This is a genomic window from Kitasatospora sp. NPDC059088 (genome assembly GCF_042738155.1).
Taxonomy (GTDB): Bacteria; Actinomycetota; Actinomycetes; order Streptomycetales; family Streptomycetaceae; genus Kitasatospora.
The window spans coordinates 29,963-75,698 of the sequence record NZ_JBHYGR010000034.1; the positions used below are offsets into that span (position 1 = coordinate 29,963).

A 45,736-nucleotide genomic window follows, 5' to 3' on the forward strand; every position below is an offset into this window, starting at 1 on the left:
TTCATCTTTGTTTACTAATCGGCGCTAGTTTACACCCACTAACACAAAAGCCAAAACAACCATCAGCGGGCGCGCCCCCGGCCCCCAGCCCCGGGGGCGCTCGCCAGGTACGAAGGGGCAGTACCAGCACCGTGAGGGACACACGAGAGAGCCGGCTGCTGCTCATCCTGCTGGTGGCCGTCGCCTTCGCGCTCATCACCGTGGACATCAAGGGCGGTGAGGACTCCCCGCTCGGCCCGGCCCGGCACGCCGCCGCGAAGGTCCTCGGCCCGGTCGAGCGCGGCGCCGCCACCGTCGTGGACCCGGTCGCGGACACCGTCCGCGCCTTCCGCGACGCCGCCACCGACAGCGGCCGCACCGACCAGCTCGCCCGCGAGAACACCGAACTGCGGCAGAAGCTCGCCTCCTCCGACATGGCCACCGGGCGCACCAAGCAGCTGGACGACCTGCTGCGCACCGCCGGCGCCGGCGGCTACACCGTCAAGGCCGCCCAGGTCATCGCGATCGGCCCGGCCCAGGGCTTCTCCTGGACCATCACCGTCGACGCCGGCAGCGACGACGGCCTCACCCGCGACATGACCGTCATCAACGGCCAGGGCCTGGTCGGCCGGATCACCACCGTCGGCCCGACCACCGCCACCGTGCTGCTCGCCTCCGACCCCGGCTTCTCGGCCGGCACCCGGCTGGAGGGCAGCGGCGAGATCGGCTTCGCCTCCGGCGGCGGCGACAGTCCGATGAAGGTCTCCCTGCTCAACGGGAAGGCCCAGGTCAAGACCGGCGACCGGCTGGTCACCTTCGGCTCGCAGAGCGGCCGCCCGTTCGTGCCCGGCGTCCCGGTCGGCAAGGTCACCGAGGTCCAGGCCAACGCCGGCCAGCTGACCAAGACCGTCCTGGTCGAGCCCTTCGTCCAGTTCACCCGACTGGACTTGGTCGGCGTGGTCGTCGTGCCCCCGCGCACCGACCCGCGCGACGCCGTGCTGCCGCCCGCCCCCACCCCGGGGCAGAGCCAGGCCCCGGCCGCGCCCGCCCAGCCGCAGGGCTCCGCGCCCGCCGCCCCGCCCGCCAAGCCCACTGGGGGGAACTGAGCCATGCGCCTCGCCCGCATCCCCGTCTCGGCCGTCCTGATCCTGCTCGGCCTGATCCTCCAGGTCAGCGTCTTCGGCCGGCTCCAGCTCCCGGGAGCCACCCCGGACATACTGCTCCTCGTCGTGGTCGGCCTGGCCATGGTCTACGGGCCGACCGGCGGCTGCCTGGTCGGCTTCTCGGCCGGCCTGCTGGCCGACCTCGCACCACCCTCCGACCACGCGATCGGCCGCTACGCCCTGGTGCTCTGCCTGATGGGCTACGCCGCCGGGCTGCTGCGCCCCGAGCACGGCCGCCAGCGCTCCGTCTCCGGCGCGCTGCTGGTGGTCGGCGCCGCGGCGATCGCCTCCACCCTGCTGTACGCGCTGGTCGGCGCCCTGGTCGGCGACACCGCGGCCCGGCACGTCGGCCTCGGCGGCCTGGTGGTCAGCGCCCTGCTGTACGACCTGCTGCTGGCCCCGTTCGTGGTGCCGCTGGTGATGATGCTCGGCCGCCGCTTCGGCCGCGACCCGGTGACCGCCGCCGACGACGACGAGAGCGGGCCGGGCCTGGGTCTGGGATCGCTGGCCCGCTACCGCACCACGCGCGAGGTCTCCAGCGGCCCGGCGTACAAGAAGCGGCGCGTGCCCGGCTTCGCCCGGCGCCCGTAACCGGCCGGTCCAGGCCCGCCCCCAGACCTCCTGACCCTCCCGCACCCCTGGAGCGCACGAGACGTGAGCAACATCCCCGAGACCGGCCGTACCCGGCGGGTGACGATCCGTCTGGTGGTTCTGCAGATCCTGGTGCTGTCGCTGCTCGCCACCCTGGGCGGACGGCTCTGGTACCTGCAGATCCGCAACGCCAAGGAGTACACCGCCAAGGCGACCGGCAACCACATCCGCGAGGTGGTCGAACCGGCCGTCCGCGGCGAGATCCTGGACGCCTCCGGGCGGATCCTGGCCGGCAACGAGACCCGGCTGGTGGTGTCCGTCAGCCGCACCTCGCTGCTCCAGCAGAAGGACGGCGGCAAGGGGGTGCTCGGCCGGCTCGCCGACGTGCTCGGGATGCCCGCCAAGGACGTCCAGGAGAAGGTCCGGCTCTGCGACGCCAAGACCCAGCAGCCCTGCTGGAACGGTTCTCCCTACCAGCCGATCCCGGTCACCAAGGAGGCGACCACCCAGCAGGCGATGCAGATAATGGAGCGCCGCGAGGACTTCCCCGGGGTCACCGCGCAGCCCACCGCCGTGCGCCGCTACACCGGCGCCGAGGGCGCCAACATGGCCCAGGTGCTCGGCTACCTCTCGCCGGTCACCGACGACGAGGTCAGCAAGACCGCCGCCAAGAGCGGCCTGGACCGCTACCTGCCGGCCGACCAGATCGGCCGGGCCGGCCTGGAGTCGGTGTACGACCGCGACCTGCGCGGCACCGCCGGCATCACCAAGCTGGAGGTCGACAACCTCGGCCGGGTGATCGGCACCGCCGGCACCGTCGCCCCGCAGACCGGCGACAACCTGGTCACCAGCATCGACGCCCGGGTGCAGAAGGTCGTCGAGGACAACCTGGCGCAGGCCATGAACGACGCCCGGAACACCTTCGACAAGGTCACCAACCGCAACTACGAGGCCGACTCCGGCGCCGCCGTCGTGATGGACGTGCACACCGGCCGGATCGTCGCGATGGCCAGCGCCCCCACCTACGACCCCAACCTCTGGGTCGGCGGCATCAGCGGCAAGGACTACCAGTCGCTGACCAGCAAGGACTCCAACTTCCCGCTGCTGAACCGCGCCATACAGGGTCAGTCCGCCCCCGGCTCGACCTTCAAGGTCGTCTCCACCACCGCCGCCGTGCAGGCCGGCTACTCGCTGGACGGCACCTACGCCTGCCCCAAGAGCCTCACCATCGGCGGCCGCGAGTTCAAGAACTTCGAGAGCGAGAACTTCGGCTCCATCTCCCTGGAGAAGGCGCTGGAGGTCTCCTGCGACACCGTCTTCTACGGCCTGGCCTACGACCAGTGGATGAAGGACGGCGGCATCAAGCCGAAGAACCCGGGCGACTGGTTCTTCAAGACCGCCCACGAGTTCGGCCTCGGCGCCAAGACCGGCATCGACCTGCCGGCCGAGGTCCCCGGCCGGGTGCCGGACCGGCAGTGGAAGCAGTCCTTCTACGACAACAACAAGGACGCCTGGTGCGCCCAGGCGCAGAAGGGCGGCAACAGCTTCTCGGACCAGATCGCCCGGGAGAACTGCGTCGACGGCTACCAGATGCGCGCCGGTGACGCCGTCAACTTCGCGATCGGCCAGGGCGACACCCTCGTCACCCCGGTCCAGATGGCCCGGATCTACTCGGCGCTGGCCAACGGCGGCACCTTCTACCGGCCGACCATCGCCAAGGCGGTGATAAGCCCGAGCGGGGACCTCGTCCGCGACATCGCCCCGCACGAGGACGCCAAGTTCCCGGGCGACCAGAAGCTGCTCAGCTACATCGACCAGGCCACCGCCGGCGTCATCACCAGCGGCACCGCCGCCTGGAAGTTCGCCGGGGCCGGCTGGCCGCAGAACAAGATCGAGCTGCACGCCAAGACCGGCACCGCCGAGGTCGAGGGCAAGCAGACCACCTCCTGGCTGACCACGTACAGCAAGGACTACGCGGTCGTCATGACGATAAGCCAGGGCGGCACCGGCTCCGGCGGCTCCGGCGACGCCGTGCGCCGGATCTACCAGGCGCTGTACGGCGTGGACGACAAGGGCAACATCGACAACGGCAAGGCGCTGCTGCCCGCGCCGCAGGGCCAGCTGCCGAAGTTCAACCCGGACGGCACCGCGATCATCAAGCCGGCCTCGTACGACGCCGGTGCGGACCGGGGGGCCGCCGCCACGCAGCTCACCCCGGTGTCCGCCGCGGCCCCGTCGATGGTGGCCCCGGCCCTGCCCGACGCCGCCCCGGCGGCGGCCTTCCTCGACCCGGCGCCCCCGGCCGGCAGCCCGGCCGCGTACACCGCGGCCGACGCCGCCGCGCTCGAACCGAACCGCCCGGGAAGGGGACGGGCATGACCTCCTACGGCTCGTACCGGCAGCTGCGGCTGAGCCCGCAGCGCAGCGGGGTCTCCAAGGCCCTGGCCAAGGACTCCCCGCTCTGGCGGCTGGACTGGATACTGCTGCTGGCCGGCCTGGCCCTCTCGCTCGTCGGCTCGCTGCTGGTCTGGTCGGCCACCCGCGGGCGCGACAACCTCACCCACGGGGACCCGCAGTACTTCCTCTACCGGCACCTGACGAACTTCGTGATCGGCCTGGTGCTGTGCGCCGTGGTGATAGCGATAGGAGCCCGGCGGGTCCGCACCCTGGTGCCCTTCGTCTACGTCGGCGTGATCCTGCTGCTGATGGCGACGCTCAGCCCGATCGGCTCGACCGTCAACGGCGCCCACTCGTGGATCCAGCTCGGCGGCGGCTTCTCCGTCCAGCCCGCCGAGTTCGCGAAGGTCGCCATCCTGCTGGCGATGGCCGTCGTGCTGTCGGACCAGGTCGACGCGGGGGAGCGGGAGTTCCCCTCGCACCGGGCGGTGTTCCGGGGCCTGGTCTGGGCCTGCCTGCCGATGGGCCTGGTGCTGCTGATGCCGGACGCCGGGTCGGTCATGGTGATGTCCGCGGTCGTGCTCGGCATCCTGCTCGGCTCCGGCGCCGCCAACCGCTGGGTGCTCGGCATCCTGGCGCTCGGGGTCAGCGGGAGCATCGCGATCTGGAAGCTCGGGCTGCTCAGCCAGTACCAGATCGACCGCTTCGCCGCCTTCGCCAACCCCCAGCTCGACCCCAACGGCGTCGGCTACAACACCGCCCAGGCCCGGATCGCGATCGGCTCGGGCGGACTGACCGGCAAGGGGCTGTTCCACGGCACCCAGACCATCGGGCAGTTCGTGCCGGAGCAGCAGACCGACTTCGTCTTCACCGTCGCCGGTGAGGAACTCGGCTTCGTCGGAGCGCTGGCGATCATCTCGCTGGTCGGCGTGATCCTCTGGCGGGCCTGCCGGATCGCCCGCCAGGCCACCGACCTGTACGGGACGATCGTGGCGGCCGGCATCATCGCCTGGTTCTCCTTCCAGGCCTTCGAGAACATCGGGATGTGCCTGGGCATCATGCCGGTCGCGGGCATCCCGCTGCCCTTCGTCTCCTACGGCGGCTCCTCGATGTTCGCGGTCTGGATCGGCATCGGGCTGCTCCAGGCGGTGCGCAGCCAGCGGCCGATAGCGGCGTGAGCCGTCGGCTCCCCTGAACGTTCGGCTCCCCTGAACGTTCGGCTCCCAGGGCCGGTCCGGATCCCTTCGGACCGGCCCTTCGCCTTGCCCTGCAAGAGAGTTGACGAATCGTCAGGCGGGATGCAAGAGGCAGTCGGCGGCGGTCAGGACCGCCCGGGTCTGGTGGGCCAGCTGCTCCTGGACCGGCACCCAGCGGGCACCGAAGCGGTGCCGCAGCCGCTCCAGGCTGTCCGCCACGACGGCGCGGGCGCGCTCCCGGGTGGCCTCGGCGGCCGGGCCGCGGGCGTCGGCGAGCAGCCGCAGCAGGATCGAGGCCACCCGCAGCGGCAGCCGGGCGGCGACCAGCCCGGCCGTGGTCGCCCGGGCGGCGCTCAGCGGGCCGGGGCACCACAGCTCCAGCCACTCGGCGGCCATCCGCGGGGCCACCGCCAGGTTGAACTCGGCGGTGCGCACCAGCGGGCCGTACGCCTCCCGGGCCTGGGCCGGGACGCGGTCGAGCAGCGCGTCGAGCTGCTCGGTGCGCAGGGTCAGCTCGCGGGCCGCCTCGCCGACGGCCCGCGGCCCGGCCGGATGGACCCGGGCGTCGCCGACCGCGTCCACGGCCCACATCGGGACCTCCAGGACGGCGGTCACCCCGCCGTACCGGGCCGCGTACGACCAGGTGGACAGCTCGGGCTCGTCCGGCAGCGCCCGGGGGGTGCCGGTGCTGCCGGGCGGCGGCATCAGATAGGTGCCGGGGGCGGGGCTGGACCAGCCGACCGCGTCGTAGGAGTCCACGTCCAGCGGGATGCCGGCCCGGTCCGCGGAGCGGGCGAAGCGCTCGGCCAGGCCGCGCACCGGGCCGGTCAGCTGGACGAAGGCGCCGCCGAAGTCCACCCCGTGCAGCGAGCACTGCAGGAAGGGGCGCAGCTCGTCGATCAGCCCGGTCAGCGCCAGGCTCTCCGGCATCGGCGGGCGGCCGGAGCCGGGGGCGGGCAGCAGTTCGGGCTGCTCCTCGAAGGCGGGGCGGAAGAAGTGCTCGTAGTGGCGGCGCATGGTGAGCGGGCCGTCCAGCCAGCCGGCGTTGAGGGCGGCGCCGTCCGGGTCCAGGCAGAGCAGCAGGTGCCAGGACAGCCCGGGCCGGGCGGGGCGCTCCAGCAGCACCTCGGCCAGCCGGACGGCGGCGGCGGTGCCGATCGGCTCGTTCGGGTGCGGGCCGCCGACCACCAGGGCGGCGCGCGGCCCGCGGTCCACCGAGAGCAGCAGCAGCGGGCGCCCGGCCCGGGAGCGGCCCACCTCGCGCAGCCGGCAGCGGTCGGGGTGGCGCAGGGCGAGGCGGCGGGCCGCGCTCTCCGCCTGGGCCGCGGTGGGGTAGCGGGCCGGCCGGGCGTCGGGGGCGCGCAGGGCCAGGGGCCGGACCCGCCGACCGGTGTCGGTCATGGTTCTCCTTGCGACCGGTCGTACGGCCGCCGGGGCGCGCGGGAGTGCCGCGCCGCCGGACGCGGCCTGCGGGCCGGGGGGACGGGCTCCGCGGGGCCGGGGTGAGGGGGCCGCGCGGGGACGGGGGAGGGCGTACTGGGGCGAGCGGGCCGCCGGGGAGTCGGCGTTGGCCGAGCGTACGACCCAACTCCCGTCTCCGGAAGGGGTGCAGGGCCTTGGGCAGGGCCCTGTCAGTACCGCACGGGCGTTCCGGGCGTGTCAACGGCGGACGGGGCCGGGCGGCGGGCGCGCACCGCGCGTGCCGGGGCGGTCACCGGCGGGTGCGGATCGCGCCGGGGCGCACCGGCGGGCAACCGTCCCGGACGGGCCGTTCCCCGGATTGGGCTACCCTTGAGGGTCACCCCTCCCGTGCCGAATCGCGGCACCGAATCACGTCGTAAGGGTTCCTAGTACATGACTGTCGAATCGGTCTTCCCACGCCTGGAGGCACTCCTCCCGCACGTCCAGAAGCCGATCCAGTACGTCGGCGGCGAGCTCAACTCGACCGTCAAGGACTGGGACGCCTGCGACGTCCGCTGGGCGCTGATGTACCCCGACGCCTACGAGGTCGGGCTGCCCAACCAGGGCGTCATGATCCTCTACGAGGTGCTGAACGAGCGCGAGGGGGTGCTGGCCGAGCGCACCTACAGCGTCTGGCCGGACCTCGAGGCACTGATGCGCGAGCACCGGGTGCCGCAGTTCACCGTGGACGCCCACCGCCCGGTCAAGGCCTTCGACGTGTTCGGGCTGTCGTTCTCCACCGAGCTCGGCTACACCAACATGCTGACCGCGCTCGACCTGGCCGGCATCCCGCTGGAGGCCGCGGACCGCACCGACGAGGACCCGATCGTCCTGGCCGGCGGCCACGCGGCGTTCAACCCCGAGCCGATCGCGGACTTCATCGACTGCGCGGTGATCGGCGACGGCGAGCAGGCCGTCCTCGACATCACCGAGATCATCCGCGCCTGGAAGGCCGAGGGCCGCCCGGGCGGGCGCGACGAACTGCTGCTGCGCCTGGCGCGCACCGGCGGGGTGTACGTGCCGAAGTTCTACGACGTGGAGTACCTGGCCGACGGCCGGATCGGCCGCGTCGTGCCGAACGCCCCGGGCGTGCCGTGGCGGGTGTCCAAGCACACCGTGATGGACCTGGACGAGTGGCCGTACCCCAAGCAGCCGCTGGTCCCGCTCGCGGAGACGGTGCACGAGCGGATGTCCGTGGAGATCTTCCGCGGCTGCACCCGCGGCTGCCGCTTCTGCCAGGCCGGCATGATCACGCGCCCCGTGCGGGAGCGAAGCATCACCGGCATCGGCGAGATGGTCGAGCGCGGGCTCAAGGCGACCGGCTTCGAGGAGGTCGGCCTGCTGTCGCTGTCCAGCGCCGACCACACCGAGATCGGTGACATCGCCAAGGGGCTGGCCGACCGCTACACCGAGGACAAGATCGGCCTGTCGCTGCCGTCCACCCGCGTCGACGCCTTCAACATCGACCTCGCCAACGAGCTGTCCCGCAACGGGCGCCGCTCGGGCCTCACCTTCGCCCCCGAGGGCGGCAGCGAGCGCATGCGCAAGGTGATCAACAAGATGGTGTCGGAGGAGGACCTGATCCGCACCGTCGCCACCGCCTACGGCAACGGCTGGCGCCAGGTGAAGCTGTACTTCATGTGCGGCCTGCCCACCGAGACCGACGAGGACGTGCTCCAGATCGGCGAGATGGCGAAGAACGTCATCCAGAAGGGCCGCGAGGTCACCGGCCAGAACGACATCCGCTGCACCGTCTCCATCGGCGGGTTCGTGCCCAAGCCGCACACCCCGTTCCAGTGGGCCCCGCAGCTGTCCGCCGAGGCCACCGACGCCCGCCTGGCCAAGCTGCGCGACTCCATCCGCGGCGACCGCAAGTACGGCAAGAACATCGGCTACCGCTACCACGACGGCAAGCCCGGCATCGTCGAGGGCCTGCTCTCCCGCGGCGACCGCCGGATCGGCGCGGTCATCCGCGCGGTCTACGAGGACGGCGGCCGCTTCGACGGCTGGCGCGAGTACTTCTCGTACGACCGCTGGATGCTCTCCGCCGAGAAGGGCCTGGCCGGCACCGCCGTCGACGTCGACTGGTACACCACCCGCGAGCGCTCCTACGAGGAGGTGCTGCCCTGGGACCACCTGGACAGCGGCCTCGACAAGGACTGGCTGTGGGAGGACTGGCAGGACGCCCTGGAGGAGGTCGAGGTCGACGACTGCCGCTGGACTCCGTGCTTCGACTGCGGCGTGTGCCCCCAGATGGACACGGCCATCCAAATCGGCCCGACCGGTAAGAAGATGCTGCCGCTGACGGTCGTCAACAAGTAGTCGGCGCAGGGCTCTCGACCCCCGTCCGGAGTGTTCCGGGCGGGGGTCGGTCGTGGGCGGCTGACCAGGGGCGGAGCGAGCGGGGCGGCGGGGCGCGTACCCTTTGGGGTGACAGAGTCCGGACAGTGGCGGGTTTGCGCCGCGCCGGACGGGGAGAACTGACTAAGGACTGAGCGACCCTGGCACGCCGTACGCCCGACGGTCCGCCGCCCGCGCCGACGGTGCAGCGGATTCGTCTCCGCTACACCAAGCGCGGCCGGCTCCGCTTCACCAGCCACCGTGACTTCCAGCGCGCCTTCGAGCGCGCCCTGCGCCGGTCCGCCGTTCCGATGGCCTACTCGGCGGGCTTCACCCCGCACCCGAAGGTGTCCTACGCCAACGCCGCCCCGACCGGGGTGGCGAGCGAGGCGGAGTACCTGGAGATCGGCCTGGCCGCCGCGCGCGACCCGGAGCAGCTGCGGGCGCAGCTGGACGAGTCGCTGCCGGACGGCCTGGACGTGATCGACGCGGTCGAGGTGCGCACGCCCAACTTCGTGGAGCGCCTGGAGGCCTCCGAGTGGCTGGTGCGCCTGGACGGCGTCGAGCCGGCCGAGGCCGCCGAGGCGGTCCGCGCGTTCCTCGCCGAGGAGAAGGTCGAGGTCGAGCGCCGGACCAAGAACGGCGTGCGGGTCTTCGACGCGCGCGGTGCGGTGGCGGCGCTCGTCGCCGTCGAGCCGCAGGTCGACGGCGGTGCGGACACGGCGGTCGGAAACGGCCGCGATGTTCGGACGGGCCGTCCCTGTGCGATACTGCGCCTGGTAGTACGACACGCCACACCCGCCGTACGACCCGACGACGTATTGTCCGGTCTCCGTGCGACGGCCGACCTGGCGCCGCCGGTCCCCGCAGAGGTGACCAGGCTGGCGCAGGGGCCGCTCGATGAGGAGTCCGGCACGGTGACCGACCCGCTGGCGCTCGACCGCGCCGCGGCCCCGGCCGGCTGAGAAACGGCCGGCAGGCCGCGCGCTACCGCGTCCGCCTAGGGGGCGGAGGCCGGGTCCAGTGCCTCACTGGACCCGACGGTCCTCCAGGGTTGCCGCGGCTCCCCAGGGGAGCGAGCGTCGTCGCAGCACAGGCCGGCCACTCGGGGCCCGCCGACCACGACGGTCGGTGGGCTCGGGACCCCGTCCGGGAGCCACCCGGGGTTGGGGGACGGCTCAGCTTGGGAAAAACTCAGAAGACTGGTCAGACCAGAAGACTTTCGACACCCCGCGCAACGCGGGGCGCCGAGCGAGACTACGAGCCCCTGTGCGGCCTCGCGTCCGCACGGCGGCACCGTCAAAGGGTCCGGCCCGAGCATCCTCGCGATGCCGGCCGCCCACTGGTGCCGTGCCGTGCCCGGATGTGGAGCCCGGGGGCCTGACGGGAGATCCACCCGCATGCTCGATAACACCGATCCGCAGCAGACTGCGGCCACGGAACAGAACGAAACCGCCGCGACCGGTGGTGAGGGCGCGTCCGCCGCGCCGCCGCGCCGTCGCCGCCGGGCGGTGTCCCGCCCGGCGGGCACCCCGCAGGGTGCGGCCGCCGAGACGGCCGAGACGGTGGTCCCGGTCGAGCCGACGGCCGTTGCGGCCGAGGCGCCCGCCGAGGCGGCGCCGGCGGCCGAGAAGCCGGTCCGGGCCCGCCGGACCCGCAAGCGTGCCGAGGCTCCGGCCGGCGCTCCGGAGGAGACCGCGATCGTGGTCACCGCACCGGAGGCCGAGGCGAAGGCCACGGAGACGAAGACCACGGAGGCGAAGGCCGAGGAGAAGGCGGAGAAGCCCGTTCGGGCCCGTCGGACCCGCAAGAAGGCCGAGGCCCCGGTCGAGGAGCCGGTGGCTGCCGCCCCCGCCCCGGTCGTCGAGCCGGTCGTGGAGCCGGTCGCCGAGCCGGTGGCCGAGGAGGCCCCGGCCGCTCCGGCCCGCCGCCCGCGCCGCCGTCGCGTGGTCGAGGCCGCGCCGGTGGTCGAGGCCCCGGCGGAGGAGCCGGTGGCCGAGGAGCCCGCCGTCGAGGAGGAGCCCGCCGAGGAGGAGGCCGTCGAGGCCGTCGCCGAGGCCCCGGTCGCCGCCGAGCCGGTCGCCGCCCCCGCCCCGGCCGCCGAGGCCGAGCCGCACCACCGGGTGCGCCGCCGCGCCGTGCGCCCGGCCACCGCGGTCTTCCAGGCCCCGGTGTTCCAGGAGCCCGCCCCCTACGTCGCGCCCGCCGCGCCGCAGCAGCCCGCCGCCGCCCCGGCGCCGGTCGAGGCCCCGGCCGTCGAGGCCGAGCGCCAGGACGAGGACGAGTACGAGTACAGCGGTGTCGGCCGCCGCCGCCGGGTCCGCACCCGGGTCGAGCCGAACCGTCGCAGGACGGCCGCCGAGGCGCCGGCCAAGGCCGCCCCGGCCAAGTCGGCCCCGGCCAAGGCCGCTGCGGTGAAGACCGCTCCGGTCAAGGCCGCTCCGGTGAAGGCCGCTCCGGTCGAGGTCCCGGTCGTCGAGGAGCCCGTCGTGGAGGCCCCCGTCGCCGGTCCGGAGGCCGAGGACGAGTGGGAGGACGGCCGTCCGTCCCGCCGCCGCCGTCGGGGCGGCCGTCGCCGCCGCCGTGGCGAGGCCGAGGACTTCGAGGCCGCCGAGGCCGTCGAGACCGAGCAGCCCGCCGCCGAGGAGTCGACCCGGGCCGTCGCCGACGAGGACGACGAGGACGACGACGACCTGGCCGCCGGCCTGTCCTCGTCGCGCCGCCGTCGCCGCCGTCGCCGCCGCAGCGGTGAGGCCGGCGCCGTCGAGGCCGCCGAGACCACCGAGGACGGCGTCCGCACGGTGGTGAAGGTGCGCGAGCCGCGCCGCCGCTCCACCGAGCCGTCCTTCGACCCGGACGAGGTGCAGTCCATCAAGGGCTCGACCCGTCTGGAGGCGAAGAAGCAGCGCCGCCGCGAGGGCCGCGAGCTGGGCCGCCGCCGGGTGCCGATCATCACCGAGGCCGAGTTCCTGGCCCGCCGGGAGTCGGTCGAGCGCGTCATGGTGGTGCGCCAGAACGGCCAGCGCACCCAGATCGGCGTGCTGGAGGACGGCGTGCTGGTCGAGCACTACGTCAACAAGGAGCAGGCCACCTCGTACGTCGGCAACGTCTACCTGGGCAAGGTCCAGAACGTGCTGCCGTCCATGGAGGCCGCGTTCGTCGACATCGGCAAGGGCCGCAACGCGGTGCTGTACGCCGGTGAGGTCAACTTCGGTGCGCTGGGCCACGGCGGCCCGCGTCGGATCGAGTCGGTGCTCAAGTCCGGCCAGTCCGTGCTGGTCCAGGTCTCCAAGGACCCGATCGGCCACAAGGGCGCCCGCCTGACCAGCCAGATCTCGCTGCCCGGCCGCTACCTGGTGTACGTGCCCGAGGGCTCGATGACCGGCATCTCGCGCAAGCTGCCCGAGAACGAGCGGGCCCGCCTCAAGCAGATCCTCAAGAAGATCGTCCCGGACGACGCGGGCGTGATCGTGCGCACCGCCGCCGAGGGCGCCTCCGAGGAGGAGCTGACCCGCGACGTCCAGCGCCTCCAGCAGCAGTGGGAGGACATCCAGAAGAAGGCCGCGACCGGCAACGCCCCGGCGCTGCTGTACGGCGAGCCGGACATGACCGTCCGGGTCGTCCGCGACATCTTCAACGAGGACTTCACCAAGGTCATCGTCTCCGGCGACGAGGCGTGGAAGACCATCCACGAGTACGTCTCCAACGTGGCGCCGGACCTCGCCGAGCGGCTCCAGCGGTGGACCTCCGAGGTGGATGTGTTCGCCACCTACCGGATCGACGAGCAGCTGATGAAGGCGCTGGACCGCAAGGTCTGGCTGCCCAGCGGCGGTTCGCTGGTGATCGACCGCACCGAGGCGATGATCGTCATCGACGTCAACACCGGGAAGTTCGTCGGCCAGGGCGGCAACCTGGAGGAGACGGTCACCCGGAACAACATCGAGGCGGCCGAGGAGATCGTGCGCCAGCTGCGGCTGCGCGACCTCGGCGGCATCATCGTGATCGACTTCATCGACATGGTCCTGGAGTCCAACCGCGACCTGGTGCTGCGCCGACTGCTGGAGTGCCTGGGCCGGGACCGGACCAAGCACCAGGTGGCCGAGGTCACCTCGCTGGGCCTGGTCCAGATGACCCGCAAGCGGGTCGGCCAGGGCCTGCTGGAGTCCTTCTCCGAGGCCTGCGTGCACTGCAACGGCCGCGGCGTGATCGTGCACATGGAGCAGCCGAGCGCCCACGTCCACGCCCCGGCGGCCACCGCCGTCGAGGCGGGCCCGGGCAGCGGCAAGCGCCGTCGCCGGGGCAAGGGCGGCGCGGGCCACGAGGAGCCGCAGGCCGTCGAGGCCGGGTCGGTGGCCGAGGCCGTCGCCGAGGCGTTCGAGGAGCCCGCCGAGCCGGTGCGCGAGGAGATCGAGGGCCAGCTGGCCCTGGAGGTCCCGGGTGTCGAGGCCCCGGCCGTCGGGACCGTGGTGGTCGAGACGCCGAAGGCCGTGGAGGTGGAGGCCCCGGTGGCCGAGGCCCCCGCCGCCGCTCCGGCCGGCCGTCCGCGCCGCCGCGCGGTGCGCAAGGCGACGGCTCCGGCCGGCGCCCCGCAGGCCGCCGAGATCGTGGTGCTGCAGGCGAAGGCCGACGCGGCCCTGGAGGCGGCCCTGGCCGCCGCCGCCCCGGCCGCCGAGCCGGCGGTCGAGGTCGTGGCCGAGCCCGTCGCGGAGGTGGCCCCGGAGGCCGCCGCCGGGACCGCCGTCGCGGAGACCGAGGTCGTCGAGACCCCGGCCGCGGAGGAGGCCCCCGCCGAGGAGGCGTCGGCCGAGGAGGCCCCGGCGCCGAAGAAGCGGGCCGCCCGCAAGACCGCCGCGAAGAAGACCGCCGCCAAGAAGACCACCACGGCGGCCAAGAAGACCACCGCCCGCAAGACCGCGACCAAGCGGACGAGCGCGGCGGCCAAGAAGGCCGCGGCCGCCGAGGGTGATACGGCGTCCGAGTAGTGCCCACGCCGGGGGCGGGAGTCCTTCCCGCCCCCGGTCGTACCGGCCGGTTTGCCCCCTGGGCGGCCGGTCCGTATTCTTGACCATCGGCGTGTCTACGCCGCGCTCCCGAGCACATCACCTCTCCGAGAGCACCGCGCCCCGTGCGCGCGCGTTCGGAGGGAGGCCCCTGTGTCCGTACCCAGGTGGCTGGCGTCGGGAGTTCCGACCGAGTTGGGAAAGTAGGTACCGCATGTACGCGATCGTTCGCGCAGGCGGCCGCCAGCACAAGGTCGCCATCGGCGACGTGCTGGAGATCGACCGTATCGAGGCCAAGCCGGGTGACTCGGTGGAGTTCTCGACCATCCTGGTCGTCGACGGTGACGCCGTCACCTCCGACCCGTGGGTCCTGGCCGGCGTGAAGGCTCACGCCGAGGTGGTCGACCAGACCAAGGGCGACAAGATCGTCATCCTGCGCTACAAGAACAAGACCGGCTACCGCCGTCGTCAGGGTCACCGTCAGAAGCACACCGCGGTGCGCATCACCAGCATCGACTCGGTCAGCAAGTAAGGGGATAGCGAAAAATGGCACACAAGAAGGGCGCAAGCTCTACTCGTAACGGCCGTGACTCGAACGCCCAGCGCCTCGGCGTGAAGCGCTTCGGTGGCCAGGTCGTCTCGGCCGGCGAGATCCTCGTCCGCCAGCGTGGCACCCACTTCCACCCGGGTGCCGGTGTCGGCCGTGGTGGCGACGACACCCTGTTCGCGCTGACCGCCGGTGCGGTGCAGTTCGGCAACCGTCGCGGCCGCAAGGTCGTCAACATCGTGGCCGTCGAGGCCTGAGTCCGAACGGACTCCCGAGTCTGACAGGACTCACACTGAAGGGTGGGCCGGAATTCTCCGGTCCACCCTTCGCGCTTTACGCAGAAGAACCCTTCCCCGTACTGGAGGCACAACCATGACCACCTTCGTGGACCGCGTCGAACTGCACGTCGCCGCGGGTAACGGAGGCCACGGCTGCGCCTCCGTTCACCGTGAGAAGTTCAAGCCGCTCGGCGGACCGGACGGGGGGAACGGCGGTGAGGGCGGCAGTGTCATCCTGACCGTGGACGCGCAGGTCACCACCCTGCTCGAGTACCACCACTCGCCCAAGCGCAAGGCCACCAACGGCAAGCCGGGCGCGGGCGGCAACCGCACCGGCGCCGAGGGCTCCGACCTCGTCCTGCTGGTGCCGGACGGCACCGTGGTGCTGGACCGCCAGGGCAACGTGCTCGCCGACCTGGTCGGCCACGGCACCAGCTTCGTCGCCGCCCAGGGCGGCCGCGGCGGCCTCGGCAACGCCGCGCTCTCCTCGGCCCGCCGCAAGGCGCCCGGCTTCGCGCTGCTCGGCGAGCCCGGCGAGGCCCGCGACATCGTGATGGAGCTCAAGTCCGTCGCCGACGTGGCGCTGGTCGGCTACCCGAGCGCCGGCAAGTCCTCGCTGATCTCGGTGCTCTCCGCCGCCAAGCCGAAGATCGCGGACTACCCGTTCACCACCCTGATCCCCAACCTCGGCGTGGTCACCGCGGGCGAAACCGTCTACACCATCGCCGACGTGCCCGGCCTGATCCCGGGCGCCAGCCAGGGCCGGGGCCTGGGCCTGGAGTTCCTGCGGCACGTCGAGCGCTGCTCGGTGCTGGTGCACGTGCTGGACTGCGCCACCCTGGAGCCCGGCCGCGACCCGCTGACCGACCTGGAGACCATCGAGGCCGAGCTCGCCGAGTACGGCGGTCTGGAGGACCGCCCGCGCCTGGTCGCGCTCAACAAGGTGGACGTCCCGGACGGCCAGGACATCGCCGACCTGACCCGTGCCTCGCTGGAGGAGCGCGGCTACCAGGTGTACGAGGTCTCCGCCGCCTCCCGCAAGGGCCTGCGCGAGCTGAGCTTCGCGGTGGCGAAGATCGTCGCCGAGGCGCGCGCCGCCAAGCCGGCCGAGGAGTCCACCCGGATCGTGATCCGGCCCACGGCCGTCGACGACGAGGGCTTCACCATCGAGGAGGAGGACGGCTCCTACCGCATCCGCGGCGTCAAGCCGGAGCGCTGGGTCCGCCAGACCGACTTCAGCAACGACGAGGCCGTCGGCTACCTGGCCGACCGGCTGGCCCGCCTCGGCATCGAGGACCGGCTGTGGAAGGTCGGCGCTCGCGAGGGCGACACCGTCATCATCGGCCCGGAGGAGAACGCCGTCGTCTTCGACTGGGAGCCGACCATGGCCGCCGGCGCCGAGATGCTCGGCCGCCGCGGTGAGGACCACCGGATGGAGACCCAGCGCCCGGCGGTCGACCGCCGCCGCGAGAAGCAGAAGGGCCGGGACGCGGCCGAGGCCGAGTACCTCGCCTTCGAGGCGCTCTCCAGCGGCCGGCAGGCCGCGATCGAGGACGACGAGGAGCACTGAGTCGACCCCGCCGCGCAGCGGACGGCCCCGCCACCTCGACAGGTGGCGGGGCCGTCCGCTGTGTTCCGGCATGACGCGCCGTCACCTCGCCCGAGGGGTCCGGAGCTTGAGCGGGGCGGGTCCAGCCGGTGAAACCCCCTGGGGGTGACCTGCGCGGATCGCGTAGATTTCGGCCATGGCGGCCGGGCCGGGCCCCGCCGCACCCGCACCACACCGGAAGGGCGTACAGCGAGATGAGCGAGGACTCACTGCGGGAGGAGGTGCTGACCGCACGGCGGATCGTGGTCAAGGTCGGCTCCTCCTCACTCACCACGGCGGCCGGCGGCCTGGACGCCGACCGGGTGGACGCCCTGGTGGACGCGCTCGCCAAGGCGCGCAGCCGCCCGGAGCCGCCGGAGGTGGTGCTCGTCTCCTCCGGTGCCATCGCCGCCGGGCTCGCCCCGCTCGGTCTGGACAAGCGGCCCAAGGACCTGGCCCGCCAGCAGGCCGCGGCCAGCGTCGGCCAGGGGCTGCTGGTCGCGCGGTACACCGCCTCCTTCGCCCGGTACGGCATCCGGGTCGGCCAGGTACTGCTCACCGCCGAGGACGCCAGCCGTCGCGCCCACTACCGCAACGCCTACCGGACACTGGACCAGCTGCTGGCGATGGGCGCGATGCCGGTCGTCAACGAGAACGACACCGTCGCCACCGCCGAAATCAAGTTCGGGGACAACGACCGGCTCGCCGCGCTGGTCGCCCACCTGGTCCGGGCCGACCTGCTGGTGCTGCTCTCCGACGTGGACGGCCTCTACGACGGCGACCCGTCCCGGCCCGGCACCAGCCGGATCGCCGAGGTGAGCGGCCCGCACGACCTCGACGGCATCCAGATCGGCAGCGCCGGCAAGGCGGGCGTGGGCACCGGCGGCATGGTCACCAAGGTGGAGGCGGCCCGGATCGCCACCGGCGCGGGCATCCCGGTGGTGCTCACCGCCGCCAGCCACGCCGCCGACGCGCTGGCCGGGCGGCCCACCGGCACGCTCTTCCGGCGCACCGGCAGCCGCACCTCCGACCGGATGCTCTGGCTGGCCCACGCCAGCAGCCCGCGCGGTGCCCTGCACCTGGACGCGGGCGCGGTCGAGGCGGTCGTCTCCGGCGGCGCCTCGCTGCTGCCCGCCGGGGTGACCAAGGTCGACGGGGACTTCGCCGCGGGTGATCCGGTGGACCTTCTTGCCGAAAACGGCCACATCGTGGCCCGCGGACTGGTCAACTTTGATGCGAGGGAGTTGCCCCGCCTGCTCGGCCGGTCCACCCGCGACCTGGCCCAGGAGTTCGGCGCCGGGTACGAGCGCGAGGTCGTCCACCGCGACGACCTGGTCGTTCTGCACGGCTGACCGGCCGTACGGCCGGCAGCGGCCGGACGGCGCGGCGCGGTCGGCGGGCCGCTCCGTACGGGAGCGGACCGGCCGCGGGCGAGGAGGGGCGCAGCCGTACCGGTCGGCCGGGGGCCGGCGGGCCGGTACGGGACGACACGAGATCGCCGAACAGGAGGCCGCCGGTGGAACGCAGGCGCGAGGCAGCGCTGACCGGAGGGACGGCGGGCCGGCGGCTGACCAGCATCGACGGCGGACGCGGGGACGGCCCCGCCGAGCCGGCCGGTCCGCCGTCGCAGGGGCCCGGCGGGGTGCGCCGGCTGCGGCCGCAGCGCGCGCAGGCGGCGGATCCGCCGAGCGTGCCGGAGCAGGCCCGGCTGTGGCACGTGGTGCTGAGCGTGGCCGGGCAGACCACCCCGCTGTCCGCGCTGCGGGCCTCGCTGGAGCGGCTGGCGCACGACCACTCGTTCTTCCTGACCGCCCGCTACGCGGCCGACCACGCCGAGATCCGCTACTGGGAGCAGGCCCGGGACCTGCACGACGCGGCGGCGATAGCGCTGCGGCTGTGGGGCGAGCACAAGGTGACCGCGAGCCTGCCGCCGTGGGAGATCGTCGGGCTGGAAGTGGTCGACCGGGCGACGTACCGCAAGCGGGTCGCCGAGGGCTTCGGCGATCCGCCGCCGCACCTGGGCGGGGTGCACCCGTACTGAGGGAGGGGCGCGGCCGTACCGGTGGTGGGGCGCGCTCGTGCTGAGGGCGGGGCGCGGGCCGTACCGAGGGCTCGCGGAGCCGTCCGGGCGGTGTCTCACCGGGCGAAATGACGGCTCGGCGGCGCGGGGGCAGTCGCTACCCTTGGCGGCATGACCAACGACCTCGCCACCGCCGACAGCCCCGTCCTCGCCGTAGCGCGCCGTGCCCGGGAGGCGGCCGCCGCGCTCGCCCCGCTGCCGCGCCGGGCCAAGGACGCCGCGCTGCTGGCGATCGCGGACGCGCTGGTCGCCCGCAGCGCCGAGATCGTCGCCGCCAACGCCGAGGACGTGGCCCGGGCCCGCGCGGCGGGGACGGCCGAGTCGGTGGTCGACCGGTTGAGCCTGACCGGCGAGCGGATCGCCGCGATCGCCTCGGACGTGCGGGACGTGGCCGGCCTGGCCGACCCGGTCGGCGAGGTGGTGCGCGGCTACACCCTGCCGAACGGCCTGGACGTGCGTCAGGTGCGGGTGCCGCTCGGCGTGGTCGGCATCATCTACGAGGCCCGGCCGAACGTCACCGTGGACGCCGCCGCGCTCTGCCTCAAGTCCGGCAACGCGGTGCTGCTGCGCGGCTCCGCCTCCGCCTACCGCTCCAACACCGCGCTGGTCGCCGTCCTGCGGGACGCCGTCGGCGCGGCCGGGCTGCCGGCCGACGTGATCCAGCTCGTCCCGGGGGAGAGCCGGGACTCGGTGCAGGAGCTGATGCGCGCCCGCGGCCTGGTCGACGTGCTGATCCCGCGCGGCGGCGCCTCGCTGATCCGCACCGTGGTCGAGGGTTCGACCGTCCCGGTGATCGAGACCGGCACCGGCAACTGTCACGTGTACGTGGACGCCCGGACCGACCTGGCGATGGCCGTCGGCATCCTGCTGAACTCCAAGGCGCAGCGGGTCAGCGTCTGCAACTCCGCCGAGACGCTGCTGGTGCACCAGGACGTCGCGGACGCCTTCCTGCCGCTCGCGCTGGCCGCCCTGGCCGGGGCCGGGGTGACGGTGCACGGCGACGAGGCGGTGCTCAAGGCCGCCGAGGGCACCGGCGTCACCGCGGTGCCCGCCACCGACGAGGACTGGGGCGCCGAGTACCTCTCGTACGACCTGGCGGCGGCCGTGGTGCCCTCGCTGGACGCGGCCGTGGAGCACATCCGCCGCTGGTCCTCGGGCCACACCGAGGCGATCGTCACCACCTCGCAGGCCGCCGCCCGCCGGTTCACCCAGTTGGTGGACTCGACCACGGTGGCCGTCAACGCCTCCACCCGGTTCACCGACGGCGGTGAGTTCGGCTTCGGCGCGGAGATCGGCATCTCCACCCAGAAGCTGCACGCCCGCGGCCCGATGGGCCTGCCGGAGCTGACCAGCACCAAGTACATCGTCACTGGTGACGGGCACGTCCGCGGCGAGGAGACGCAGACCGTGGGCGGGGGCGCGGACGCCGAGTGAGGGCGGGGCGCGGGCGCCGAACGGGGCGCCGCGCGGGGCGGTCGTCACACGGGTGACGGACCAACTGCCGGGAGCCACAGACAAATCGCCCGGCCGGTAATACGCTGAATCCGTGGCTGAGGATGTGGGGGGCTTGCCGTACCCCGACGGCGCCGACCACGGTGGTGCGGACGACGAGTTCGCCACCGTGGTCTTCGATGAGGCCTTCGTCCGGTCCGCCGCCGTGCACGAGCCGACCGCCAAGGAGCGGCAGCTCGCCGCCGCCGAGGCGCGGTTCGAGCCGGACTCCGCGGGACCGGGCTGGAGCTATGACGTGCCGGCTGCGGACGGGCTTCCGCTGGAGCTGCGCCCGTACCCGAGCGGACTCGACGAGGACCACCTCTACCCCGACCCCTGGTCGGGCCCGGGCCGGGCGACCGGCCGCCGGGGCCGGCGGTGGGGGCGGCGCTACGACCCGGTGCGGGCCCGCGGACGGTACGTGGCCCAGCAGCGCTGGCACCGGCCGGTGGCCTGGGTGCTCGCCGTGATCATGGGCGTGAGCCTGGTGGCGGTGGCGGTCGCGGCCGTCTACCAGGGCGTGGGCGGCTCCTCGGGGGCGCCCCGGCGCCCGGAGTCCGGCAGCAGCAGCCCGGGCGCGGACCCGCGGTCGGTGCCGGCCGAGCCGTCACTGGCGGCGTCGACGCCCTAAGGGAGTGTCCGGGGGCGCACGCCCCGGGGCGGTGGTCACGGAGCGTTCCCGGCAATCTGCGCCGGGGCCCTCGTGGCGGGCCCGGTGTGCGCCTACCCTGGTGCTATGGGTGACCCGCGCGAGCCTCCTGAGGGTACGCCCGAGGGCGGTTCCGGCAATGAGGACGAGTTCCGGTCCGTCGTCTTCGACGAGTCGTTCGTCCGGGCTGCCCGGATCCAGGAACTGTCCGCCCGGGAGCGGCTCGCGGGCTCCTTCGGCAAGGCCACCCGGGCCCGGGTGCGGCTCGGGCCGCTGGGCAGCGTGCCGCGTCAGGCGCTGGCCCTGCTGCTGCTCATCCTGCTGGCCTTCGGGGCCGCGGTGTACTTCGGGGTGAACTCGCCCAAGGGGATCCCGGCCCGGCCGGAGGGCAGTCAACTGACCGTCAGCCTGGTCGCGTTGAGCCCGGCTTCGGCCGTGCGCCCGGTCGCCGACCCGGCGCACCCGTTCGCGGCGCTGCCGACCGGGTACGGCGACGGGGCGGCCGGACTGAACACCCCGAGCGGCGCGGGCACCGAGCACTTCAGCAAGGTCGAGGTGACCAAGGCCCTCGACACCGTGCAGCGCTACCTGGTCGCCTCCTCGCTGGCGCCGGCGGAGCTGGTCCAGGGCGTCACCACGGACGTGCGGGTCTTCGTCACGCCCGGTGAGCAGGCCCAGTTCGACGCGAGCGTCGCCCAGCCGGTGGACGACCGGCACCACGCGGTGACCGGCTGGATCGTCCGTTTCGACCCGGCGCAGGTCGCGCTGGCCTCCGACACCGTGAAGGTGGTCGGCGCGATGCGGGTCGACGAGTCGGACGGCGGCACGCTGCAGATCACCACCGACCACACCTTCGTCTACGCGTTGAAGCCCGCCGGCGCCCCGGCCGGCGCCCCGGTCACCCTGGAGACGGTGCGGCGCGAGCTGACCTTCCAACTGGACCGGGTCGACCTGGGGCAGGCGCAGCTGCGGCTGGTGGACGCGGTGCTGCAGGCCGGCCCGGAGCCGTGCACCGCCTCGATGGCGGGCTTCCTGCAGCCGGTGCTGGCCACCGCGCAGGGCACCGCGGTGGCCGCGCCGACGCCGGTCGACCCGGGCAACCACGCGCGGCCGGCCTGGCAGGTGTGCGGGGTGCTGGCCGGGAGCTGAGCGGGGCGGGCGTCGGGGTGGTGGCGGCGTCGGGGGCGGCTTGGGCAGCGGGGCGGCGGGGCGGCGGCGGGGTGGCCGGTGACCCGGGCGGGGCACCGGCCGTCCCGTCGGAGGAGGCGGGGGAGAGGGCGGGGGCGGGGGTCAGCCGTCGGCGCGGTTCCCGGAGTCGCCGCGCTCCCCGGAGCCGTTGCGGGGGCCGGAGTCGTTGCGGCCGCCACCGGTGAAGGTGTCCCGCAGCTTGCCGCCGACCGTCGCGGCGCCGCCGGCCACGTCCCGCAGCAGGCCCATCAGCGGGTCCTTGCTCTCCTTCACCGAGGTCGTGTAGTGCTCGGCGGCGGCCTTCCACTGCTCGCCGACCGAGGTGTCCGGGTCGTCGGTGCGGCGCGGGTAGGCGCCGGCCAGGATCGAGCGGTACTCGTCGCTCTCCGCCCACTTCTTGAGCTGGGCGACCCGGACCACCGCGAACGGGTGGGTCTGCGGCAGCAGCTGGAGCAGCTTGAGCACGCCGTCGCGCAGGTCCCCGGCCTTCTCGTACTCCTCGGCCTGCTCCAGGAAGGCGTCGACGTTCATCTCGGCCAGGTTGTGCCCGCCGGCCAGCTTCATCAGGGCCCGCATGGACGCCTGGAGGTCCTGCCCGGCGAGCAGGCCGGCCCGGTCGCTGGACAGCTCGGCCTTGCGGAACCACTCCTTGAGCGCGGTGACGATGGCCATGATCGCCAGGTTGCCGAGCGGCACCCAGGCGATCCGGGTGGCGATGTTGGTGAGGATCATCAGCATCGTCCGGTAGACCGCGTGGCCGGACATCGCGTGGCCGACCTCGTGGCCGATGACGGAGCGCAGCTCCTCCTCGTCCAGCAGCTCGACCAGGCCGCTGGTGACCACGATGATCGGGGTGTCGATGCCGATGGTGAACGCGTTGACCGTCGGGTCCTGGCTGACGTACAGGTCCGGGACCTGCTCCAGGTCGAGCACGTAGGCGGCGTCGCGGACCATGCCGTACAGCTCGGGGAACTGGCGCTCGGAGGTCTTCACGGCGGTGGCCAGGAACATCAGCCGGATCGAGCGCTCGGAGACCAGCCCGGCGAGCTTGCGCAGGACGTCGTCGAAGCCGGAGAGCCGGCGCAGGGCGACCAGCGCCGAGCGGTCGGCGGGGTGCTCCCAGGCCCGGGTGGAGATCTCGGGGAAGCGCTGACGACGGCGGCTCGGTGCGTTCGCGGTCGTGTCGGTCATGGTCTGCGTACCTCCTGGTCGACGGCGGCCTCGGCGCAGCGCCCGGCCCCCCGCTGGTCTTCGCCGGCAGTGACTCGTCTGCAACGACTGCCTGTGCAACGTCCGCGGTTGCGTACTCGTCCCCGGGGGCGGGCCCGGGCACGGCCCCGGGCACGGCCGCGGTGGCGGTGCGGCGGCGGCTTGGCGGCGGGGCGGGGGCGGGTCGGGCGCGGCGCGGGGGCCGGTGGGCGCTGCCGGTGTGAGGCGGGTTTACCCTGAATGCCCTGGAGAACCGAGACCGGACCCGGCCGCGGTACCGAGCAGTTCGAGGAGTCCCTCAGATGTCCACCGAAGCGCTGGTCAGCCTGGCCGCACCCATCTCCGACGAGGCCGGCCCGGGCCTGTTCCTGCGGATCATCGTGATCGCCTCCTTCGTCGGGATCGGCCTGCTGGTCTGGATCATGGCCCGCGCCTTCCGGGGCCAGTAGACGCCGCGTCCCCCTCGGTTCGCTCACGCCCGGTCAGCGGCGGTGGGCCGCCGAGCGGTTGCCGCGTAACCCCCCGTACGATGACGGGTGGGCCCTCACCGGCCCGGAACCACCCCCAGGTCCGTCACCGAGCCGAGAAGGTCCCGCCGACCATGAGCACTGCTGCCGCACTCCCCGCCCTGAACCTCCTCGCCGAGGGGGGCAACCACGACAGCCTCAACCCGCTGCTGACGGGTGGCGCCGCGCTGTTCATCCTGGTTCTCCTGCTCTTCATCACCACCCGCTTCAACCGGGACCGCTGAGCTCCGTCCCGGGACCGCTCGGGGAGCGTCCGGCCGGTGCGCCGGCCGCTCCCTCACGCATCTGCGGACAACCCCCACACGGGCGTTCCCGCACCGCAACGGGCGTCGCGTAAGGTGTGGCGGCATGGGAGAGCAGGCCGGGAATCCCGGCGGACCGGAACCGGTGAAGAAGCGCCTCGGGGTGATGGGCGGCACCTTCGACCCGATCCACCACGGCCACCTGGTCGCCGCGAGCGAGGTGGCGAGCGCGTTCCACCTGGACGAGGTGATCTTCGTCCCGACCGGTGAGCCGTGGCAGAAGAGCGACCGCCAGGTCACCCCGGCCGAGGACCGCTACCTGATGACGGTCATCGCCACCGCCGAGAACCCGCAGTTCTCGGTGAGCCGGATCGACATCGACCGCGAGGGCCCGACCTACACCGTCGACACCCTGCGCGACCTGCACTCCCTGCACCCGGCCGCGGACCTCTTCTTCATCACCGGCGCCGACGCGCTGGCCCAGATCCTGTCCTGGCACGACTCGGACGAACTCTTCTCGCTGGCCCACTTCATCGGTTGCACCCGTCCGGGGCACACTCTGTCGGACGCCGGGCTTCCGGTGGGCGGGGTCTCCCTGGTGGAGGTCCCGGCGTTGGCCATCTCCTCCACGGACTGCCGCAACCGGGTCGCCAAGGGCGAGCCGGTCTGGTACCTCGTCCCGGACGGGGTGGTCCGCTACATCGACAAGCGGGCGCTCTACGCGCCGCACGGGACCTGAGCCAGGAGCGGGCGTGACCGATCGCAGCGGTAACGGCAGCGGCAACGGCGGGCAGCCGCAGGAGTGGTCCACCGGCCAGTACCAGCAGCCGTACCAGCAGTCGTACCAGGGCCAGGGCCAGGGCGAGGGGCACCCGCAGGGGCAGCAGCAGCCCCCGGCGTACGGGCAGCAGTACGAGGAGCAGCCGTACGGGTCGCAGACGTACGACCAGTACGGGCAGCCGGTGTACGGGCAGGGCTCGTACGGCGGGCAGCAGGCCCAGGCCCAGGCCCAGGGCTACCAGCAGGGCGGCCAGCAGGGCGGCCAGTTCCCGCAGCAGCAGTCGTACGGGCAGCAGGGGTACGAGCCGCAGCCGTACGAGCCGCCGACGTACGACCAGTACGGGCAGCCGGTGTACGGGCAGGACTCGTACGGGGGCTACCAGCAGCAGGGGTACCAGGCGTACCAGCAGCAGCCGTACCAGGCCGCACCGGCCGCGCCGGCCGGGCCGGTGGTCGCCGAGCCGCAGCCGACCGTGCCGCAGCCGTCCGCGCCGGAGCCGTCCGCGCCGGAGCCGTCCGCCCCGGCGGGGCCCGCCGCCGTGCCGCCGCCGCGCCGCCGGACCCCCCGGCCGGGTGCGGAGGCCGCCCCGGCCGCGCAGGCCGCGCCCTCCGAGCAGGTGGCCGGGGCCCGTCCCGGCAAGGCCGGCAGCCGGGCGCCCAAGGACTCCTACCAGACGGGCGAGTTCACCTTCGTCGACGAGGAGGCGGAGGAGTCCGAGGACGTCATCGACTGGTTGAAGTTCGCCGAGTCCCGCAGCGAGGTGCGCGCCGAGCGCCGCCGCAAGCTCAAGAACCGGCTGGTCGGCCTCGGCGTGGTGCTGGCGCTCGCGGCCGGCGGCGTCGGCGGCTACCTGTGGTTCACCGGGGACAAGCCGACCGCGGCCGCCGCGGCGGGCGGGCGGCAGGTCAACGTCGTCCACCTGCGCGACCTCCAGGGCAAGGTGTCCAGCGCGCTGCTGGTCGACGACGCCTCCGGGCACAAGGGCACGGTGCTGCTGCTGCCCGACGTGCTGCGGCTGCCCGGCCCGGGTGACCCGCCGGTGACCACGGTCGGCCAGGCCATGGACGCGATCGGCGCCTCGGCGACCCGCGACGGCCTGTCCACCGTGCTCGGCGCCCCGGTGGCCGGCACCTGGCGGCTGGACACCCCGTACCTGGAACTGCTGGTCTCCCAGCTCGGCGGCGTCCGGGTGGACACCAACGCCGAGACTCGCGAGGGCGGAAAGCCGGACGGCAAGCAGCTCTCCCCGGCGGGCAAGAACACCCTGCTCAGCGGGAAGGCCGCGGTCGCCTACGCCACCCTCCAGGCGCCCGGCGAGAACCGGGACGCCCAGCTGGCCCGGTTCGGCCAGGTCATGGACGCCGTGGTGCGCACCATGCCGACCACGTTCAAGGACGCCAAGGACGACGTGCACCGGATGAACGCGGTGCTCGACCCCTCGCTGCCCGAGGACGCCCTGGCCGGCGTGCTCACCCAGCTCGCCCAGCAGGCCAAGGACGGCCACTTCGGCACCGCCGCGCTGACCGTCAAGCCCGACGGCACCCTGGACGAGGCGACCGCCGGCAAGCAGGTCAAGGACGTGCTCGGCGGCACCGTGAAGTCCGCGGCGGCCGGCGACGCCCCCGCCCGGGTCTCGGTCCAGGACGCCTCCGGCAACGACGCGGCGGGCGCCGCGGCGCAGGTCCAGATCGTCAACTCGGGCCTGACGTTCATCCCGGGCGGCGCCAAGACCGCGCCGCAGGCCACCAGTGAGATCCGCTACACCGACGACGCCCGGCAGGGCGCGGCGAAGTCCCTGGCGACCAGCCTGGGGCTGCCGGACACGGCGGTGAAGAAGGTCGGCGACGCCCAGAACGCGGACCTGGTGGTCGTGCTCGGCAAGGACTACCAGCCGCCGAAGACCCAGTAGCGGACCGGCTCCGGCCCCTCGCCCGCCCCGCGGCCCCGGAAATGCGTTCCGAGGCCGCGGGGACGGCGTGAGATCCTGGAAGGCGACCCCTGCCGCCGTGCCGGGGCCGTCCCACGCCGCCGAGCCGGAAGAACACCGTGACCGTCACCGACCACAGCCAGCAGCTCATCAACGTCGCCGCCCAGGCGGCGGCCGACAAGCTCGCGCACAACATCATCGCCTTCGACGTCAGCGAGGTGCTGTCGATCACCGACGCCTTCCTGATCGCCTCCGCGAACAACGACCGCCAGGTCCGCTCGATCGCCGAGGAGATCGAGGACCAGCTGCGCGAGCAACTGGACATCAAGCCGGTGCGCCGCGAGGGCGAGCGCGAGGGCCGCTGGATCCTGCTCGACTACCTGGACATCGTCGTGCACGTCCAGCACTCCGAGGAGCGCTCCTTCTACTCGCTGGACCGCCTCTGGAAGGACTGCCCCGAGCTGCCGCTGCCCGAGGACGCCGTGGAGTCGCGCAACCGCCCCGACGCGATCACCGACGACGCCGGCAACGCCGTCGCCCCGGCCGACGACTTCGGCAAGCCCGAGGACCTGCACTGAGCAGGGATGCGCGCGGCCCGCGCGTCGTCTTCTGGCGGCACGGCCAGACCTCCTGGAACCTCGAATCGCGCTTCCAGGGCACCACGGACATCGACCTGACCGGCCAGGGCGTGCTGCAGGCCCAGCGGGCGGCCCGGCTGCTCTCCGGCCTGCACCCCGACCTGCTGATCTCCTCGGACCTCAAGCGCGCCCGGCGCACCGCCGACGAGCTGGCCCGGGTCACCGGACTGGACGTGCAGCACCACGAGGGGCTGCGGGAGACGTACGCGGGCTCCTGGCAGGGCCTGACCAACGCCGAGATCCGTGAGCGCCACCCGGAGGAGTACGCGGCCTGGGCGGCCGGGGAGCCGGTGCGCCGCGGTGGCGGCGAGCTGTCCACCGAGGTCGCCGACCGCTCGGTGCCGGTGGTGCTGGAGGCGGTCGCCAAGCTGCCGGAGAACGGCACCCTGGTCGTGGTCAGCCACGGCGGCACCATCCGGACCATGCTCGGGCGGCTGCTGGGGCTGGAGCCTCCCGTGTGGGAGTGCTTCGGCGGGCTGTCCAACTGCTGCTGGTCGGTGCTCGGCAGGGGGGCGCGCGGTTGGCGTCTGCTGGAGCACAACGCGGGCACGCTCCCGCAGCCGGTGATCGGCGACGACACCTGACGGCACTCGGCACCTGACGGCACTCGGCGACGGGGGCTTCGAGGGGCCCGGAAGGAGCGGATTTCGCAGTTCCGGGCCTGACCAGCTAGAGTCTTCCTCGTTCGCAGGGAAGGAACGCGGCCCGGAAGGGAAGCGGGAGATCCGGTGAGTGCGGGGCTATAGCTCAGTTGGTAGAGCGCTTGCATGGCATGCAAGAGGTCTGGGGTTCAATTCCCCATAGCTCCACTCCGCATCGGCGGTCGTGGAAATCGGAGTTCCGGAGCCAGGTCGCCAGTGTCGCGGGGCTATAGCTCAGTTGGTAGAGCGCTTGCATGGCATGCAAGAGGTCTGGGGTTCAATTCCCCATAGCTCCACAGTGGTTCGAGAGGCCGTCACCTGAGGGTGGCGGCCTTTCGCGCTTCCTGGGAGGGGATCGCGGGGTGGGGGCCCTCGGGGTCCTGTGCCCCGTACCCGCGCCCTGCTGTTCGCCCGGGTGCCGGCGGGGACGGTGCCAGGCGGGTCGGCTCGGCTCGGGTCGGGTCGGGTCGGGTCGGCTCGGGTCGGGTCGGCTCGGGGACCGGGGGTGCGGTGACCGGGGGTGCGGTGACCGGCCCGGGAAGCGGATTTCAGGAGCACCCCCAGGACCGTGTAAAGTAGTCGATGTCGCCGAGGGAAACCGGACGGAAACGACGGGAAACCCGGTGACATCGCAGGTCAAGGGGCTATAGCTCAGTTGGTAGAGCGCTTGCATGGCATGCAAGAGGTCTGGGGTTCAATTCCCCATAGCTCCACAGTGATCAAGAGCCGCCTCCCGTTACGGGGGGCGGCTCTTCGCCGTTGTGTGCATGCCACCGGCGGACGGGAGGGAAAGACCGCTACCGTCGTGCCATGGCCGATCTGCAGCGAAGGCGGAACGAGGAGCTGGCCCGGATACTGCACCAGCTCGGCTGGAGTCCGGAACGGCTCGCCCGTGAGGTGAGCCTCGCCCTCCCGCCGGGCCTGGCGATCAGCTCCACTGCCCCGTACAAGTGGCGCGACCGCGGCATGGTGCCGCGCAGCCCGCACGACCAGACGGTCTGCGAGGTGCTCAGCCGCACCCTCGGCATAGCCGTCACCTACGAGCAGCTCTGGGGCCGCATGGGCGGCCACCGCGGCGCCAAGATCCTCTCGCCCCGGCTGCTCACCGACCCGTGGACCGCCGACACCGCCCAGACCGCGCTGCGCGAGGCCGCCACCGACGCCGGACCGGTCCGGCTCACCGACCTGTTCCGCAGCGCCGACCTCGACCACGCCGCCGAACGGCTCTCCTCACCGCCACCGCCGGTCGGCGGCGGCGAGGGCGCGCTGCGCGTCGACCCCACCCTGGCCGGCGAGCTCGGCCTCTCCTACCGCAGCAAGCAGCGCCTCGAACGCTCCTGCGGCGGCGGCCTCGTCCTCGGCCCCACCCGCGCCGAACTCGCCATGCTGGCAAAGCTCCTGGAGCTCGGCGCGTACGACGAACGACTCGGCCGCGAACTGTACGGCACCGCCAGCAGGCTGGCCCGGCTGGCCGGCTGGGCCGCGTTCGACCTCGGCCACGACGCGGCCGCCCAGCGGGCCTTCGTCGCCGCGCTGCGCGCCGCCCACGTCAGCGGCGACGTCCGGCTCGGGGTCGCCGGGCTCGGCGCGCTGGTGGCCCTCGCCACCCAGGGCAGCGGCGGGCGCGGCCTGGACGCCGTCACCGCGCTGCGCACCGCCCTGGACGCCCACGGGCCCGCACTCAGCCCCACCGGGCGGGCCCGCCAGTACGGCAGGATCGCCCGCGCCCACGGCCGCCGCGGCGAGGCCGACCAGGCCGAGGCGGCCGCCGCCCGGGCCTTCGCCGAGATCGACGGCGTCCCCGGCACCGAGGAGGCCCGGGCCGACCTCGCCGGGATGGTGGGGGAGGGGCGGCTGGCGCTCGGTCAGCACCGGATGGCGAAGGCCCTGCTCGCCGAGGCCGTCGCCGGGCTCGGGTCGGGGCGCGCCCGGTCCAAGGCGCTGCTGATGGTCCGGCTGGCCGAGACCCACCGGCGGCTCGGCGACCAGCGGGAGGCCGCCCGGACGGCGGGGCTGGCGCGCGCGCTCGCGGCGGGGATGCAGTCGGAGCGGCTGGCCCGGGCGCTGCGGGACTTCGAGGCGGCGGGGCTGCGGGACGGCGGGACGGCGCGGGCGGCTGCGCCGTAGGCGGTGGGGGTGGGCGGTTGGCCGTGGTTCGGCGGTCGGCGGTCGGCTGTGGGGGTGGGCGGCTGTGCGGCGGTCGGTGGCGCGGCGCGGTTGGCCGTGGGGGCCGCAGGGGCGCGGTGCCGCCGGTGGGACGGCCAGGAGAGCCCTGACCTGCTTGCGGTACCCTGAGCCCATGCGAACCGTGCGCCTGCTCCTTAGCCGGCCGCGCTGACCAGGACCGGCCGCGCCCTCGGGCGGTGCCGGAGTCGGCGTGGCGTCCCCTCCTGCGAGGGGATTTTTTGTTTTCCGCCCCCGCCCGCGCCGTGGGAGGGGTCCACGGTCGGCCGCGTCGCGGTTCGCCAACTGACACCGATGGAGCTTGAAGGACCATGAGCGAGACGACCCCTGCGTCCGGCGCGGCCGAGACCGCGACCGAGCCGTTCCGGTACAGCGCCGCGCTGGCGGCGGAGATCGAGTCCCGCTGGCAGGACATCTGGGAGAAGGAGGGCACCTTCCACGCCCCCAACCCCACCGGTGAGCTGGCCGACCCGGCCGCCGGCGACGTCGCCGCGAAGCCGCACAGCTTCATCATGGACATGTTCCCGTACCCCTCGGGCGCGGGCCTGCACGTCGGCCACCCGCTGGGCTACATCGCCACCGACGTCTTCGCCCGATACCAGCGGATGACCGGCCACAACGTGCTGCACACGCTGGGCTACGACGCCTTCGGCCTGCCCGCCGAGCAGTACGCGGTGCAGACCGGCACCCACCCGCGGGTCTCCACCGAGGCCAACATCGCCAACATGCGCCACCAGCTGCGCCGGCTGGGCCTGGGCCACGACCCGCGCCGCTCGATCTCCACGATCGACCCGGACTACTACCGCTGGACGCAGTGGATCTTCCTGCAGATCTTCAACTCCTGGTACGACGAGGCGGCCGGCAAGGCCCGCCCGATCGCCGAGCTGGTCGCCCGGTTCGAGTCCGGCGAGCGTGAGGTGCCGGGCGGCCGCGCCTGGGCCGAACTGACCGCCGGTGAGCGCGACGAGGTGCTGGGCGAGTACCGCCTGGCGTACGCCAAGGAGGTGCCGGTCAACTGGTGCCCGGGCCTGGGCACCGTGCTGGCCAACGAGGAGGTCACCGCGGACGGCCGCTCCGAGCGCGGCAACTTCCCGGTGTTCAAGTCCAACCTGCGCCAGTGGATGATGCGCATCACCGCGTACTCCGACCGCCTGATCGCCGACCTGGACCTGCTGGACTGGCCCGAGGCCATCAAGCTGCAGCAGCGCAACTGGATCGGCCGCTCCGAGGGCGCCCGGGTCGACTTCGCGGTCGACGGCGGGAAGATCACCGTCTTCACCACCCGGCCCGACACCCTGTTCGGCGCCACCTACATGGTGCTGGCGCCCGAGCACGACCTGGTCGACTCGATCGTGCCCGCCGCCTGGCCGGAGGGCGTGCCCGCCGAGTGGACCGGCGGCGCCGCCACCCCCGCCGAGGCCGTCGCCGCCTACCGGGCCACCGCCGCCGCCAAGTCGGACGTCGAGCGCCAGGTCGAGGCCAAGGTCAAGACCGGCGTCTTCACCGGCGCCTACGCCGTCAACCCGGTCAGCGGCGCGTCCGTCCCGGTGTTCATCGCCGACTACGTGCTGATGGGCTACGGCACCGGCGCCATCATGGCCGTCCCCGCCCACGACCACCGCGACTTCGCCTTCGCCCGCGCCTTCGCGCTGCCGATGCGCTGCGTCGTCGAGCCCACCGACGGGCGCGGCTCGGACCCGGCGGAGTGGGACGACGCCTTCGACACCTACGACTCGGTCATCGTCAACTCGGTGCGCTCCGAGGGTGATTCGCCGCAGTCTGGGTCCCGGTCCTCGTCGCTGTCCCTGGACGGGCTGAGCGTGGTCGACGCCAAGGCCGCCGCCACCGCCTGGCTGGCCGAGCGCGGCATCGGCGAGGGCACCGTCAACTACCGCCTGCGCGACTGGCTGTTCAGCCGCCAGCGGTACTGGGGCGAGCCGTTCCCGATCGTCTACGACGAGGACGGCGTGATGCACGCGCTGCCCGAGTCGATGCTGCCGGTCGAGGTCCCCGAGGTCGACGACTACTCGCCGCGCACCTACGACGCGTTCGACTCCGCCTCCTCGCCGGAGACCCCGCTGTCCCGCAACGAGGACTGGGTCAACGTCGAGCTGGACCTGGGCGACGGCGTCCGCAGCTACCGCCGCGAGACCAACACCATGCCCAACTGGGCGGGTTCCTGCTGGTACGACCTGCGCTACGTCGACCCGACCAACGCCGACGCGGTGGCCGACCCGGCCAACGAGCGCTACTGGCTGGGCCCCACCGAGGCCAAGCCGGCCGGCGGCGCCGACCTGTACGTCGGCGGCGCCGAGCACGCCGTGCTGCACCTGCTGTACGCCCGCTTCTGGCACAAGGTGCTGCACGACCTGGGGCACGTCTCCTCCGTCGAGCCGTTCCACAAGCTGTTCAACCAGGGCATGATCACCGCGGACGTCTACCGCGACGAGCGCGGCTTCCCGGTGCCCGCCGCCGAGATCGAGGAGCGCGACGGCAAGTACTTCTGGCAGGGCGAGCCGGTCAAGCGCGAGGCCGGCAAGATGGGCAAGTCCCTGAAGAACGCCGTCGCCCCGGACGAGATCGCCGACGAGTACGGTGCGGACACCCTGCGCCTGTACGAGATGTCGATGGGCCCGCTGGACGTCTCCCGTCCGTGGGACACCCGGGCCGTCGTCGGCTCCTACCGCTTCCTGCAGCGGCTGTGGCGCAACGTCGTCTCCGAGGGCACCGGCGAACTGGTCGTCACGGACGAGGAGCCGGACGACGCGACGCTGCGCGCCCTGCACAAGGCGATCGACGGCATCCGCGGCGACATGGCCGGGCTGCGCTTCAACACGGCCGTCGCCAAGGCGATCGAGCTGAACAACTACCTGGTCAAGCGCGGCTCCACGCCGCGGGCCGTGGCCGAGCAGCTGGTGCTGATGGTCGCGCCGCTGGCCCCGCACATCGCCGAGGAGCTGTGGCGCCGCCTGGGCCACGGCGAGTCGCTGGCGCACACCGACTACCCGGTCGCGGACCCGGCGTACGTGGTCGACGAGTCGGTGACCTGCGTGGTGCAGATCAAGGGCAAGGTCAAGGCCCGGCTGGAGGTCGCGCCGAGCATCACGGACGCGGAGCTGGAGACGCTGGCGCTGGCGGACCCGGCGGTGGTCGCGGCGATCGGTGACGCGGCGGTGCGGAAGGTGATCGCGCGGGCGCCGAAGCTGGTGAACATCGTGACCGGCTGAGGTCGGTTCGGGACGGCTCCGGACAGGAGTTGATCGGGCGGGTGTCCTTCGGGGCGCCCGCCCGGTGTTCTGTCCGGTGTTCTGTCCGGACCTCGTGCGAGGGTGCGGGGAGGGGTGGTGCGGGGCGCGGGGTGCGAAGGGGCGCAGGGGCGCAGGTGGAGCGGGTGCGGGCCCTCCGGGAGATCCCGGATCTGTCCCTGATCTCCGTCCGCCGGCCCGTTCCGGGCCTTCCGGGCCCGGGTGCGGCGGCTACGGTGGAACCCACGGCAGTGCGGCCCGCGTTGGGCCCGGTGGGGGCCGAAACGGCGGCGGAAGGTGACGCGCGATGGACGTGTTCGGCGTGATGATCGGCTTGGTCCTGCTCTTCGGGGTCGCGACGCTCGTCCTGGCCGTGGTCGGCACGGTCAAGGCGGCCAAGGCCGTTGCCGCGAAGGTCGAGAGGCACGAGGCCAACGCCCGGCGCGCCGTCGAGACCGCCACCCTCAAGGCGAAGAAGTACACCAAGGTCGGCCCGCCCGCGCAGATCGCCACCGTCCGCCTCCAGCTGCGGACCTCGCTGGACGGCACCCGACAGGTGCTGGAGGGCGGGCTGGAGCAGGACGGCCAGCTCGGCGAGTCGCTCGCGCTGCTCACCCGGCTCGACGCGCACGCGGCCGAGCTGGACGGCGAGCTGCGGGTGCTGGAACGCGAGCCGGACACCACGCGGATCGCGGCCAAGCTGCCGGAACTGCGCGAGCGCGCGGAGCGGATCACCCACGCCGCGGAGACCATGCGGTGGGCGGCCCAGGACCGGATGCACCGGTTCGCGGACGACGAGCTGAGCCGGCTGAGCCAGGAGTGCGAGAGCGAGGCGGGGGCGCTGCGGCACTGGGACACGGCGGGGGGCGGTGCTGCCGGCTCGGGTGCTGGTGCTGGTGCTGGTGCTGGTGCCGGTGCGGGGGCTGGAGCTGGGGCTGGGGCAGGCGGGGGTGCCGGTGCCGGTGCGGCTCGGGCCGGGCTGACGGACGGCAGGGGGCGGCCCAACGCCGAGGACCTCCTCGGGCTGGCCGACCCGCTGGCGAAGCTGGCGCAGCGGCTGCGGAAGCCGTCGGCGGGGCCCTCCACGGGGCCGTCCGCGAGCTGATTCCCGCGCGCGGCCGGGCCCGCTCAGGAGCGCGCGGACAGCTGCTGTCATCCCGGACGAACGGGGAGTAACCTCCGCCTCATGCCCTCCGACCTCGCACTTGTCACCGATTCCACGGCCTACCTGCCGCAGGCGGCGCTCGACCGGCACGGGATCACGGTGGTACCGCTGAGCGTCGCGGTCGGTGACGAGGTCCGCTGCGAGGGCGTCGAGATCTCACCGAAGGACGTCGCCGAGGCGCTGCGCGGCAAGCATCGGGTGACCACCTCACGGCCCAACCCGGAGACCTTCGCCGCCACCTACCGGGCGGCCGCCGAGGCCGGGGCGCGGGGAATCGTGTCGGTGCACATCTCCGGCGAACTGTCCGGCACGGTCGAGGCCGCCCGGCTGGCCGCCGCCGAGGCGCCGGTGCCCGTGCGGGTGGTCGACAGCCGACTGGTCGGAATGGCCCTCGGGTACGGCGTGCTGGCGGCGGCCGAGGCGATCGAGGCCGGCCTGGGCCTCGCGGAGGCGGCCGGGGCGGCGACCGATCGGGCGGCCGGGACCAGCGGCTTCTTCTACGTGGACACCCTGGAGCACCTGCGCCGGGGCGGGCGGATCGGGGCGGCGCGGGCGCTGCTCGGTTCGGCGCTGGCGGTCAAGCCGTTGCTGCACCTGGACGGGGGGCGGATCGAGCCGCTGGAGAAGGTGCGGACGGCGTCGCGGGCGATCGCCCGACTGGAGGAGATCGCGGTCGAGCGCTCGGGGGAGGGCGAGGTGGACATCACCGTCCACCACCTGGCCGCCGAGGAGCGGGCCGAGCAGCTCGCGGAGCGGCTGCGGGCGCGGGTGCCGGGGTTGCGGGAGCTGTACGTGGGCGAGGTCGGGGCGGTGATCGGCGCGCACGTCGGGCCGGGGCTGCTGGCGGTGGTGGTCGCGCCGCGCTGAGGCGGGGGGTTGGGGCGGGCGGCTCAGGGCGGCTCGGGTCAACTGCGTGATGGTGTGGCCACTCGTGTGAGTGACACTTTTTATCCACAACCCCCGGGTTTTCCACAGGCTTTCGGAAATTTCCACGGGTTTCGCGAGGTGCTCCTAGCGTCCTCGCCATGACGACCTTGGGCCTGGGCGCGGCGAAGCGCCAAGCGATCGACGAGACGGTACGGCTGCGGATGGCGGCGCTGTTGCCGACAGAGGACGAGCCGGTGGTCAGCGAGCCGTCGGGCCGTGAGCCGACTGCCGGCCAGCCGCCGGAGGGCGGTCCGGTGGCGGCCGTACCGCCTGCCGCAGTGCCGCCGGGGGCCGGCCCGCCCGAGCCGGTGCACCTCCCCGATCCGCCCGGCGGCGGGGCGCGGCTGCGGTTCGCCTCGGCGCTGGCGCTCGACCGGCGGGCGGTGGCCGGGCTGGCCGTCCTGCTCCTCTTCGCGGTGGGCTACGCCGTGCAGCACTTCTGGCTGGCCCGACCGGAGGCGGTCGCCGTTCCGGCACTGGCGGCCGCGTCGGCGCCGCCGGAGCCGGGCCCGCCCGCCACCGACGGCCCGCCCGGCAGCGGGGCCGGGCCACCCACGGGCCCCGCGGGCCCGGGCGCCGAGCCCGCCGTCGTCATCGACGTCGGCGGCCGGGTCCACCTGCCCGGTCTGCACACCCTGCCCGGGGGATCGCGGGTGGCCGACGCGCTGCGGGCGGCTGGCGGTCCGCTGCCGGAGACGGACACCCGGAGCCTCAACCTGGCCCGCGTCCTGACGGACGGTGAGCAGATCACGGTCGGTGAGCAGGCGCTCGTTCCCGTACCCGTCCCCGCTCCCGGAGGCGCCGGCGGACTGCCCGGTGCCGGTACGCCCCGGCCACCCGTCAGTCTCAACCGCGCCACCCTCGAACAGCTCGACGCCCTCCCGGGCGTCGGCCCGACCCTCGCCCAGCGCATCCTCGCCTACCGCGCCTCGCACGGTTCGTTCCGCTCGGTCGACCAGCTCCGGCAGGTCAGCGGCATCGGTGCCCGCACCTTCGCCGAACTCCGTCCGCTCCTCACCCTCTGACGTCCCCCTGTTCCCGTCCCTCTGTTCCCGTCCCACTTCCGGCCCCGTTGCGGGCCCCTCGCCGATGCCGAAAGGAGGTACCGCCGTGACCGCCACCACCGCGCCGCTCCCGCGCACCCGCTCCTCGGGCGCCGACTTCCGACTGCTGCTGCCGGCCGTCTCGGCCTGGCTGGTCACAGCGGTGCTCCTGCCCGTGGAACCGGGGTCCGAGCCGCTGATCCTGCTGTCGGCGGGTGCCGCCGTGCTCGCGGCCGTCCTGCTGCTCGCCCGGCCGGGCCTGCTGCCCCGGCGCGGGACGGCAGTGGCGTTGGCGGCCGTCCTGCTCACCGGTGCGGCGGCCGCGATCGCGACCCCGTTGCACACCGCCGACCTGCACCGGGGCCCGCTGCCGGAGCTCGCCCGTGCGGCCGAGCACGCGCCGCCGCGCGCCCCGGGCACGCCCGCCACGGCGGTCGAGGTGGAGCTGACCGTCGCGGGGGACCCCAAGGTCCACACCTCCCGGGGCGGCACCACCGGTGGGCAGAGCCTCCTCACCGTCGAGGCCGTGGCCGACCGCGCGACCGTTCTCCCGGACGGACGGGCCACCCGGACACACACCCCGGTGACGGTCATGGTCCGCGGGCCGGAGAGCGACTCCTGGCTGCGGCTGCTGCCGTCCGAGCGGCTGGCCGTCGAGGCCGAGGTGCGGCCGGCGGGAGCGGGCTACGACACCGAGTCCGCGGCACTGCTGCTCGTCCACGGCCCGCCCCGGCAGCTCGCACCGCCGAGCCTGCCGCAGCGGATCGCCGGGCGGCTGCGCGAAGGCCTGCGCACGGCCAGCGACGGGCTCCCGCCGGACGCGCGCGGGCTGCTCCCCGGGCTGGTCGTCGGCGACACCTCGCGACTGCCCGACGACCTGGTGGACGCCTTCCGGGCCACCGACCTGGTGCACCTGGTGGCCGTCAGCGGGGCCAACCTGGCGATCGTCCTCGGCGTACTGCTGGGCGCACCGGCGCAGGCCGGCACGGCGGAACGGCGCGGACTGGCCGCGCTGTCGGGGCTGTCGCTGCGCACCAGTGCCCTGGCCGGTACGGCGCTGACCCTGGCCTTCGTGACGGTCTGCCGACCCGAACCCAGCGTGCTGCGGGCGGCGGGCACGGGACTGATCGGCATGCTGGCCCTGGCCACCGGCCGCCCCCGCCAGGCCGTACCGGCGCTCGCCGGGTCCGTCCTGGTCCTGGTGCTGCTGGACCCGTACCTGGCGCGCTCCTTCGGCTTCCTGCTCTCGGTGCTCGCCACCGCCGGGCTGCTCGTCCTCGGGCCGCACTGGGCCGAGTCCCTGCGGGCCCGGCGGTGGCCGCACCACCTGGCGGGTGCGCTGGCGGCCACGGCGGCGGCGCAGGCACTGTGCGCACCGGTGACGGTGGTGCTGTCCGGGCACATCAGCCTGGTCGCGGTGCCGTGCAACCTGCTGGCCGAACTGGCGGTGGCGCCGGCGACGCTGCTCGGCTTCGGGGTGCTCGCGCTGCAACCGTTCTTCCCGTCCCTGGCCCGGCTGCTGGCCGAGCCGGCCGGGGTGCCGGCCGGCTGGCTGGCCTTCGTCGGTCGGCGCGGGGCCGAGCTGCCCGGTGGGCAACTGTCGTGGCCCGGAGGCTGGTTCGGGGTGGCGACGGTCGCCCTGGCGACCCTGGCGGCCTGCTGGGTGGCGCCGCTGCTGCTGCCCCGCCGAGTGGAGTCCGGCCGTCCGGCGGGTGCCCGTCGTCGTTGGGCCCGGGCCGTGGTGACCGGCGTTCTGCTGGTGGTGCTGCTGGGCGTGCTGCTGCGCCCGCCGCAGCTGGCCCGGATCGCCACGGGCTGGCCGCCGCCGGGGTGGCGGCTGGTGATGTGCGACGTCGGGCAGGGAGACATGTTGGCCCTGTCGACCGGTGCGCCGGACAGCGCGGTGGTGATCGACACCGGGCCGGATCCGGACGCCGCTGACCGCTGCCTGCGGGAGCTCGGCATCACGACCGTGCCGCTCCTGCTCCTGACGCACTTCCACGCGGACCACGTCGAAGGCGTGCCGGGGGTGTTGCGGGGGCGCCAGGTGGGCGCGGTGGAGGGCACGGTGCTGGACGACCCACCGGGAGAGGCGGCCCGGGTGACGGCCTGGGCGGCGGGCGCAGGCGTACCGCTGTTGCGTGCGGGGCGTGGTGAACGGCGTTCGGCCGGTGCGGAGTTGTCCTGGGACGTGGTGTCGCCCGCTCCAGGGGCGGCCGTCGAAGCGCCGGGAGCGAACAACGCGAGCGTGGCACTGCTCGTCTCCTCGGCCGGCGGTCTGCGGATGGCACTGCTGGGTGACCTCGAACCGCCCGCCCAGTCGGCCCTGTTGGGGCGCCTCGGGAGAGTGGACGTGTTGAAGGTCGCGCACCACGGCTCGGCCCACCAGGACTGGGACCTGACCGGTGCCCTGCGGCCCCGGCTTGCCCTGATCTCCTGCGGCGAGGGCAACCCGTACGGGCATCCGTCGCCCCGTACCGTCGACCGCTTGCGTGCGTCGGGTGCCACTGTGCTGCGCACCGACCGGGCGGGGGACATCGCCGTGACCGGCGACTCCCCGTCCACCCTCGCCGTCGCCGTCCACCCCCAGCCCGCCCACGGCACCCGCGCCGGGCACACCGCCCCGGGGCACTCCACCCGTGGGCCCCGCGCCCCGCCCGAGTGACCCCGCTCTCCTTCTTCCCTCCACGAGGTGGGGTGGGCAGGGGGTAGGGGTGGGGGAGGTGGAGGGTGGGAGGGGGGCGGGGGCGGGGGCCCCGGGGAAAGGGATTGCGGCGGGGGGGGGGGGGGGGGGGGGGGGCGCCCGCCGGGGGCGGGGGGGGGGCCGCGGCGGGGGACCACGAGTGGGCGTGGCGGGCAGGCCCGGAGCGCGCCGCTGGAGAAGGCCCGAGCCGTCTGCGGATACCAGGCAGGGGAGGCGCCGGAGACACCGGGGTTGTGTGGGGTCGAGGCGGCCCGGATGCAGTTGACCTGCCAGGGCTTTCAGAGGCCTGACGCGGTCACCAGCCGGTGACCTTCTGGCCGAGAAGCTGCTGGCACACCTGCCACAGCATCGCGGAGCGGGAGGCTTTGACCAGCACCTTGTCACCGGGCCGTACGATGCTCTCAAGGTAGGCGGCTGCGGTCTCGGCGTCGGCGACCAGGGCCACGTCGGTGCCGTGCGCGGCGGCGGCGAGGGCAAGCTGCTTGGGCAGGTCACCGCCGACCGCGATCAGCAGGTCGATTCCTTGTTCGGCGACGTACCGGCCGATCTCGCGGTGTGCGGAGACGGAGTCCTCCCCGAGCTCGCCCATCTCGCCGAGAACGGCGATCGTGCGTCCGGCCGCCGGGAGGGGCGGGAAGGTGATGGCGCGGCCGGTGTAGGACTTGGCGAGGCGGCTCAGTGGTACGCGGTCGTTGTCCTGGCCCCACGCCGAGGGATCCCGGAAGTGGATGACCTGGTCGTCGCCGCTCTCGAAGCCGTGGGCGACGACCAGGTGTCCTCCGCGGCGGCCGTCGGTGGGGAACTGCTCGGTCACGGAGATGATCAGCGGTGCCTTCGCCAGCTGGTCGGTCAGCTCTTCGGCCGCCACCGGCTCGGCCTGACCGGCGATGTCGAAGTCGATGGCGATCTTGGCGATCCCCGCGTGCAGCCAGCCTCGGTCGGTCAGGGCGTCGCGCTTGACGCCGATCTTGATGAGCTCGGTGAGAGTGGGGGGCTCCTTGCCGTAGGCGAGCAGGATCATGCGGAGGGCCGCCATGCCGCAGGCTCGGTTCGACCAGGTGAGCCGGTCCCCGAGCTCCATGCCGCCCTGCTGTTCCCACTCCTCAACGGGGACGAGCTGACGGCACATCGGGACCTCGTGGACATGCAGCATGGCGGCGACCTTCCGAAGCGTTATCGTTCAGACGGTGGCGTCCAGTTGGGCCGGGACGGCACCGATACTCGGGACGGGCAGAGGCACATCGTAGGTCGGCCGGGCGAGGGCCTGGTGGAGCATCGCGCGAACGACGTCCTCATGGGTCAGGCCGCACATCGACGCTCCGGCGGCGAAGTTGCTGTCCCGCGACATGCCGGGGGTGGTGTTCACCTCGAGGGCGAACACCTCGCCGTCGGCGGTGACCATGAAGTCGACCCGGGCGCCCCCCTGGCAGCCGAGACCTTCCCACAGGGTCCTGGCGTGCCTGGTGAGCGTGCGCAGGACGGACGGCGGCAGGTCCGCCAGCGTCACGGACACGCCGCCGCGGCCGTCGGCGTCGAGCTTCGTGTCGGCGTCGTAGAAATCGGCCTGCTGGACCTCGGTGGCCAGCGGCGGGAACGCCAGGACGCCGCCGGGAAGTTCCAGCAGTCCTACGGTCACTGGTGTCCCGGAGATGTAATGCTCGACCAGGACCGGCGAGGGGTCGGTGCGGGTCGCTTCTTCGAGTGCGGCGGTGAGCTCTTCGGTGGTGCGGACCAGGCTCATTCCGACGCTCGATCCGCCCATGGTCGGCTTGACCATCATGGGCAGCCCGCCGCAGGTCACAGCGCTGCCGCCGGTCCACACCTGCCACGGCGGAGTCGGCACGCCGAGCCCCTTCATGTACCTCTTGCAGAGGATCTTGTCGGCGGCGATGGCGGACGCCGCAACACCGTTGCCACAGTACGGCCTGCGCAGCCAGTCCAGCAGTCCCTGGAGCCGGCCGTCCTCGCCGAAGGGCCCGTGCAGGTTGGACAGGACGATGTCGACGCCGAGCAGCTCTGACACGAACCCGGGCTCGCACGGGTCCAGGACGCGGAATGCGGTACCGATCGTGTCCAGGGACTCGGAGAGCGCGGTCACGGACATCTGCTCGACGGGGCTCCTGGAGAGGTACAGGCGGTCCTCGGCGGAGACGCCGCCGTAGACCAGGCCCACGTTGGTGCCGCGGTACTTGCGCTCCCGTACGGCTTGGATCTCCTTGCTCAGCGCGGCGGTGTCATGCCAGTCGATGGTGATGGTCACGAGATGACTCCTTCGTAGGCGAGGGTGACGGGGCCGGCGACCCAGTACGACTTGGCCGGTCGATCGGCGTGCGGGGCGACGGTGAGGGGGGTTCCGGCGCGGTTGTGGACGGCGACGGGGCCCGCGGTGACCAGGCCACGGCGTCCCGCGATGACGACGGCGGCGACAGCCCCGCTTCCGCAGGAGAGCGTCTCGGCCTCGACACCGCGCTCATAGGTGCGGATCTTGAGGGTTTGCCGGTCGATGCTCTCCACGAAGTTGACGTTCGCGCCGAGCGGGGCGAGCTTTGGGTGGTGGCGCATCAGACGTCCGCAGGCCTCGGCGTCGAGGCCGTCCACGTCGTTTACGACGGCAACCACGTGTTCGGTGCCGGTGTGAGCGGAGTCGAACCAGAAGGGGCGGCCGCCCCACACGGACTCGACCACCCGCATGTCGACGGCGCCGACTTCGGCGGTGATCGCCACAGCCTCACGGGTGACGGTCGCCTCGTGCTCGACCCCGGCCATGACGAGGGTCATCGTGTCGAAGCCGAAGTCCTCGGCCGCAGCCCAGGCCGAGCACCGCAGCGCGTTGCCGCACATCGTTGCGATCGACCCGTCGGCGTTGAAGCACGAGACCTCCAGGACCGGAGGGGCGCTGCTGATCAGCGTGCTGACCACCAGACCGTCGGCGCCGATACCGGTTCGGCGCGCGCACAGCCTCACCGCGATGTCGTGCCAGTCGCGGCCGGTGTCCTGGTCGGCGCCGTTGAGCAGCACGAAGTCGTTTCCGGCTCCGTGGATCTTCCGGAAGGGAGTGCTCAAAGGGGTCCTCCTCACGTGGGTATCGGGATGCAGGGCGCTGTGGTGGGAGCGCGCCGTGAAGGAGGTGCCGGCCGCCGCTCGGGGGAGGCTTTCGGCCGGCACCGGATCCGCCCGGGACGCCGGGCGGAGTCCGAGGGGTGCCGTCAGGCCAACTCGCTGGGTACCCCGAGGTCGGCGTGGATGACTTTGCCGTGCGGCCACAGTCGGACGCCCCACTTGGCCTTCGTGAGGTGGTGTACCAGGGCCAGTCCTCGTCCGGATTCGTGGGAGGGACCGGCTTCGATCCGCACGGGCGGCGACGCGGAGCCGTCGGAGACCAGCAGGCGCACGACTCCGGCGGTGGGTCGGCGGACGGCGACGATCATGTACGTCCGGCAGCCGGTCTTCGCCGCGTTGCTCACCAGCTCGGAGATGATCAGCTCGGCGTCGTCGATCAGGGCCTCCAAGCCCCACTCGATGAGCTTGGCGTTGACCATGAGGCGGGCTGCGCGGGCGGACCGGAAGGCGTACGGCAGCCGCATGGTGGCCGGTGCAGGACGGGTTGCCGAGGGCGCTCCCTCGGCTTCCCGGGGCCGTTCGAGGGTGGTGTTCATCGTTGCTCCCGGGCGGCTGTCACCGTACGGGTCAGCATCCGGAGGTCCTCGGGTCGGTACCTCGTCCTGCTGCACGGCGGGGAATGAACAGGCCCGCGGCCGAGGACGCGAGGTCACGCCGCCGCCAGTGGTCGCCCGGGGAGCGGCGCTCCGGCACGGTTCCGGCCGGGGTGCCCGGGTGCGTGGCAGTGGTGAGAAAGGCGCCGCGCTCGAGCAGGACGGTGGCGAGCCGGTCGAAGGCGGCCAACTGTCGGCCGGGGCTGTTCAGAGGGTCGTCATGGATCATGTCGCGGGTCCAGGTGACGACCCCGCAGGCCCTGTTCTCCGACAGGGCGTCGGTGATGGCCTGCCAGCCGGGTCGCTCGGCGAGGGGCTGCGTGGGGTTGCTGTCCACGGCGAGCACGGCCACGGTCCACCGGCGGGCCCTGGCGAAGACGCGGACGTGGGCGGCGATGAGATCGGCGGCGGGTTCGTCGCCGGAGCAGATGTAGATGGCGACGGGGGCGCGGCCGACGGGTCGGGGGTGGTCGCTGGTCATGGCGACCACTGTCACCGACCATTCACCGTCGGTGAATACATGGGTCGTGGTAGCCGGAGAACTCGCACACGGCCGACTACCACGTTCAGTGGTACCCGCGGCGGTTGTTACGGCTGGGCGTTACGGGGCGTGGTAGCTGCGTATACCAGCAGGTCGCGGACACCATGGTCCGACATGGAGGGCTTATCTGATCACCAGTGGAACACCGGCGGCCTGCGCAACGCTCGTCGCCATCGCCACAGACACGTCGGCGATCCGGTCCGTGATCACTCCGGGGAGTGCCTGGTGCCGGACCCATGTCGGGGCGATCCGGCACGCTGCCTTCAGCGCTGCGGCCGCTGCCTCCCACTGCCGTGTCTCGGTCCGCGTCAGGGCGATGTCCAGGTGAAACCTGGCGCGGGTGGACAGCGGCATGCCGGGATCGAGATGAGTCGTCTCGATCAGCCTGAGCGCTCCGGCGGTGTCACCCAGGGCCGTCGCCACCGACATGGCCTGCGTGGCGGCGTAGGACGGGCCGAACGGCTGGCCCTGGCCGCCCCGGGCGTGCTCGCGGCCGATCCGGGCCGCGACGGCGTGGGCCTGGCTCAGGTAGTCGCGGGCGGTGTCCGCGCTCGCGCCGCCCCGGGACGCGGCGACGGCCGCGTTCGTGACCAGTTGCCCGTACACGCTGAGCCGGTCCGGGTCGCTGTCGGACATGCGGGGCTCGACCTTGGCGGCGGACTGCTCGGCGACGTGGACGCCCTTGGCAGTGTGGCCATCGCGCAGGCAGATCCACGACAGCGAGGCCATCAGGTGGGCCGCGCGGAGGCCGTCACCCACCTGGTCGGCGACGTTTCGGCCGTGGGTGATCGCGGTGTACCCGAGGTCGCGGGCGCCGAGGATATTGGCCATGACGGCAGCAGTCTGGAAGGCATCGGCGAGGACTCCACCGGCGGCTTCGCGTCGATCCGGTGTGGTGGCGTCGTAGAGCGCCCGTGCCTCCGGCAGCAGGAGGGACAGGATCGCGCCGAGCTCGACGTAGCGTCCGCTCCAGAACGCGGCGTCAGCGCGCCGTGCCGCGTCTCGCAGGTCTTCCAGACTGCCGGGCTCCACGTCGGTGCCGATGCCGAGTCCGGTGTCGTGGACGGCAGCTGATACTGCGCGTAGGGCCGAGCGTTCCTCCAGGGCCATGCCTCGGCGCGGGGATTGCTGTCCGAGGATCACTGAGACGTCGGTGCCGAGACCGACAGCGACCTTCATCAGCGAAGGGAGCGAGAGGTTGCCCCCCTGTTCGAGCTTTCGGATCGTGCCCAGGGAGACCCCGGACTTCTCGGCCAGGTCTTCCTGTGTGACCTCCCGGCCTCGCAGGATCTTGACTCGTTCCGCCGTGGTGCGTTCTGCCCAGAGGGTCACAGGCTGACTCCGTCTCAGGTGATGGCCTTCCCGGGGCGGTACCTCCGTAGTGTGCGGGTATGACCGTACAGCGGGAGGCTCAGACGCAGGCCCCGATGCCGAGCAGGGATGCGATCCGGGCGACGGTCTCTGGCCGGCCGTCGGCGAGCACCGTCGTGATACCGAGCGCTTCGGCCGGCGGCAGGTTCACCGGGTGATCGTCGACGAACACGCACACCTCGCCTGACAGGCCCATCCGCTCCAGCGCCAGCCGGTAGATCGCCGGGTCTGGTTTCGCGATGCCCTCCAGCTCGGACACCACGGTCACGTCGAACAACTCCCAGACGCCACAGGCGGCGTACGGGTCGAAGGGGTCCAGTCCGAAGCTGTTGGACAGCAGGGCGACCACGTAGCCGGCCTCACGCGCCGCCTTGGCAAGGGTGACCATGTCGGCCGCGGCCCGGACCCCGGCCCACGCCCGGCCCATCAGGTTCTCGTGGTCGGCCAGACCGAGATACGGCGCGACCTGCCGGTTCCAGTCCGCCTGGCTGAGAGCGCCACGTTCCAGGTCAACGTACAGCTGCCGAACCACCGGATGGGTGTTCAGCGTGCGGCGCCATGCCTCGGCGTCAAGTCCCTGACTGACGCACCACTCGCGGTGGACGGCGAGAGCATCCGTGGTCAGAACACCGGCGAAGTCGAGGATCAAGCCGCGGTATGCGGACGGGGGACTGACGGGTGCTACTGGTTGCGCCATGATGAGTTCCCTTCGGGGTTCGTCGCCGTACCGCGAAGGTACCCGCGGAGAGGGCGGGTCCCACCGGTCGGCCCCGCCGTGGTGGACGGCGGGGCCGAACTGCGAGGCCTCACCGCAAGTAAGCACACTGCATGGACCTGCCCTCTTGCTTGGCACGGGCTGTGCCTCCACGACGTGGGGTGGGCGGGGGCCCCGGGGAAAGGGATGGCGGCGCGCTCCGGGCAGGCCCGGAG

The 45,736-nt window shown here is 73.3% G+C and carries 36 protein-coding genes and 3 tRNA genes; 30 read left to right on the plus strand and 9 right to left on the minus strand.

Features of this window, described 5'->3' with window-relative positions; translation table 11 throughout:
* The first annotated feature begins 131 nt into the window (after positions 1-131).
* From mreC to rodA, 4 genes are all read left to right on the plus strand, one after another.
* Positions 132-1,085, plus strand: a complete 954-nt coding sequence (mreC, locus tag ACFWXO_RS17590; RefSeq protein WP_375893107.1) for a rod shape-determining protein MreC — start codon at positions 132-134, stop codon at positions 1,083-1,085.
* 3 nt (positions 1,086-1,088) lie between these two features.
* On the plus strand, positions 1,089-1,733 hold the full coding sequence (gene mreD, locus ACFWXO_RS17595; protein ID WP_375893109.1) for a rod shape-determining protein MreD: 645 nt from the start codon (positions 1,089-1,091) through the stop codon (positions 1,731-1,733).
* A gap of 63 nt (positions 1,734-1,796) precedes the next feature.
* Positions 1,797-4,112 carry a penicillin-binding protein 2 gene (gene mrdA, locus ACFWXO_RS17600; RefSeq protein WP_380524798.1) on the plus strand — a complete coding sequence of 772 codons (2,316 nt, stop codon included), beginning with the start codon at positions 1,797-1,799 and terminating at the stop codon, positions 4,110-4,112.
* Entirely contained in the window at positions 4,109-5,308 is a 1,200-nt protein-coding gene (gene rodA, locus ACFWXO_RS17605; protein WP_375893113.1) for a rod shape-determining protein RodA, read from the plus strand. The genes mrdA and rodA overlap by 4 nt, the downstream gene beginning before the upstream one ends.
* A gap of 111 nt (positions 5,309-5,419) precedes the next feature.
* Here the strand turns inward: rodA and ACFWXO_RS17610 are convergent, their stop codons facing one another.
* Positions 5,420-6,727, minus strand: a complete 1,308-nt coding sequence (locus tag ACFWXO_RS17610; RefSeq protein ID WP_380524799.1) for a M14 family zinc carboxypeptidase — start codon at positions 6,725-6,727, stop codon at positions 5,420-5,422.
* 453 nt (positions 6,728-7,180) lie between these two features.
* Here ACFWXO_RS17610 and ACFWXO_RS17615 point away from each other — a divergent pair, with 453 nt between their 5' ends.
* The 11 genes from ACFWXO_RS17615 to ACFWXO_RS17665 all read left to right on the plus strand — a co-directional run bounded on the left by ACFWXO_RS17615 (position 7,181) and on the right by ACFWXO_RS17665 (position 21,909).
* Positions 7,181-9,109 (plus strand): TIGR03960 family B12-binding radical SAM protein, encoded by a 1,929-nt coding sequence (locus tag ACFWXO_RS17615; RefSeq protein WP_380524800.1) that lies wholly within the window; start codon positions 7,181-7,183, stop codon positions 9,107-9,109.
* A gap of 221 nt (positions 9,110-9,330) precedes the next feature.
* Positions 9,331-10,092, plus strand: a complete 762-nt coding sequence (locus ACFWXO_RS17620; RefSeq protein ID WP_375893117.1) for a TIGR03936 family radical SAM-associated protein — start codon at positions 9,331-9,333, stop codon at positions 10,090-10,092.
* A 435-nt stretch (positions 10,093-10,527) separates the two neighbouring features.
* Entirely contained in the window at positions 10,528-14,109 is a 3,582-nt protein-coding gene (locus ACFWXO_RS17625) for a ribonuclease E/G (RefSeq protein WP_380524801.1), read from the plus strand.
* 232 nt (positions 14,110-14,341) lie between these two features.
* Positions 14,342-14,659, plus strand: coding sequence for a 50S ribosomal protein L21 (rplU, locus tag ACFWXO_RS17630; protein WP_375893120.1), 318 nt, complete (start codon positions 14,342-14,344; stop codon positions 14,657-14,659).
* Between the two features lie 14 nt (positions 14,660-14,673).
* Positions 14,674-14,931 (plus strand): 50S ribosomal protein L27, encoded by a 258-nt coding sequence (rpmA, locus tag ACFWXO_RS17635; RefSeq protein WP_030058248.1) that lies wholly within the window; start codon positions 14,674-14,676, stop codon positions 14,929-14,931.
* Between the two features lie 115 nt (positions 14,932-15,046).
* Complete coding sequence (obgE, locus tag ACFWXO_RS17640) at positions 15,047-16,522, plus strand: GTPase ObgE (protein WP_375893123.1); 1,476 nt, start codon at positions 15,047-15,049, stop codon at positions 16,520-16,522.
* A gap of 233 nt (positions 16,523-16,755) precedes the next feature.
* A complete protein-coding gene (proB, locus tag ACFWXO_RS17645) occupies positions 16,756-17,892 on the plus strand; it encodes a glutamate 5-kinase (protein WP_375893124.1) in 1,137 nt (378 codons plus the stop codon).
* Between the two features lie 164 nt (positions 17,893-18,056).
* Positions 18,057-18,581 (plus strand): hypothetical protein, encoded by a 525-nt coding sequence (locus tag ACFWXO_RS17650; protein ID WP_375893126.1) that lies wholly within the window; start codon positions 18,057-18,059, stop codon positions 18,579-18,581.
* A 150-nt stretch (positions 18,582-18,731) separates the two neighbouring features.
* Positions 18,732-20,054, plus strand: a complete 1,323-nt coding sequence (locus ACFWXO_RS17655; protein ID WP_380524803.1) for a glutamate-5-semialdehyde dehydrogenase — start codon at positions 18,732-18,734, stop codon at positions 20,052-20,054.
* Between the two features lie 112 nt (positions 20,055-20,166).
* Complete coding sequence (locus tag ACFWXO_RS17660) at positions 20,167-20,742, plus strand: hypothetical protein (protein ID WP_375893129.1); 576 nt, start codon at positions 20,167-20,169, stop codon at positions 20,740-20,742.
* A 105-nt stretch (positions 20,743-20,847) separates the two neighbouring features.
* On the plus strand, positions 20,848-21,909 hold the full coding sequence (locus ACFWXO_RS17665; RefSeq protein ID WP_380524804.1) for a hypothetical protein: 1,062 nt from the start codon (positions 20,848-20,850) through the stop codon (positions 21,907-21,909).
* A 141-nt stretch (positions 21,910-22,050) separates the two neighbouring features.
* Here ACFWXO_RS17665 and ACFWXO_RS17670 read toward each other — a convergent pair whose 3' ends face one another.
* Positions 22,051-23,139 carry a M48 family metallopeptidase gene (locus ACFWXO_RS17670; RefSeq protein WP_380403592.1) on the minus strand — a complete coding sequence of 363 codons (1,089 nt, stop codon included), beginning with the start codon at positions 23,137-23,139 and terminating at the stop codon, positions 22,051-22,053.
* A gap of 320 nt (positions 23,140-23,459) precedes the next feature.
* On the opposite strand from ACFWXO_RS17670, the gene ACFWXO_RS17675 reads away from it, so the two are divergent.
* The 15 genes from ACFWXO_RS17675 to ACFWXO_RS17745 all read left to right on the plus strand — a co-directional run bounded on the left by ACFWXO_RS17675 (position 23,460) and on the right by ACFWXO_RS17745 (position 39,142).
* Positions 23,460-23,606: a hypothetical protein gene (locus tag ACFWXO_RS17675; protein WP_188306314.1), complete on the plus strand. Its 147-nt coding sequence runs from the start codon at positions 23,460-23,462 to the stop codon at positions 23,604-23,606.
* A gap of 152 nt (positions 23,607-23,758) precedes the next feature.
* Entirely contained in the window at positions 23,759-23,908 is a 150-nt protein-coding gene (locus ACFWXO_RS17680; RefSeq protein ID WP_350505430.1) for a hypothetical protein, read from the plus strand.
* Positions 23,909-24,032: 124 nt separating this feature from the next.
* Positions 24,033-24,665, plus strand: coding sequence for a nicotinate-nucleotide adenylyltransferase (gene nadD, locus ACFWXO_RS17685; RefSeq protein ID WP_375893133.1), 633 nt, complete (start codon positions 24,033-24,035; stop codon positions 24,663-24,665).
* Between the two features lie 13 nt (positions 24,666-24,678).
* Positions 24,679-26,616, plus strand: a complete 1,938-nt coding sequence (locus ACFWXO_RS17690) for an LCP family protein (RefSeq protein ID WP_380524805.1) — start codon at positions 24,679-24,681, stop codon at positions 26,614-26,616.
* A gap of 137 nt (positions 26,617-26,753) precedes the next feature.
* Complete coding sequence (gene rsfS / locus ACFWXO_RS17695) at positions 26,754-27,212, plus strand: ribosome silencing factor (protein WP_375896675.1); 459 nt, start codon at positions 26,754-26,756, stop codon at positions 27,210-27,212.
* Positions 27,209-27,856 (plus strand): histidine phosphatase family protein, encoded by a 648-nt coding sequence (locus ACFWXO_RS17700; protein WP_375896681.1) that lies wholly within the window; start codon positions 27,209-27,211, stop codon positions 27,854-27,856. Before rsfS ends, ACFWXO_RS17700 begins: the two co-directional genes overlap by 4 nt.
* Before the next feature lie 152 nt (positions 27,857-28,008).
* Positions 28,009-28,081 (plus strand) — tRNA-Ala (locus ACFWXO_RS17705).
* Between the two features lie 55 nt (positions 28,082-28,136).
* Positions 28,137-28,209, plus strand: a tRNA-Ala gene (locus tag ACFWXO_RS17710).
* 344 nt (positions 28,210-28,553) lie between these two features.
* A tRNA-Ala gene (locus ACFWXO_RS17715) sits at positions 28,554-28,626 on the plus strand.
* A gap of 97 nt (positions 28,627-28,723) precedes the next feature.
* Positions 28,724-30,040 carry a hypothetical protein gene (locus tag ACFWXO_RS17720; RefSeq protein ID WP_380524806.1) on the plus strand — a complete coding sequence of 439 codons (1,317 nt, stop codon included), beginning with the start codon at positions 28,724-28,726 and terminating at the stop codon, positions 30,038-30,040.
* A gap of 368 nt (positions 30,041-30,408) precedes the next feature.
* A complete protein-coding gene (gene leuS, locus ACFWXO_RS17725) occupies positions 30,409-33,324 on the plus strand; it encodes a leucine--tRNA ligase (protein WP_380524807.1) in 2,916 nt (971 codons plus the stop codon).
* Between the two features lie 325 nt (positions 33,325-33,649).
* Positions 33,650-34,447, plus strand: coding sequence for a hypothetical protein (locus ACFWXO_RS17730; protein ID WP_380524808.1), 798 nt, complete (start codon positions 33,650-33,652; stop codon positions 34,445-34,447).
* An 81-nt stretch (positions 34,448-34,528) separates the two neighbouring features.
* Positions 34,529-35,374 carry a DegV family protein gene (locus tag ACFWXO_RS17735; RefSeq protein ID WP_380524809.1) on the plus strand — a complete coding sequence of 282 codons (846 nt, stop codon included), beginning with the start codon at positions 34,529-34,531 and terminating at the stop codon, positions 35,372-35,374.
* A 158-nt stretch (positions 35,375-35,532) separates the two neighbouring features.
* Complete coding sequence (locus ACFWXO_RS17740) at positions 35,533-36,459, plus strand: helix-hairpin-helix domain-containing protein (RefSeq protein ID WP_380524810.1); 927 nt, start codon at positions 35,533-35,535, stop codon at positions 36,457-36,459.
* Positions 36,460-36,544: 85 nt separating this feature from the next.
* The gene (locus ACFWXO_RS17745) at positions 36,545-39,142 is read left to right on the plus strand and encodes a ComEC/Rec2 family competence protein (RefSeq protein ID WP_380524811.1); all 2,598 of its coding nucleotides are present in this window, start codon (positions 36,545-36,547) and stop codon (positions 39,140-39,142) included.
* A gap of 334 nt (positions 39,143-39,476) precedes the next feature.
* On the opposite strand, the gene ACFWXO_RS17750 is transcribed toward ACFWXO_RS17745, so the two are convergent.
* From ACFWXO_RS17750 to ACFWXO_RS17780, 7 genes are all read right to left on the minus strand, one after another.
* On the minus strand, positions 39,477-40,334 hold the full coding sequence (locus ACFWXO_RS17750; RefSeq protein WP_380524812.1) for a glutamate ligase domain-containing protein: 858 nt from the start codon (positions 40,332-40,334) through the stop codon (positions 39,477-39,479).
* Between the two features lie 27 nt (positions 40,335-40,361).
* Positions 40,362-41,441 (minus strand): ATP-grasp domain-containing protein, encoded by a 1,080-nt coding sequence (locus ACFWXO_RS17755; RefSeq protein WP_380524813.1) that lies wholly within the window; start codon positions 41,439-41,441, stop codon positions 40,362-40,364.
* The gene (gene dapF / locus ACFWXO_RS17760) at positions 41,438-42,244 is read right to left on the minus strand and encodes a diaminopimelate epimerase (protein WP_380524814.1); all 807 of its coding nucleotides are present in this window, start codon (positions 42,242-42,244) and stop codon (positions 41,438-41,440) included. The genes ACFWXO_RS17755 and dapF overlap by 4 nt, the downstream gene beginning before the upstream one ends.
* A gap of 143 nt (positions 42,245-42,387) precedes the next feature.
* The gene (locus ACFWXO_RS17765; RefSeq protein WP_380524816.1) at positions 42,388-42,837 is read right to left on the minus strand and encodes an ATP-binding protein; all 450 of its coding nucleotides are present in this window, start codon (positions 42,835-42,837) and stop codon (positions 42,388-42,390) included.
* 31 nt (positions 42,838-42,868) lie between these two features.
* Positions 42,869-43,375, minus strand: a complete 507-nt coding sequence (locus ACFWXO_RS17770) for a hypothetical protein (protein WP_380524817.1) — start codon at positions 43,373-43,375, stop codon at positions 42,869-42,871.
* A 183-nt stretch (positions 43,376-43,558) separates the two neighbouring features.
* A complete protein-coding gene (locus ACFWXO_RS17775) occupies positions 43,559-44,767 on the minus strand; it encodes a helix-turn-helix domain-containing protein (protein WP_380524818.1) in 1,209 nt (402 codons plus the stop codon).
* A gap of 79 nt (positions 44,768-44,846) precedes the next feature.
* Positions 44,847-45,503, minus strand: coding sequence for an HAD-IA family hydrolase (locus ACFWXO_RS17780; RefSeq protein WP_380524819.1), 657 nt, complete (start codon positions 45,501-45,503; stop codon positions 44,847-44,849).
* Positions 45,504-45,736 lie beyond the last annotated feature (233 nt).

Coding starts and splice junctions, on each gene's coding strand:
- ACFWXO_RS17665 (WP_380524804.1), top strand. CDS start 20,848: ATGGGTGACCCGCGCGAGCCTCCTGAGGGTACGCCCGAGGGCGGTTCC.
- ACFWXO_RS17750 (WP_380524812.1), bottom strand. CDS start 40,334: ATGCTGCATGTCCACGAGGTCCCGATGTGCCGTCAGCTCGTCCCCGTT.
- ACFWXO_RS17770 (WP_380524817.1), bottom strand. CDS start 43,375: ATGACCAGCGACCACCCCCGACCCGTCGGCCGCGCCCCCGTCGCCATC.
- ACFWXO_RS17720 (WP_380524806.1), top strand. CDS start 28,724: ATGGCCGATCTGCAGCGAAGGCGGAACGAGGAGCTGGCCCGGATACTG.
- ACFWXO_RS17655 (WP_380524803.1), top strand. CDS start 18,732: ATGACCAACGACCTCGCCACCGCCGACAGCCCCGTCCTCGCCGTAGCG.
- ACFWXO_RS17780 (WP_380524819.1), bottom strand. CDS start 45,503: ATGGCGCAACCAGTAGCACCCGTCAGTCCCCCGTCCGCATACCGCGGC.
- ACFWXO_RS17675 (WP_188306314.1), top strand. CDS start 23,460: ATGTCCACCGAAGCGCTGGTCAGCCTGGCCGCACCCATCTCCGACGAG.
- mreD (WP_375893109.1), top strand. CDS start 1,089: ATGCGCCTCGCCCGCATCCCCGTCTCGGCCGTCCTGATCCTGCTCGGC.
- ACFWXO_RS17610 (WP_380524799.1), bottom strand. CDS start 6,727: ATGACCGACACCGGTCGGCGGGTCCGGCCCCTGGCCCTGCGCGCCCCC.
- nadD (WP_375893133.1), top strand. CDS start 24,033: ATGGGAGAGCAGGCCGGGAATCCCGGCGGACCGGAACCGGTGAAGAAG.
- rpmA (WP_030058248.1), top strand. CDS start 14,674: ATGGCACACAAGAAGGGCGCAAGCTCTACTCGTAACGGCCGTGACTCG.
- ACFWXO_RS17625 (WP_380524801.1), top strand. CDS start 10,528: ATGCTCGATAACACCGATCCGCAGCAGACTGCGGCCACGGAACAGAAC.
- ACFWXO_RS17730 (WP_380524808.1), top strand. CDS start 33,650: ATGGACGTGTTCGGCGTGATGATCGGCTTGGTCCTGCTCTTCGGGGTC.
- proB (WP_375893124.1), top strand. CDS start 16,756: ATGAGCGAGGACTCACTGCGGGAGGAGGTGCTGACCGCACGGCGGATC.
- rplU (WP_375893120.1), top strand. CDS start 14,342: ATGTACGCGATCGTTCGCGCAGGCGGCCGCCAGCACAAGGTCGCCATC.
- ACFWXO_RS17615 (WP_380524800.1), top strand. CDS start 7,181: ATGACTGTCGAATCGGTCTTCCCACGCCTGGAGGCACTCCTCCCGCAC.
- ACFWXO_RS17670 (WP_380403592.1), bottom strand. CDS start 23,139: ATGACCGACACGACCGCGAACGCACCGAGCCGCCGTCGTCAGCGCTTC.
- ACFWXO_RS17735 (WP_380524809.1), top strand. CDS start 34,529: ATGCCCTCCGACCTCGCACTTGTCACCGATTCCACGGCCTACCTGCCG.
- obgE (WP_375893123.1), top strand. CDS start 15,047: ATGACCACCTTCGTGGACCGCGTCGAACTGCACGTCGCCGCGGGTAAC.
- ACFWXO_RS17680 (WP_350505430.1), top strand. CDS start 23,759: ATGAGCACTGCTGCCGCACTCCCCGCCCTGAACCTCCTCGCCGAGGGG.
- leuS (WP_380524807.1), top strand. CDS start 30,409: ATGAGCGAGACGACCCCTGCGTCCGGCGCGGCCGAGACCGCGACCGAG.
- ACFWXO_RS17765 (WP_380524816.1), bottom strand. CDS start 42,837: ATGAACACCACCCTCGAACGGCCCCGGGAAGCCGAGGGAGCGCCCTCG.
- ACFWXO_RS17740 (WP_380524810.1), top strand. CDS start 35,533: ATGACGACCTTGGGCCTGGGCGCGGCGAAGCGCCAAGCGATCGACGAG.
- rodA (WP_375893113.1), top strand. CDS start 4,109: ATGACCTCCTACGGCTCGTACCGGCAGCTGCGGCTGAGCCCGCAGCGC.